The sequence below is a fragment of the Thermococcus sp. EP1 genome (assembly GCF_001317345.1).
GTDB lineage: Archaea > Methanobacteriota_B > Thermococci > Thermococcales > Thermococcaceae > Thermococcus_A.
On the sequence record NZ_JXCG01000001.1, the window covers coordinates 230,686 to 287,894 of the forward strand.

Annotated in this window: 59 protein-coding genes (2 of these 59 only partly in view); 28 read left to right on the forward strand and 31 right to left on the reverse strand. The window is 40.4% G+C overall.

The window, feature by feature from the left end; translation table 11 throughout:
• The 5 genes from EP1X_RS01120 to twy1 form a co-directional block, all read right to left on the reverse strand.
• Window positions 1–573, reverse strand: partial view of a class III signal peptide-containing protein gene (locus EP1X_RS01120; protein WP_055280906.1) — the 5' portion only. The gene continues 132 nt to the left of window position 1, outside the view; only the first 573 of its 705 coding nucleotides appear in the window; it begins with the start codon at window positions 571–573; its stop codon lies off the left edge, out of view.
• A 40-nt stretch (window positions 574–613) separates the two neighbouring features.
• Window positions 614–1,231: a hypothetical protein gene (locus tag EP1X_RS01125; RefSeq protein ID WP_055280907.1), complete on the reverse strand. Its 618-nt coding sequence runs from the start codon at window positions 1,229–1,231 to the stop codon at window positions 614–616.
• On the reverse strand, window positions 1,215–2,318 hold the full coding sequence (locus EP1X_RS01130) for a hypothetical protein (protein WP_055280908.1): 1,104 nt from the start codon (window positions 2,316–2,318) through the stop codon (window positions 1,215–1,217). The genes EP1X_RS01125 and EP1X_RS01130 overlap by 17 nt, the downstream gene beginning before the upstream one ends.
• 7 nt (window positions 2,319–2,325) lie before the next feature.
• Complete coding sequence (locus EP1X_RS01135) at window positions 2,326–4,584, reverse strand: prenyltransferase/squalene oxidase repeat-containing protein (RefSeq protein WP_055280909.1); 2,259 nt, start codon at window positions 4,582–4,584, stop codon at window positions 2,326–2,328.
• Between the two features lie 85 nt (window positions 4,585–4,669).
• Entirely contained in the window at window positions 4,670–5,647 is a 978-nt protein-coding gene (twy1, locus tag EP1X_RS01140) for a 4-demethylwyosine synthase TYW1 (RefSeq protein WP_055280910.1), read from the reverse strand.
• Window positions 5,648–5,770: 123 nt separating this feature from the next.
• Between twy1 and EP1X_RS10120 the strand changes: the two genes are divergently transcribed.
• Entirely contained in the window at window positions 5,771–5,911 is a 141-nt protein-coding gene (locus EP1X_RS10120; protein ID WP_172672582.1) for a hypothetical protein, read from the forward strand.
• Here the strand turns inward: EP1X_RS10120 and EP1X_RS01145 are convergent.
• The 12 genes from EP1X_RS01145 to EP1X_RS01200 all read right to left on the reverse strand — a co-directional run bounded on the left by EP1X_RS01145 (window position 5,898) and on the right by EP1X_RS01200 (window position 12,630).
• Window positions 5,898–6,476, reverse strand: a complete 579-nt coding sequence (locus EP1X_RS01145) for a HemK2/MTQ2 family protein methyltransferase (RefSeq protein ID WP_055280911.1) — start codon at window positions 6,474–6,476, stop codon at window positions 5,898–5,900. The genes EP1X_RS10120 and EP1X_RS01145 overlap by 14 nt on opposite strands.
• 35 nt (window positions 6,477–6,511) lie before the next feature.
• Entirely contained in the window at window positions 6,512–6,679 is a 168-nt protein-coding gene (locus EP1X_RS01150; RefSeq protein WP_055280912.1) for a 30S ribosomal protein S27ae, read from the reverse strand.
• A gap of 5 nt (window positions 6,680–6,684) precedes the next feature.
• Entirely contained in the window at window positions 6,685–6,981 is a 297-nt protein-coding gene (locus EP1X_RS01155; RefSeq protein ID WP_055280913.1) for a 30S ribosomal protein S24e, read from the reverse strand.
• Window positions 6,971–7,513 carry a GTP-dependent dephospho-CoA kinase gene (locus EP1X_RS01160; RefSeq protein ID WP_055280914.1) on the reverse strand — a complete coding sequence of 181 codons (543 nt, stop codon included), beginning with the start codon at window positions 7,511–7,513 and terminating at the stop codon, window positions 6,971–6,973. The genes EP1X_RS01155 and EP1X_RS01160 overlap by 11 nt, the downstream gene beginning before the upstream one ends.
• A 1-nt stretch (window position 7,514) precedes the next feature.
• A complete protein-coding gene (spt4, locus tag EP1X_RS01165; RefSeq protein WP_055280915.1) occupies window positions 7,515–7,700 on the reverse strand; it encodes a transcription elongation factor subunit Spt4 in 186 nt (61 codons plus the stop codon).
• 2 nt (window positions 7,701–7,702) lie between these two features.
• Entirely contained in the window at window positions 7,703–8,266 is a 564-nt protein-coding gene (locus EP1X_RS01170; RefSeq protein WP_055280916.1) for a DNA-directed RNA polymerase, read from the reverse strand.
• A 34-nt stretch (window positions 8,267–8,300) separates the two neighbouring features.
• On the reverse strand, window positions 8,301–8,831 hold the full coding sequence (locus EP1X_RS01175; RefSeq protein WP_055280917.1) for an inorganic diphosphatase: 531 nt from the start codon (window positions 8,829–8,831) through the stop codon (window positions 8,301–8,303).
• Between the two features lie 106 nt (window positions 8,832–8,937).
• Window positions 8,938–9,768 carry an HAD-IIA family hydrolase gene (locus EP1X_RS01180; RefSeq protein ID WP_055280918.1) on the reverse strand — a complete coding sequence of 277 codons (831 nt, stop codon included), beginning with the start codon at window positions 9,766–9,768 and terminating at the stop codon, window positions 8,938–8,940.
• 40 nt (window positions 9,769–9,808) lie between these two features.
• Window positions 9,809–10,405: a TasA family protein gene (locus tag EP1X_RS01185; RefSeq protein WP_055280919.1), complete on the reverse strand. Its 597-nt coding sequence runs from the start codon at window positions 10,403–10,405 to the stop codon at window positions 9,809–9,811.
• A gap of 124 nt (window positions 10,406–10,529) precedes the next feature.
• Window positions 10,530–11,516 (reverse strand): DUF1616 domain-containing protein, encoded by a 987-nt coding sequence (locus EP1X_RS01190; RefSeq protein WP_055280920.1) that lies wholly within the window; start codon window positions 11,514–11,516, stop codon window positions 10,530–10,532.
• A gap of 122 nt (window positions 11,517–11,638) precedes the next feature.
• On the reverse strand, window positions 11,639–11,881 hold the full coding sequence (locus tag EP1X_RS01195; RefSeq protein ID WP_055280921.1) for a hypothetical protein: 243 nt from the start codon (window positions 11,879–11,881) through the stop codon (window positions 11,639–11,641).
• Window positions 11,872–12,630 (reverse strand): hypothetical protein, encoded by a 759-nt coding sequence (locus tag EP1X_RS01200; RefSeq protein WP_055280922.1) that lies wholly within the window; start codon window positions 12,628–12,630, stop codon window positions 11,872–11,874. The genes EP1X_RS01195 and EP1X_RS01200 overlap by 10 nt, the downstream gene beginning before the upstream one ends.
• Before the next feature lie 70 nt (window positions 12,631–12,700).
• Between EP1X_RS01200 and EP1X_RS01205 the strand changes: the two genes are divergently transcribed.
• From EP1X_RS01205 to EP1X_RS01290, 18 genes are all read left to right on the forward strand, one after another.
• Window positions 12,701–14,737, forward strand: coding sequence for a hypothetical protein (locus tag EP1X_RS01205; RefSeq protein WP_055280923.1), 2,037 nt, complete (start codon window positions 12,701–12,703; stop codon window positions 14,735–14,737).
• Entirely contained in the window at window positions 14,734–15,744 is a 1,011-nt protein-coding gene (locus tag EP1X_RS01210) for a DUF4350 domain-containing protein (RefSeq protein WP_055280924.1), read from the forward strand. The genes EP1X_RS01205 and EP1X_RS01210 overlap by 4 nt, the downstream gene beginning before the upstream one ends.
• A 1-nt stretch (window position 15,745) precedes the next feature.
• Window positions 15,746–16,675: a MoxR family ATPase gene (locus tag EP1X_RS01215; protein WP_055280925.1), complete on the forward strand. Its 930-nt coding sequence runs from the start codon at window positions 15,746–15,748 to the stop codon at window positions 16,673–16,675.
• Complete coding sequence (locus EP1X_RS01220; protein WP_055280926.1) at window positions 16,672–17,958, forward strand: DUF58 domain-containing protein; 1,287 nt, start codon at window positions 16,672–16,674, stop codon at window positions 17,956–17,958. The genes EP1X_RS01215 and EP1X_RS01220 overlap by 4 nt, the downstream gene beginning before the upstream one ends.
• Window positions 17,955–18,446 (forward strand): hypothetical protein, encoded by a 492-nt coding sequence (locus tag EP1X_RS01225; protein WP_055280927.1) that lies wholly within the window; start codon window positions 17,955–17,957, stop codon window positions 18,444–18,446. The genes EP1X_RS01220 and EP1X_RS01225 overlap by 4 nt, the downstream gene beginning before the upstream one ends.
• A gap of 377 nt (window positions 18,447–18,823) precedes the next feature.
• The gene (locus tag EP1X_RS01230; protein ID WP_055280928.1) at window positions 18,824–19,702 is read left to right on the forward strand and encodes a glycosyltransferase family 2 protein; all 879 of its coding nucleotides are present in this window, start codon (window positions 18,824–18,826) and stop codon (window positions 19,700–19,702) included.
• 9 nt (window positions 19,703–19,711) lie between these two features.
• Window positions 19,712–20,887, forward strand: a complete 1,176-nt coding sequence (locus tag EP1X_RS01235; RefSeq protein WP_156300689.1) for an ATP-grasp domain-containing protein — start codon at window positions 19,712–19,714, stop codon at window positions 20,885–20,887.
• Between the two features lie 2 nt (window positions 20,888–20,889).
• Window positions 20,890–21,729 (forward strand): polysaccharide deacetylase family protein, encoded by an 840-nt coding sequence (locus tag EP1X_RS01240; protein ID WP_055280930.1) that lies wholly within the window; start codon window positions 20,890–20,892, stop codon window positions 21,727–21,729.
• A complete protein-coding gene (locus EP1X_RS01245) occupies window positions 21,719–22,351 on the forward strand; it encodes a PHP domain-containing protein (RefSeq protein ID WP_055280931.1) in 633 nt (210 codons plus the stop codon). The genes EP1X_RS01240 and EP1X_RS01245 overlap by 11 nt, the downstream gene beginning before the upstream one ends.
• Window positions 22,351–23,736, forward strand: a complete 1,386-nt coding sequence (locus EP1X_RS01250; RefSeq protein ID WP_055280933.1) for a sulfatase — start codon at window positions 22,351–22,353, stop codon at window positions 23,734–23,736. Before EP1X_RS01245 ends, EP1X_RS01250 begins: the two co-directional genes overlap by 1 nt.
• Before the next feature lie 73 nt (window positions 23,737–23,809).
• Window positions 23,810–25,066 carry a nucleotide sugar dehydrogenase gene (locus tag EP1X_RS01255; RefSeq protein ID WP_055280935.1) on the forward strand — a complete coding sequence of 419 codons (1,257 nt, stop codon included), beginning with the start codon at window positions 23,810–23,812 and terminating at the stop codon, window positions 25,064–25,066.
• Window positions 25,047–26,069, forward strand: coding sequence for a DUF354 domain-containing protein (locus EP1X_RS01260; RefSeq protein ID WP_055280937.1), 1,023 nt, complete (start codon window positions 25,047–25,049; stop codon window positions 26,067–26,069). The genes EP1X_RS01255 and EP1X_RS01260 overlap by 20 nt, the downstream gene beginning before the upstream one ends.
• A gap of 12 nt (window positions 26,070–26,081) precedes the next feature.
• A complete protein-coding gene (locus tag EP1X_RS01265) occupies window positions 26,082–27,305 on the forward strand; it encodes a hypothetical protein (RefSeq protein ID WP_055280939.1) in 1,224 nt (407 codons plus the stop codon).
• Window positions 27,277–28,365: a glycosyltransferase family 4 protein gene (locus EP1X_RS01270; RefSeq protein ID WP_055280941.1), complete on the forward strand. Its 1,089-nt coding sequence runs from the start codon at window positions 27,277–27,279 to the stop codon at window positions 28,363–28,365. The genes EP1X_RS01265 and EP1X_RS01270 overlap by 29 nt, the downstream gene beginning before the upstream one ends.
• A gap of 3 nt (window positions 28,366–28,368) precedes the next feature.
• Window positions 28,369–29,739, forward strand: a complete 1,371-nt coding sequence (locus EP1X_RS01275) for an alkaline phosphatase family protein (RefSeq protein WP_055280943.1) — start codon at window positions 28,369–28,371, stop codon at window positions 29,737–29,739.
• A 6-nt stretch (window positions 29,740–29,745) separates the two neighbouring features.
• Window positions 29,746–31,545: a hypothetical protein gene (locus EP1X_RS01280; RefSeq protein ID WP_055280945.1), complete on the forward strand. Its 1,800-nt coding sequence runs from the start codon at window positions 29,746–29,748 to the stop codon at window positions 31,543–31,545.
• Window positions 31,546–31,547: 2 nt separating this feature from the next.
• Complete coding sequence (locus EP1X_RS01285) at window positions 31,548–32,591, forward strand: sulfotransferase family protein (protein ID WP_055280946.1); 1,044 nt, start codon at window positions 31,548–31,550, stop codon at window positions 32,589–32,591.
• Window positions 32,592–32,732: 141 nt separating this feature from the next.
• Window positions 32,733–33,782, forward strand: a complete 1,050-nt coding sequence (locus tag EP1X_RS01290) for a glycosyltransferase (RefSeq protein WP_055280948.1) — start codon at window positions 32,733–32,735, stop codon at window positions 33,780–33,782.
• 485 nt (window positions 33,783–34,267) lie between these two features.
• Here the strand turns inward: EP1X_RS01290 and EP1X_RS01295 are convergent, their stop codons facing one another.
• The 4 genes from EP1X_RS01295 to EP1X_RS01310 form a co-directional block, all read right to left on the reverse strand.
• On the reverse strand, window positions 34,268–35,797 hold the full coding sequence (locus EP1X_RS01295; RefSeq protein WP_055280950.1) for a flippase: 1,530 nt from the start codon (window positions 35,795–35,797) through the stop codon (window positions 34,268–34,270).
• Between the two features lie 313 nt (window positions 35,798–36,110).
• Complete coding sequence (locus EP1X_RS01300; RefSeq protein ID WP_055280953.1) at window positions 36,111–36,758, reverse strand: hypothetical protein; 648 nt, start codon at window positions 36,756–36,758, stop codon at window positions 36,111–36,113.
• Window positions 36,759–36,933: 175 nt separating this feature from the next.
• The gene (locus tag EP1X_RS01305) at window positions 36,934–37,251 is read right to left on the reverse strand and encodes a PTS sugar transporter subunit IIB (protein ID WP_055280956.1); all 318 of its coding nucleotides are present in this window, start codon (window positions 37,249–37,251) and stop codon (window positions 36,934–36,936) included.
• 66 nt (window positions 37,252–37,317) lie between these two features.
• Window positions 37,318–38,610 (reverse strand): PTS ascorbate transporter subunit IIC, encoded by a 1,293-nt coding sequence (locus tag EP1X_RS01310; protein ID WP_055280958.1) that lies wholly within the window; start codon window positions 38,608–38,610, stop codon window positions 37,318–37,320.
• 395 nt (window positions 38,611–39,005) lie between these two features.
• Between EP1X_RS01310 and EP1X_RS01315 the strand changes: the two genes are divergently transcribed.
• Genes EP1X_RS01315 through ptsP form a run of 3 tightly spaced genes read left to right on the forward strand, consistent with a single transcriptional unit; the run spans window position 39,006 to window position 42,439 of the window.
• A complete protein-coding gene (locus EP1X_RS01315) occupies window positions 39,006–40,274 on the forward strand; it encodes a Cdc6/Cdc18 family protein (protein WP_055280960.1) in 1,269 nt (422 codons plus the stop codon).
• 6 nt (window positions 40,275–40,280) lie between these two features.
• Window positions 40,281–40,760 (forward strand): PTS sugar transporter subunit IIA, encoded by a 480-nt coding sequence (locus tag EP1X_RS01320; RefSeq protein ID WP_055280962.1) that lies wholly within the window; start codon window positions 40,281–40,283, stop codon window positions 40,758–40,760.
• Window positions 40,757–42,439 carry a phosphoenolpyruvate--protein phosphotransferase gene (gene ptsP, locus EP1X_RS01325; RefSeq protein ID WP_055280964.1) on the forward strand — a complete coding sequence of 561 codons (1,683 nt, stop codon included), beginning with the start codon at window positions 40,757–40,759 and terminating at the stop codon, window positions 42,437–42,439. The genes EP1X_RS01320 and ptsP overlap by 4 nt, the downstream gene beginning before the upstream one ends.
• A gap of 17 nt (window positions 42,440–42,456) precedes the next feature.
• Here the strand turns inward: ptsP and EP1X_RS01330 are convergent, their stop codons facing one another.
• Window positions 42,457–42,921 (reverse strand): PTS sugar transporter subunit IIA, encoded by a 465-nt coding sequence (locus EP1X_RS01330; RefSeq protein WP_055280966.1) that lies wholly within the window; start codon window positions 42,919–42,921, stop codon window positions 42,457–42,459.
• Window positions 42,922–43,332: 411 nt separating this feature from the next.
• Between EP1X_RS01330 and EP1X_RS01335 the strand changes: the two genes are divergently transcribed.
• From EP1X_RS01335 to nagA, 4 genes are read left to right on the forward strand one after another with little or no spacing between them, the layout of a single operon-like run.
• The gene (locus tag EP1X_RS01335; protein WP_055280968.1) at window positions 43,333–43,605 is read left to right on the forward strand and encodes an HPr family phosphocarrier protein; all 273 of its coding nucleotides are present in this window, start codon (window positions 43,333–43,335) and stop codon (window positions 43,603–43,605) included.
• Between the two features lie 39 nt (window positions 43,606–43,644).
• Window positions 43,645–45,324, forward strand: coding sequence for an SIS domain-containing protein (locus EP1X_RS01340; protein ID WP_055280970.1), 1,680 nt, complete (start codon window positions 43,645–43,647; stop codon window positions 45,322–45,324).
• A gap of 18 nt (window positions 45,325–45,342) precedes the next feature.
• A complete protein-coding gene (locus EP1X_RS01345) occupies window positions 45,343–46,080 on the forward strand; it encodes an SIS domain-containing protein (protein ID WP_055280972.1) in 738 nt (245 codons plus the stop codon).
• A 12-nt stretch (window positions 46,081–46,092) separates the two neighbouring features.
• A complete protein-coding gene (gene nagA, locus EP1X_RS01350) occupies window positions 46,093–47,265 on the forward strand; it encodes an N-acetylglucosamine-6-phosphate deacetylase (protein ID WP_055280973.1) in 1,173 nt (390 codons plus the stop codon).
• A 58-nt stretch (window positions 47,266–47,323) separates the two neighbouring features.
• Here the strand turns inward: nagA and EP1X_RS01355 are convergent, their stop codons facing one another.
• The 9 genes from EP1X_RS01355 to EP1X_RS01395 all read right to left on the reverse strand — a co-directional run bounded on the left by EP1X_RS01355 (window position 47,324) and on the right by EP1X_RS01395 (window position 55,495).
• The gene (locus tag EP1X_RS01355) at window positions 47,324–48,058 is read right to left on the reverse strand and encodes a sulfite exporter TauE/SafE family protein (protein WP_055280975.1); all 735 of its coding nucleotides are present in this window, start codon (window positions 48,056–48,058) and stop codon (window positions 47,324–47,326) included.
• A 9-nt stretch (window positions 48,059–48,067) separates the two neighbouring features.
• Window positions 48,068–48,616, reverse strand: coding sequence for an adenylyl-sulfate kinase (cysC, locus tag EP1X_RS01360; protein ID WP_055280977.1), 549 nt, complete (start codon window positions 48,614–48,616; stop codon window positions 48,068–48,070).
• Window positions 48,613–50,028, reverse strand: a complete 1,416-nt coding sequence (locus tag EP1X_RS01365) for an alkaline phosphatase family protein (protein WP_055280979.1) — start codon at window positions 50,026–50,028, stop codon at window positions 48,613–48,615. The genes cysC and EP1X_RS01365 overlap by 4 nt, the downstream gene beginning before the upstream one ends.
• A 5-nt stretch (window positions 50,029–50,033) precedes the next feature.
• The gene (locus tag EP1X_RS01370; RefSeq protein ID WP_055280981.1) at window positions 50,034–50,966 is read right to left on the reverse strand and encodes a DHH family phosphoesterase; all 933 of its coding nucleotides are present in this window, start codon (window positions 50,964–50,966) and stop codon (window positions 50,034–50,036) included.
• A 5-nt stretch (window positions 50,967–50,971) separates the two neighbouring features.
• Entirely contained in the window at window positions 50,972–52,111 is a 1,140-nt protein-coding gene (gene sat / locus EP1X_RS01375) for a sulfate adenylyltransferase (protein WP_055280983.1), read from the reverse strand.
• 28 nt (window positions 52,112–52,139) lie between these two features.
• On the reverse strand, window positions 52,140–52,370 hold the full coding sequence (locus tag EP1X_RS01380; RefSeq protein WP_055280986.1) for a ribbon-helix-helix domain-containing protein: 231 nt from the start codon (window positions 52,368–52,370) through the stop codon (window positions 52,140–52,142).
• A gap of 433 nt (window positions 52,371–52,803) precedes the next feature.
• Window positions 52,804–53,754, reverse strand: coding sequence for a UDP-N-acetylglucosamine 3-dehydrogenase (locus EP1X_RS01385; protein ID WP_055280988.1), 951 nt, complete (start codon window positions 53,752–53,754; stop codon window positions 52,804–52,806).
• 21 nt (window positions 53,755–53,775) lie between these two features.
• Window positions 53,776–54,879 carry a DegT/DnrJ/EryC1/StrS aminotransferase family protein gene (locus tag EP1X_RS01390; RefSeq protein ID WP_055280990.1) on the reverse strand — a complete coding sequence of 368 codons (1,104 nt, stop codon included), beginning with the start codon at window positions 54,877–54,879 and terminating at the stop codon, window positions 53,776–53,778.
• 10 nt (window positions 54,880–54,889) lie between these two features.
• On the reverse strand, window positions 54,890–55,495 hold the full coding sequence (locus tag EP1X_RS01395) for an acyltransferase (protein WP_055280992.1): 606 nt from the start codon (window positions 55,493–55,495) through the stop codon (window positions 54,890–54,892).
• A gap of 66 nt (window positions 55,496–55,561) precedes the next feature.
• Between EP1X_RS01395 and EP1X_RS01400 the strand changes: the two genes are divergently transcribed.
• Complete coding sequence (locus EP1X_RS01400) at window positions 55,562–56,767, forward strand: glycosyltransferase family 4 protein (RefSeq protein WP_055280994.1); 1,206 nt, start codon at window positions 55,562–55,564, stop codon at window positions 56,765–56,767.
• Window positions 56,751–57,209 carry the beginning of a prenyltransferase/squalene oxidase repeat-containing protein gene (locus EP1X_RS01405; protein ID WP_055280995.1) on the forward strand. 768 nt of this gene lie beyond the right edge of the window, so the window shows 459 of its 1,227 coding nt (coding positions 1–459); its start codon is at window positions 56,751–56,753; its stop codon lies beyond the right edge, outside the window. The genes EP1X_RS01400 and EP1X_RS01405 overlap by 17 nt, the downstream gene beginning before the upstream one ends.

The following is a 57,209-nucleotide window of genomic DNA, read 5'->3' on the forward strand; positions in this document are numbered from 1 at the left end:
TCCGTTATAGGGGGTTATATTGAGGTTTAAGACAGAGGGGGAATACGTAGTCCCATTATACTCCACACCAATTCCCACCACACTATAAATACTAGCATTGCTAAGGTCTCTCCGGTAGAGGGAGTCGGCAAGGAAGAAGTTCTTTTTCAATGCATCTGTTTCACTTTGAATGGGTACCATATTCGCCGAGAGTGTATCTGTACCCGTGTCATAAGAAGTAAAGACAATTGTCTCATTAAACTCGAGTATTGTTACATAGGTCCCATTTTGATAACCCACCACAATGTAGGGCTTGTTATTCATTGCAAAGGCCTTCTTAAGAAAATACTCGTCATTTAGATACCTAAAAGTGAAGTATTCAGTGGTTTTTGCACCTGGCCCTTGTGCATAAACCTGAGATATCGCATTGGAAACCGTGTTTGCAAACAACTTCGCCTCTTCACTAACCTGAATTCTCAACATATCTGCAGAATTCTCGCTGGAGAAGGTAATATTTCTAATCGAGAAAGTCAGGAGTACGAGGAACAATATAAATATGAATAGGAACTCCAGCGATATCTGTCCTTTTTTCATCTCTCTCACCATACCAATAAATAACACGTCAACAAATTATTTAACGCTTTCCATCCGTTTCATCTTTCTTTACCATTGCAAAAACATTGGTGCCAATTTTTTTCGTTAAAACTCCGAAATAATCATGATTAAATATTTTGAATTTGTACCTTTCGGGGTCAAGCTCATATTTCTTTAGGAGTTCTTTAAGTTCTTCAATAAAAAGCTGGGTAAGCTGGTAGTAACCGAGATCAAGGGCGTTCTTTTTGTAGTCCACCAGAAATATCACCATTGGGATGAGGCTCAAAGGAATTAAAACCCATAATTCGCCATAGATAATCGTGGCTGCTATTCCTGCTGCCAGAAAGATGCCTAAAAGCACTAACCCAAGTTTAAATACGTTTTTAACCTTTTTCATACCTTTTACTTTGTTTTCCCATATTGTGAGGAGAGCAGGATTGTAGAAATCAAAAGCAGTGTGTCTTTTTCCTTTGGCCACTCTCTGTCTCATCAAATCATCCCAGTCATCTTCATAATGAATTATCTCTCCTCTGTTTTTTGCTCTTTCAGCATCTATAGAAGATATTATTCTAATCATGTCCTCTGCGCTTTCGTGGGCTATGTGAGAGTATACTTCCTTTTCCTTCAGCTCCAACGCAACATCAATCGAGTCTTTCATTAACCCCACCCGGATAAATGTCATCAAAATCTGGTAGACCCGTCAAAAGTTCTTTTTTCTTTGTTTCGGCCTCTTCTTTCGCTTTTATGAATGACTGAGCATATTGTTTAGCGATTACCACTATGTCTTCAATGCTTTTACTCTCATAAATCCCTGTTAGGAGGGTGACAACTTCTATCTCCTTTTCCCTTGGATCTGGATAAAAGCCGCGGAAAATCTGCTTTCCTTTAATCTTTTTGGTTAGGTAACTGAGAGCCTCAAATATATCCCTGGCTTTTAAAAGCTCAGGCGGCCCATGGATTGCCACTAACCCATAAAGGGCAGACTCTATATTTGCTTCAAGATAAAGCCCCTCGTTCTCAAATGACTTTAAGATAAGCCGGGAGAGATTCCTAACTTTATTTGCTTCAGCTTTTGCATAACCTACAGTAGCGAAGCTCCCAAAAGCATTAAGCACGAACTTCAGATCGCTGGAATCGAGTGTTTGCTCTCCGGGAATGTCTATTAGTGCCAGAAGGGATGCTATACGCTCAACTATCGTATGATTTATTTTCTCATAGGCCCGTGTTATGTCCTCGCCACTTTCCTTAAGTTTATTGTTATCTATGGCTATTATTGAATCAGCTACTTTGGAAAGCTTGTCTATTGTTATTGCAGCGTTTATCGTTGGTCTTATCCCCTCTTCTTTTAACGGAAGTGCTCCAATTGCGACGACGAGTGAATCTGGGTATTCTTCTTTTAGGGCCTCAGCTAAAACTGGAGCTCCTCCAGCCCCTGTTCCACCACCAAATCCAAAAGTGAGGAAAAAGATATCAACGTCGCTGTAACCTACCATGGAGTTTATCTTCTTCATTATCATTGAAAGATCTCTTTTCATTGCCTCTCTTCCGAGTACTGGGTTCGCATTTACTCCCTTTCCTCCAGTTAGACTCTCGCCTATGAGTATACGCCGTTCCCTAGGAATATGCTTCAAGTAGTCAAGGTCACTCTTTGAGGTGTTTATTGCCAATGCCTCAAAGTCCACTAAGGCGAACAAGTCCGCTATCTTTGTCCCACACTGACCTACTCCAATGATTAAAGCCCTCAAAGTAATTTCACCCCACAAGCTCAATGTTCAATTCATCAAACTCCACTACCCCGTTATGGTTCTTGTCCTCATGGGTTATTACACAGGCGGCTCCATTGAGGTACTTGATTATCGTGGAACTGAAGAACGTGCTCACAATATCCTCTGCACCTTTGGATGAGAGTACAAACAGTAGATATCCCTCGCTGGTTTTTCCTGGAATTAAAATTACCGTGTCATTTATTGGATAGCTCTTATCATCAAGGTAGACATACATATCATCGCTCTTTACCTTGATGTACGGGTTGTATTGGAGTATATTAAATGTGCTGAAGTCTGAGACTACGATGTAGTTGGAATCTCCAAATCCTTCAAAGGGCTTAATCTCAAAGCTCTTTTCAAATACTTCACTAAGGGCTTCTCCAAGTGAAACTGCAGTGGAATTATAATCAGAAGTGTAAAGGATCGTAAAGTTCTTCTCGGGAATTTGCTTGAGGACTTGATATAGACTGAGAGGCTTAATTACTACCTCTCCCATTTCAGAGAAAAAGAGTACTGCAAGGGCGGATTCTGTTAAGGTTGTTCCCCATAAACCATCACTGCGGTGGTCCAAAAGCCAGTTAAATGTCTCAGCACGGTAGTCTATGCCAAAGTCATATAGGACTTTAGTGGCTCGTATTGTGAGTTCAACTGATGGGGCTCCTAAATACATCAGGATATCTCTAATATAAATCTCCTTAACAACAGGCCACCCATCATCTTCGATTTTCTGCTCCATGAGCCATGTTAAGTGCCTTTCAACCTCTTCTTTAGTGACCAGTGGGGTGAGAGCCTCAAGAACTTCTAAAGTTGTGGGAACTGTGGGCATGATATAACGGACCCTAAATGGAACGGCAATCTGTATGCGAAGGCCCCATCCATCTGTTGGTAGTGAGAGAAGCCACTCTTTTGCTTTTACTATGTCCTCATCACTTGGGTCAACTCCCAATGCTAGGAGAGCCTTTATAGCAAGGGCCGTGTCGTAGGGTTGTGGCCCAAGTATCGTCTTCCACTTTCCATCCTCACTCAAACTCTTTATAAAGGAGATATGGGTTTGTTTCTCGGTTTCATTAAGCATGTTAAACTCTAGAAGCGTGAGGAGGTTGTAAATGTAAGCGGAGTTTAATCGTCCTTCTTTAGAAACTTTTTCCATATTCTTAGGGAGTCTGCTTTCAACCCATTCTAGGCCTTTCTCAATGACTTCATCTTTAAAGTAGCACCTCTTCAATGCCTTTAAAACGTAATAAGTGGTTCTATCATCAGAGCTATAGCCCGCTCTGTATCCCCATCCTCCATCTGGATTTTGGACTTTTTCAAGGGCAGAACAAGAGTCTTCTATTGAAATGATGCCCCCTACTCCCCCGAGAGCATTGGCCGTCGCAAAACTCATGACTGCAAAGGCTGAAGCTGTGAATACCTCTCTGTTTGTCCACTCCTCTGGAACGTTAGCCCAATAAACCAAGGTTTCATTGCTCTCTGCTAGGTCTTCTAACCTGCTGAGGAGTTTGGCAACTTCAAAAGTCAATCCTTCATGAGTGGTGAGCACATAGGTAAGCAGGGCTCTCTCATCTATGGTAATAGCGTCAGAGTTTACGAGCTCCCATGCTTTTTCAATGAGGGATTCGGGTATTTGATAACCAACACTCTTATAGGCAAGGATCTTTAGTCCAACGGCCTTTGCTTCACTTATTTCCATGCTCTCGGCCGATTCCAAGTATGCTATTGCTCCCTCTACATATCTGCTCTTTTCCGTATATCCATTCTCACCCAACGCCCAAACTGCCATAAGGGTTGGATAGAACTCTGGCAGTGTGTTTGGTATGTACCCCCATCCATTCATGGTGTAGGACTTTACTAGAAAACTCAGCCCTTTCCTAAGGGCACTTGAGATATCATAATAGGACTCTCCAGTAGAAGCATAAAAGTCTGCTGCCCGTTTTAACGCTATAACTGCATAAGAAGTGTCCACAACATTACTCACACTTCCCTCGTAATATCCCCATCCTCCATCCTCATTTTGTCTCTTCAATAGCTCATCCACAAAACTCGCGATATTTTCTTTGGTAAGATTCTCAGCAATAGAATAGCTTGAGAGTAAGGCCATTAAGGATAAGCTTATCTCTTGAGTACCATCCATGTAATCCTCGCCCTCAATTAGAAACCTCGTGGAAGCGTCTAAAATGGGGAGTGCTCCAGCATAAGGAATCACTATTAGCAGGATTAAAATTAGCGAAAATATTCTTTTCATTCCCGGCACCTCTAAACTAAGTTTTTTACTAATTTACCTAATTAAATGTTACGCAGTCAAAACAAATAAAGGTTGCGGAAAAGAGTTAATGTTTTATAACCCGATCCGCCTTGCTCACGTCGTCTCTCATTATTAGAACAACCCTGCTAGGAGGATACTCGTCCTCTATGTGGTACCCAGGGAGGTGTTTCACGAGCTCCTCAGCAAATGCCTTTATGTCCTCATGACTTGGCATGTTGTTTATAGTTAGCCTGTTTCTGGAAAAGCCCACAAACATGTAAGCCTTGGCCTCAACGAACATTGGTCTTGCCTTCATTATAAGCTTTGCATAGCCTTCTGGGTTGTGCATGTTCTCGCCCTTAACCAGAGTAAGTCGTATAACGGTTCTCACAGGCAGATCCCTCATAAGTTCAAGTGTTCTATTTATTCTGTCCCAACCATCTGGGATCATGGGTACGTTTACTTTTTGGTATGTTTCTTCATCAGGGGCCGTCAGAGAAACATAGAGCTGCTTCGGGAGTTTGTTTTCTTCGAGCATCTTCTCCAGAACTTCTGGCTCAGTACCGTTGCTCACTATAAACGTTGTGAATCCTCTCTTGTGGAACTCTTCAACGAGGTCCCCTATCATTGGATATAACGTTGGCTCGCCTGAGAGACTTATGGCAGCATGCCTTGGCTCCATGGCTTCTTCAAGCTTTTTGACGTTTATTTGATCTTTTACCCCCCAGTAACCACTTAAGAGTTTTCTTTGAGCCTTTATGCTCTCTTCCACAATAAATGCAGGATCATCCAATGGTTCTGGCATCTCTACTCCTAAAAATCCCTCCATGGGGCGCCAACAGAAGATACAATTGTGCGTACACCAAGCTGTAACTGGAGTCATTTGCAAGCATCTATGGGATTCTATCCCATAGAACTTCTGTTTGTAGCAAACACGATTATGTTTTATACTCTCCTTTAACCAATGACAGAGTTTAACTGAGCTGTGATGACCAACAAGAGCGTAATGCTGTTTTTTAAACAAATTTACAATCTCCTCAGGCATGTTTGGTTTTACATCCATTAGTCTCACCTAATCTGGGTGCGGGATAGAGTTTAAAAATTTTTGCAATAGGGTATCGAATATTTTCTCGTCGAAAAATATTTCGGCGAAAGACTTAAATACCATTACGTTTACCGCACTTTCATGCAGAAGTTAAAACCAACACTCATAATCAAAACACGTAAGAGGATTTTTGAAAAAGAGTTTTTCGAAGAAGATACTCATATAGAGTCAAAACCAAAAGTGAGATTTATTCAAGAAATCCCAAGAATTAGGCTCGCTTAGCGCTTATCACAACAATTTCTTCGAAAAAATATCTCTCCTTAGCTGTTATTTCTGTGGTAAATCCTTTAGATTCCAGTTTTCTTAAGGTCTCTTCTATACCTGTTATTGAGGACTGGACTATCTGAACCACACCTTTTTCGTGGAGATAATTATCAAATTGTTCCAAAAAAGAGTCTAAAACCTCTCTTCCAGTTTTTCCACCAACAAGAGCCAGGTCTATTGGTTCTTCTGGTTCTCCCGGAAGGTAGGGAGCATTGAATGTGATTATATCGAATTTTCCAGCCACATTCTCAAAAAGATTGCTTAATTTAAACTGAACGTTTGTTATGCCATTTATTTTTGCATTTTCCTTCGCCAGTTCAACTGCAATTGGGTTAACATCAACTCCAAGGACAAACCTTGCTTTTCTTGCCATTAGAAGGGCTATTATTCCAGTACCCGTGCCAACATCCAAGGCAATGTCCCCTTCTTTAACTTTGAGGTTCCTTGCTAGGAGAAACGTATCTTCAGCGGGCTCATAAACCTGTGGATGGAGCTTTATCTTAAGGCCTTGATAATACAGCATGGACACACCAGAAGGTTAATTAAAAAAGAAAAGCTTCATCTCTTCCACTCAGTGTAACCGCATCTACCACATGTCCATCTGTCTTTGTGGTTTGCCATGAAAACTCCTGGGCCGCATCTTGGGCAGAACCTGTTCTTCCTTGAGACCTTGCCATCCTTAACTTCGTAGAACTTCCACTTTTGGGATGTCTTCTTACCAGCCATTTACATCACTCCTCCTGCTCCTGTATCATTCCCTCTCTTCTCAATACGTATTCAGGCTCTATATAGAGCATTCTCTCCTTGCTCTCATAAGCCTTAGCGTACCCCTTGCTAACGTGGCTACCGAAGTAGCTCCTTATGTATTGGATAACTGTTGTTTCTGGATTTAGATCAAGCATTGCAACGAGTTTGCCCTTAACGTCTGCCCTTGAGGGGGTGGGTTCTCCCTCGTGAATAACTTCAAAGTATATCTCCTTTCTTCCTAAGAGTTTGTTCTCTTTAGTCTCGATAACCCTAATCTCCATCGTAAACCACCTCCATCTTTCTAAGCAACTGAGCGCACCTGCGCTTACATTCAGGTGTGACCTTTATAAGTACTATCCCTTTCTCAGGTTGACCATATATCACCAAAGCTCCCTCAGGAGCGTATATCACGGCCGGGATGGCGGCCAAATCCTCCTCGCCATTCACCTTCAGGTAAACTCTTTTCCCTCTCTTAACAAGTTCAAAGGACTTTTTGACAGCATTTAATAAAGCTTTCGTTATTGTTCCAGGTGGGTTTTTTGTTGTTAACACAACCGCACCAAGCTCAATGTCGGGTTCATACTCCTTTCTCTTAGTCTTGTGGTCATATATTGCTAGAGAGGGTTTTATACCAACTCTGAGGACGTTTTCCGTGACGACATCTCCCACTGTAACTAAAAAGGGAGCATTCTTAAATTCCTCGGAGGCTTTCAGATAAGGTTGGGGCATTTCGCCCTCTACCAGCTTACCTAAGGGATTCTTAAGATCTTCCCTAAGTTCCTCTGTAAGTTTGTAGTAAAAGTTTCGGGACATGCTACCTGACCCTTATGGCGTATTTCCCCGGAACCTTCACACCAAGTGCCTGGCCTATTCTAGAGTTCTCTGGATCAAGGATTATAACGAGGTCAAACCACTCATCGCTTAAATCCCTGCTCCCGCAGACGGGACATCGATCTTCATTGGTGATGTAATGGCAGTGCCTGCAGGCCTTCTCAGTCATTTTCACTCACCACTTTCAGCTTTTCTCTTCTCCTTCTCTATCCAATCAAACTTACCCAGGCCGGGCTGTCTCATAGTAAGTCCAATCTTGTTCTCTCTAATTATCTTGCTCTTCTCACTTATGGCAATTATTCTCGCCCTAACAGCATCGCCAAGCTTTAATAAGTGGCCCTTCTCCTTTCCAACAAACTGGGCGTTTTTCTCGTCAAAGACAACATAATCGTCCATAAGCTGAGAAATGTGCACAAGCCCGTCCATAGGGCCGATTCTTATGAATGCACCGTAAGGCACAACATCAATTACCTCGCCTTCAACAACCTCATGCATCTCAGGCTTCCAAACAAGAACATCAAACACTGCCTCGTGATATGTTGCACCGTCTCCATGAATAATAAGGCCCTCACTAACTTCATGAACGTCCAAAATTGCTAGGATAACTCCCTCATCCTTATCATACATTCCCTCATAAGCCTCTCTCAAAACTACCTTTGCAGCCTCTTTGGGATCCATTGTGAACATTCTCGGGGGAATTCTCACGACGTCTTTAACTCTAAGGAGTTTGTACATTCTCTTACCTCCAAAATTTTAAAGAAAGAGAGATTCACTTCTTAAACTTCTCCTTGTAAAGTTCTATTGCTCTAAGGATTTCCTGCTTTGCCTTTTCTGCGTCTTCCCATCCTTCTACAATTATCTCTTTTCCTTGAAGCTCCTTGTATCTCCTGAAGAAGTGGGCAATCTCATCAAGGAAGGCCTTTGGCACATCGCTTAGGTCTTTCCAGTCGTTGAAGTATGGGTCCTCAACGGGAACTGCAAGGATCTTGTAATCCCTATCACCACTGTCAATCATTTTAAAGAGGCCTATTGGTCTCGCTTCAATGAGTACTCCAGGATAAGTGGGTTCTCTCATGATAACCATGATATCAAATGGATCATCGTCATCGTACCATGTCTGTGGAATTACACCATAGTCAACCGGATAATAGAATGGACTGTAAAGGACTCTATCAAGCTTTATAAGGCCGCTTTTCTTATCCAGCTCATACTTGTTTCTACTTCCCTTTGGAATCTCTATTAGGGCGTAAACAACTTCCGGTACTTCTGGTCCGGGCTCCAAATCATGGAATGGATTCATTTCAATCACCTCTTTGATTTTCAAAAGACGTAGTTATAAATCTAACCCAAAAGTTGACTTCTGCATTTAGCTTTAAAGGTTGGTTTTTAAAGTTGTCGCCTGACACCTAAATCCTTGAAGACCTTGCCTTTTGAGATGGATCAAAACTATGTTGGATATTCATGTACTCCAAAAGCTCCTTGATACTTGGCAACACTATATCTGGCTTAACCTCACTCTTTTCTATGTCCTCAAGCGTGTTTACACCGGTTAAGACCATTATTGCCTTTGCTCCAATTTTCTTTGCAAAGGCTATATCGGTGTCAAGCCTATCCCCAACCACCCATATTTCCTCGGCTTTGAGCTTTTCTTTCACTACTTCAAAAACAGGTTCATAGGGTTTTCCTATTATCAGGGGTTCTTTCTCGGTGGAGACTTTTAATGCGGCAATTATTGACCCTGCCCCAGGGAGAATGCCTTCCTCACTCGGGTAGGTAGTGTCGGGGTTGGTGCCTATGAACTTTGCCCCATTTCTTATCGCTAGACAGCCATATTTTAACTTTTCATACGTTAACTTTGGATCAAGGCCCACAACAACGTATTTTACATCTCTCCATTTTTCCCTCACTTCTTCGAGGGTTATTATGGGCCATTCAATAGATTTGATTTCCTCTCTGAGGCCATCACCACCAATTACAAAAACGTTGCCCTTTTTAAAGTGCTTCTTCAAATACTGGGCCGTTGCATAGCCGGAGGTTATTATTCTCTCTTCTTCAACCTCAATCCCCATTTCCCTGAGCTTTTCCCTATACATTCTGGCGTTTCTTGTGGAGTTGTTGGTGAGAAAGACGAAAGGAATTTTATTGGATTTTAAAAACTCGATAACCTCTTTAACACCATCAACAGCCTCTTTCCCCCTGTAAATAACACCATCCATATCAAAGATTATTCCAATCATCATGAGCACCAGAGAAGAAAAGGAAAGGAGGTTTAAAAACTCACTGTTCAGCATAAATTTGCATTGAGATTAGGCAGAGATCTTTTTGGATCTCATTGCCCGCTTCGGGGTTCACTAAGAAAAACATCGTAACTTTAAGGATTTCTGAAGGTGCAAAGGGTGCAGTCAAGATTGAGATCGACTGGTTGTTTAGCTCATATAGGCTCTTTCCAGAGTAATCACTTAGAGTATAGGTTTGGTTGTTATGTGTTATCACAATCCATTCCAATATGAGGTTTTGGCTAAGTTCTCCAACTTCGGTTGTGTTATCCACCAAGGCCTCGGCCCCAGTAAGCTCACCGCTTTCCAAGTCTTGGACATGAGGAATTATAAGAATCTTCGAGATGTTGAAGTCCCCGCTGTTTTTTATGTAGAACTCAGCTTTTATCTCGTCCCCTGGTTTAAGATCGTTGAATTCAAAGAGCTTTAAATCATTGTAAAAAGTGCTTCCTGTTTTGCTGATTCTAACATCAAACTCCCCAGTTGCAATTTCATTGTTCTCCGAGATGCTTATATCGCTAAAGAGTGCACCGCCTATTTTAAAGCCTGCTGCTCCCAATAACAGGCCCACGAGCATGAAGGCAATTTCTCTCCTCATAATGATCACCGATGGATTTTTACAATTTCGAGAAGTAATACATCCATTAAAAGTATTTCTGGTTTATTATCATCACAGGGATATCAAGGTTAGAATAGAAAAAGTTAGATTAGAGCAAGAAAATTCAGCTCTTCCTAACCCGAATATTGAGCTTCAAGCCCATTATTTTGCCCTCTATTGCATCCAGGATTCTCTGAGTGGCGTTTGTTTGAGCATAATCGCCTTTTATTGGCTCAGGTAGTGGAGGTCTTTCGTCCTTGAAGAGCAAAAACCACAGCTGCCACTTTCCGGGCCTGTTTATGGTGAAGGTGTAGTTAGTCTCCCATTGGGGTGTCCAGTTGCCTTCAATATCAACGGGCTTATGGGGTAAAGTTACGTTGAAGTAATCCATGAGGTACATCTTGTGAATATAAGTCTCGTTCGTGTTGAAATCGTAGGTTAGATTCACCAGCCATACCTCAACGTGATAGGTAACGTTCCTATACTCGTGGTTTGCTATGCCCAGAATAACCCTGGCTTTTTCTCCCACAAAGAGATCAGTTGGATAATCGGCGGCTTTTCCTCCTGGGCCCAAAATGTAAAATTCCGTGAACTTTTCTCCTGGCTTGGGATGGGTTATAACGTAGGCCAAAGTTGCTATGGAGGAGATTATTGCGATGATCAAGATTACCGTTAAAGCTTTGTCCAGTTTGCTTGATTGCTCCCACTCCAGTTCTTCTTTAAGTTTTTCAATGCTTATCCTTGGAATCCATGGATCAACGGCATTGGCCCTTCTATAAACTGCCGCAATGGCAAAGATGAGGTTGAAAACCGTTAGGCTTACAAGGATTGGAATTAATCTTATTCCCCAGGGAGTGTAGTTCAGACCAAGGCCAATTAGAGGGACTATCGCTATGCTCAGACCAAAGCTCAAGGCCAATCTTTCAAGGTTGTCGAGTTCCTTTTTCTCAGGGAAAAGGGCCGTTATGAAAACATAACCTGGAAAGAAGAGCACAAAGGCCAAACCAAGGGCTTTCCTGAGTAAACTATCCGGATAGAAAGCAATGAGGAAGTCAAGAAGGAGTGAAAGTGCGATGATTGTTATCAGATCCCAGTAATCCTTGGGTTTCATTTAATCACCAAGGGATTAAGGGTATACTAACTTAAAATTCTTTTGCAACGTGCTTATTACCTCTTGAAAGTCTCGTCCTTTAGGGCGGGGAGGAGGTCAGCCAACGTAGAGTTTTATAAACCCTACCCGCTCAAAACCTCATAGACCTTCTTCATCACTATTATAGCGAAGATAACCAGCAAAAGCTCCACAAGAGGTTTTAAGCTTTCTTTTTGCTCTTTACTTAAGAAGAGGCTTCCAACCTCCAGAGCAATGAGGAGGCCTATTAGAGTTAAGGTGAGGAATACATCTACAGTTTTTGTTGCCAAGGCCGCTATGAGGATCCATGATGAGAGAAAGAGGAGCATGTAATCCTCTACATCCATTCCCTAACTCCCCCAAGCTTTTTGGCCTTTATCTCAACTCCGTACTCCTTTATTGCGAAGCTCTCACTCTCTACAACCTCACCCGTGCCCTTTGCAAGGGCCAGGAGAATTGAAGAACATACGGGACAGGCCACCTGATTACAGCTCTCTATGCTCGCCCTGCATATCTCCATGTTTGTTGGCTTTACAACAACCCTAAATTCTCCCTCATTTTCATCTATATGGACTCCTCTGGCAAGATCAAAGGTCCTCAAAACAGAAGATGCAACACTCTCAACGGCTGAAGGGCCGCTACCATCAAGAGAGCTTTCAAAGTACTCCTCAAACTTCCCTACGAGATCAACTCCCGTTGGCCTTATCAAAAGCCCCATCTGCCTTTCATTGGCCACATTGGTCAAGAAAACGGTCTCCTCATCCATCCTTCCAAGGTCAAGATCAAAATCCTCATGTAGGGGGATGAAAGTTCCTCCCTCCGGCATGTTTTCATATGGAGGGATGTATAGCGCATTACCTTCAAGGCCCAGGTCGCTCACCATATCCTGAAGCATCTCAACATAGGGGAATATTAGGTTATCAAGGGCTTCCCTTTTAACGTACTCCCTTGATTTGAACGTTAAAACTATAAAGCCCAGAAATAGCCCAGCAAAGCCCAAATTAATCTGACTCTGATTAGAATTTATTGCCCCATAGATCAACAGAAAAGTTCCAATGCCCGCTAGAGAAGCGCTTGCTATCTTCTCTGCCCTCATAATTTTACCCCCATCAATTTAAAACCATTAACTTTAAAATGTTTATCATTGTCTTTTGAATTTGAGGAAAATGAGGAGAGGTATGGCTTTAATCATTCTCACACTCTTGGTCTTCAGCAGCTTTGGATTAGCCATGGAAAGGCATTTTGAATATGAAAAGGCCTATGAGAACGATAAGGGGATTTACATCTATTTTAGAATTATCCTCCTCTACTCGGAGATGGCCCTTGACAAGATAATTGGCGAGGATAACGAGAGTCTTTACTATGCGAGCAACGTTGAAACAAAGCTGAACATAACAAGGGATGAGATAGAGTTCTATAAGTCCTTTGGAATAGAGGCGAAGGTTGAGGATTACCTACCTCCTTTTCTGGAGCTTGGTAAGGGTGTGAAGGAGATAGCCCTTGGCCAAAAGCTCTTCCTGGATAACATCGAGATCGTCAAAGAGATGAGGGATTACTATGCTTACGTTAATGCAAGCCTAGGACTGGAGATGATGGGGGAGGGAATCTCAAGTGCCGAGAAGGCCCTTGATGTGATTGAGACCTTTGAGTTCGTTGATGAAGACAACAGCACCTTAACACTCGATACATCATCCCTTAGAGAGAAGCTGGAGAAGATTAAGAGGATGTACTTTGGCTATGAGAAAGTTTTGAGTGCCTATAAAGTCCTGCTCCCCGAGGAGCTTCAGAAGCTTATCGAAGAGAAAAAAGAAGAGCTACCAAGCAACATAGACCAAGAACAGTTGGAAGAGATAATCACAAAGTTGAGGAAGGGCGAAGGACTTACCGAGAATGAGCAGCAGCTCCTCAACGAAGTCATGGAGGTTATTTTCAAAAACGGCACCATAATCTTAGTCCCCGAGTCACTAACCCTCTATGCCTCAAACCTCAACCCCTTCGTCTATGAGAATATCACCTTTTACGGCTATGCCCCAGACTTTGATACCGTCTACCTTCACATTAAAAACCAGACGATCGCTTTGGGGGTTAAGAACAACCGATTTTCTTACGTGTATTCCTTCGACACGGTTGGTAAGTATGAGGTCTTTGCAACCGGGGTAAAGAACGGAAGTGTTGAAAAGTCCAATACTCTCATTTTGAACGTTTTAAAGATCCCTACAAGAATAGTTCTCTCTTCTGAGGGGAGTGCATACATCAACGAGAGTATGAGGGTGAGCGGTGCCCTGCTGGACTATTACGGAAGGGGCTTGGATGGGGAAGAGATTTTTGTAGAGTTCAACGGTGAGAGGTTTAAGATTTCAACCCTCAGCGATGGGAGCTTTTCCCTCAATGTTACAAGTGATGAGAGCGGGAAAAAGCTGTTAAACGTTACCTATCTCGGTAACGAGATTTATGCAGGGAGTTCTGCTTCTTTAGGCCTTGTGTTCCTGAAGTATCCAGTGAAGATCACCATAAAGACCGAGAAAAATAAATTCAAGATCGGAGAAGAGGTCAAGATAAGCGGAACCGTAAGCGGGGTTAGAAGGGAGATTCCCGTGATAATTTACGTCGATGATGAGCCTTATACGGAGCTCTATGCAATAAGGGACTTCAAGGTGAAGGTAACCTTTAATGAAACTGGAGAGCACAGAATCTATGCCCGCTTCCCCGGGAATGATTACTACGAAGCGGCAAACTCAAATATGATAACGCTCAAAATCGTGGAATTTTCTCTCTTTGAAATTCTCTTAATCCTCCTCATTGCTGGTCTGCTTTTCGGCATAGGGTTCCTCGGTTACAAGATTTACAGAAAGGGCAGAGAGGGAGTTACCGACGAAGAGTTCCTAACCCTATTAAAGGCAATGGAAGAGGCCGAAAAGATGGAAGAAGCAGAGAGGGAAAGGAAACTCAAGTCCCTCAGGCAAATGTATAGGGAGATTTACTACAAGCTTATCAAGCACTACAACCTAAAGCCCAGCTTGACACCGAGGGAGCTGGTAAATAGGTTAAGGAAGGAAAACTTTGCTTATCACTTAGAAAAAGCCACTGGTCTTTACGAGAAGCACTTTTATGGGAAGAAAGTCCTCAGAAGGGGTGACGTTCTGGATTATCTAAGACATATAGCTGGCTTCATAGTGTCTTTCATAGTGAGGGAGGAGTTATGAGAAGGGCCATCTACACTATCCTCATGGCATTCGGTATCTTTCTCCTCGTGATGCCCTTAACCATACCCGTATTCTACACCAGTGCAGATTTCAGCGTTTTCAATACAAAGTGGAACGGAGCCTCAAACTTTGGAAGGCTCCTCTATGAGGAAACAAATATCATGCCCGTGATAACCTCCTATAACTCCTTTGGTCTTGGCGAGAGGGAAGGCGTTCTCCTGATCCTCGGACCCGACCTGAGCTATTCCTCCCTTGAGATTGATGAGATCAAGAAGTTTCTGGAGAACGGGGGGACCCTTGTTCTAATAGACGACTTTGGAACCGGGAACGATATTTTGACGGGCCTAAACCTAACGGCCAGATTTACCGGCCTCATCCCCATTGATGTCTTCTACTCAAAGAACTACAACTTCCCAGAGCTCGTGAGGATCTTGGACCCACAGCTGAGTGTCGGAGTTGATAAGCTGACACTCAACGTCCCCTCCGTAATAGTGGGTGCTGAAGGGTCAATATATACGAGCAAAGTGGCCGTTATAGGGAACAACCAGAGGCAGCTCCCAATAATGAGTGAGCTGGAGTATGGAAACGGGAGGATAATCCTGTTCTCAGATCCGAGTGTTTTCATAAACGATATGTTCGAGAAGAACGAGCCGTTCATAAGAAACTTTGTAAGGTATATAAAAGCAGATGTGATTTACATCGATGAGGCCCATCACACGAGCTTCAATCCCTACGCCGTCGGAACAGTGGTTATCAAGAGAAGTCTGGATAAAATGAAGGCCTTTTACGTGATTTTGGGAGTGGCAGTTTTAGCCATACTCATTGAGAGCGGCCTAGCCTTAGAGGGAATAAGCAGGGTTGTAAATGCCCTGCTAGGCAAAATCTTTAAGGAAGAAGAAAAAAGTTTGGATGATGTGATAGAGGAGTTAAAGAAAGAGGGTTATGATGAGAAGGTCCTCAGGAAGATAATAAGGGAAATACAAACTGGTAAAAAGCTGGGTGATTAAAATGAATGGTAAAGAATTCCTTGAAAAGCTTAAAGCTGAAATTCACAATGCTGTTGTTGGAAAAGACGAGGTTATAGAGCTTCTGGCCGTTGCTCTGCTAGCTGAGGGACACGTGATTTTGGAGGGTGTACCCGGAGTTGCGAAAACAACCATAGCGAAGAGCTTTGCACATGCTATTGGTTTAGAATTTTCCAGAATCCAGCTTACACCTGATTTATTGCCCGCCGATATAATTGGAACCGTTTACTACGATCAAAAGATGGCACAGTTTAAGATAAAGAAAGGGCCCATCTTCGCCAACGTTGTTTTAGCGGATGAGATTAACAGGGCTCAGCCCAAGACTCAATCCGCCCTTCTTGAGGCAATGCAGGAAGGCCAGGTGACTATAGAGGGAAGAACCCTCTACCTCCCAAGGCCCTTCCTCGTGATAGCAACCAAAAACCCGTTGGAGTTTGAGGGAGTTTACACTTTACCAGAGGCCCAAATTGATAGATTCATGATGGAGATAAAGGTGGGGTATCCCGATAAAGAGGAAGAGCTTAGGATGCTACTGAGAAAGGATCGGGGAGACTTTAGAGAAGTAAGACAGATATTCACACCAACTCAGATCCTAACTTTAATAGCTCAAGTTAGGAGGGTTAAAACAAGTGAAGAGGTTCTGCAATATCTGTACGAAATAATCGCCAAAACTAGGAGAGATGACAGACTTCTGGTCGGGGCATCTCCAAGAGCTGCCGAGCATCTCCTCTATGCCTCAAAGGCCTTGGCCTTTCTTAGAGGGCGGGACTATGTGATACCCGATGACATAAAGGAGATGGCCCTCAGCGTTTTGACGCACAGGCTTTTGGTTAGGGCAGACTATGAACTGGAGGGTGTTAAGAGCGAAGACGTCGTAAGGGAGATTCTCGATGAAGTAGAGGTGCCAGTATGAAAAGAGAGGACTTGCTGTGGACGCTTTCAGGTGTTAGCTTCGCCCATGGATATTTGGCCTCAAACGTTTTTAGTGCCCTGTTTGGTTTAGGCCTAGCCGTGTATACGTTAAAAACCAAGAAAGAGTTCAATCCAGAGGTAAAAGTTGATGTGGAGTTTCCCACAACGGTTGAGGAAATGAAAAAATCCAAGGTTATTTTAAAAGTGAAAAACCTTGGAAGTGACGTGAAGGTTAGAGTTAAGAGTGGTTTTGTCCCAAATGTAAGGATTGCCGATGGTGAAACCCACATCCTCAAATCAGGGGAAGAAAGGTTTATCGATCTCCTCCTCATCCCCGAGAAGAAAGGGGAGTATGAGGTCCCCCTCAAGATGGAGATCTATGATTTGAAAGAGCTCTACTTTGAGGAGCTGGATATAGGCAAGTACAAGCTCGATGTGATGCCATCCGTTGAGTCAATAAGGGAAGCGGCCAAAGAGGATTACAACATAAAGCTAAGTGAGGTCTACAAGAGGAGTATTTTTCTGGGCCTGGAGACGCTGGAGCTCGAAGGCTTAAGAGAATATTTACCGGGAGATGACCTGAGAAGGATAGACTGGAAAGCAACATCCCGTCTCGGAGAGCTCATAGTGAGGGAGTTCATAAAGGAATGGGAGGGAGACGTGTACCTCGTTCTCGACTCAACGAGGGAAATGCGAAAAGGACTGAGGAGGGCAAAGATAGACTACGCATCAACTCTGGTTCTGCATTTAGCAACGGTGCTCTTGAAGAAGAACTACAGAGTGGGCCTTATCATCTACAGCGATAGGGGCGTTAAGATCGTTAAACCATCAAAGGGAAGGGAGCACCTGAATAAAATTAGGGCCGCGGTGAAGTTTAAGCCTGAAAAAGGTCTGATAAGCCTGAAGAGCAGTGTGGTTTTGAAGTTCAGCGAGAAGGGAAGGAAATTCATGGAGAAGATCTTCCCAAGAAAGAGAAGTGGACTTGGTGAAGCTCTGCTTAACATCAAAGAGCCCTCATATCTGATTATTATCAGCGATTTAATGGGCCACACCTCACTGCTTTACCGCCTAATGCTCATGCTCAAGAAGAAGCACAAAGCCGTGATATTATCTCCGAATCCAATACTCTTCTATGCCGAGGAGATAAATGAGGAAATGTTGAAGTTTCTCTATGAGAAGTATCTGGAGAGGGAGAAGACGGTTAGGAAGTTCAACGCGGTTGCTCCAACCATTGATTTAGGCCCGAGTGATTATTTGAGGGAGATCGTGAGGGAGCTGAAATGATCTGGGGGATACTAGCGATAATTGCAGGGTTGGTATTGAGGAGCAAAGCTGTCGTTTTGATACCTTTAGTGTATTTACTCGCAAGGAAGAACAAGGATTTGGGCCTTATCGCTTACTTCTTCTATGGGGTTGCTTTAATTGGTGACGTTTTTGTTAAGGATATTCTATCTTTTGAGGCCTTGAAGGCCCTTCTGCTTGGGGCCTTTCCTGCGTTGATGGTCTTCAGGGAGATTTTAATTGGGAGTGAGTTCAGGGAAAGTTATAAACTGGACAGGTCAAGGTTGGAGATCTTTCTGGATATTAGGGTGTTTTTATTTGTGTTGATTATCATAAGTTTGATGGCCTTTGTGAAGATTAAATATGAATATCTTTATACTACCGAAAACCAAGTGACTGCAGTAGCTGGGCTTGCACTACTGTTCTTACTGGTGAGCCTGAGGGAGGATGTTAAGAAAGTTGGTATGTTTGAAAGGAAAAAGTTGAGCTAAAAGATTCCTGTGTTTCGAACCATTGCTTTTGTCCAATAATATTTTATGTTATACGTTTTTATAAGAAGGATTTTTGGTAGTTAGTAACCTTTGTCCAATACCTATGTCCAGAAAATGAGATATTTGTGTAATACTATGTCTTTAGTGATGTAACAATTTCTCAATGAATACTAATGTAGATTGAACATTTTGAATATCTTTAATTCTAGTTCTTAGTCAGAACCGAACGTTTGTTTGAAGAAAATTTAAAAAGAATAAATGAATAAAAATCTTTTCGATATGTAAGTCAATAGTAGTATTTTAACTATATAGTTGGAAAAATTATCCAATTTGTGTAATAAATCCAAAAAATTGCAAAAAATGCACCGGTGATCTCGATGAAGAATAACACCCTTATAATACTGCCCGCCTACAATGAGGAACTAACCATCGGGTCCGTTGTTGCTTTAGCTAAGAAGTTTGGTGATGTTCTGGTTGTTGATGATGGTTCCTTTGATAGAACATCACAAATCGCTCGGGAATCTGGGGCCATTGTCCTAAGGCATGAGGTCAACAAAGGAAAAGGATGCGCATTGAAAACGGGTTTTAAATATGCTTTAAGCAAGGGGTATGATATCGTTGTTTGTTTGGATTCCGATGGCCAGCATAACCCCGATGAGATTCCCCTTCTCTTGGACCCGATAGTTAAAGGAGAGGCCGACTTGGTTATTGGTTCGAGATATTTAAATGAGAGCAAAAAGGAGATTCCAATTTATAGGAGACTAGGTCTATGGGTACTAAACACAATGACAAGAATGGCTGCAAGTGTTGAAGTTGACTCCCAGAGCGGTTTTAGGGCCATGAACAGAAAAGCCTTGGAAAGCTTAGATTTAAGCAGCGATGGTTATGCTATAGAAACAGACATGATTGTCCAGGCAAGCGAGAGAGGGATTAGGCTCATGGAAGTTCCAATTACCGTTAGATATGATGTGCCGAACAAGCACAAGAAGAATCCACTAACTCATGGGTTTGGTGTTCTATCGGATATAGTAAGCTTGATAGGATATAAGAGGCCTTTACTGTTGTTTAGTATCTTGGGCATGATGTCTTTTAGCATTGCAGGAATTCTATTTTTCTGGGCACTAAAACCTTATTATACAGAGGGGAGAGTTTACCTAACTCAGATCATAGGGGCAGGAATTTTCACGATAATTGGAATTCAACTGTTTGTCGCTGGGCTGACGTTGAATGTGTTGGCAAAGATGGTGAGGGAGTGATTGAAAAATATGTCCAGTAAAATTCTAATAACTGATGCTCAAATGAGAAGTTCTCTAGCCGTTATCAGATCACTTGGTAAAAAGGGATTAAAAATAACCGCTGGCGAAGAAACTAGATTCGCAACTGGGTTTTTTTCTAAGTATGTCAAAGAAAGAGTCGTGTACTCCTCCCCTAGAAAAAATCCAAAGGGCTTTATCAAATTTCTCAAGACTATCCTGTCAAAAGATGAGTATGAGATGTTAATCCCAGTTGCTGATGCCACTCTTCTACAAATTATAAAACACAAGGAGGAATTAGAAAAATATACAACTATTCCTTATCCCGACTATGAGAAATTCATAAAAGCTTATGACAAGGGGAAAGTTGTTAAACTAGCTCAAAAACTTAGGATACCAGTACCAGATACACATTTTGTCCAGGATTCTGAGGAGCTCAACACATTAGCTAGGGAAATAATATATCCTGTAATCCTAAAAGCTAGATTCAGCTTTGGATCAAGGGGAGTTAGGATAGCAAACTCTAGGAAAGAATTATTCGAGAAGTATAAAGAACTTAGTGAAAAATTTGGCAACTTAATCTTATTGCAGGAGTACATTCCTAAAGGAGATGAGATAGGAGTATACACTTTGTTTGATCTTACTCATAAACCTGTGGCAGTAACTGTTCAACGAAGAATTAGATCATATCCCGTTTCAGGCGGACCAAGCACCTTAAGGGAAACAATAAAAGGAGAGCTTGCAGAGAAGGCCAGTAAAATTGCATTTACATTGCTTAGGGAACTAAAATGGTATGGAATAGCTATGGTGGAGTTTAGAGTTGACCCACGAGATAATACACCAAAGATTATGGAAGTGAATCCAAGATTCTGGGGATCCTTACAACTGTCTATATTGGCTGGTGTTGATTTCCCATATTTGCTGTATAAGTTGTTTACTGATAAAAAAGTGGAGCCTGTATTGGATTACAAAGAAGGAGTTCAGTGTCGGTGGCTGTTGCCGGGAGATATATTATGGTTTTTAAGTTCACCTAATAAGTTAAAAAACCTGAAAGAATTTTTAAAATTTAACACCAACTATGACATACTCTCTTTAGAGGATCCAGGACCTACTTTTGGGTTTATCTTAGCGACTCTAAGATTCCTTTTTGACAAAGATATGTGGGAGTTTGTAATTAGGAGGTTGTGACCATGAGATATAACGCATTAACAATAGATGTAGAACATTGGTGGTGTAATGAATTCCTTAAAAGATATTTACCTGAAAAAAGAGAAGATCAGCTAATTGATTCTGTAAGGTTTATCTTAGATATTCTCGATAAGTATAACGTTAGAGCAACTTTCTTTGTCTTGGGATCCGCCGCTGAAGAGCATCCGGAAGTCTTGGAAATGATTTATGAAAATGGGCATGAAATCGGATCTCATGCTTATTCTCATGAACCATTGTACAAATTAACTAGAGAGCAGTTTGAGAAGGAAATAAAGCAGTCAATTAAGATAATTCATAAAACAACGGGAGAAAAATCGTTGGGATTTAGAGCCCCTCATTTTTCTATAAACAACAGGACAAAGTGGGCTTTTGAGATATTAGAGAAATATGGGTTCAAATATGACTCAAGCATCTTTCCAATAAAAACAAATCTGTATGGGGTTCCCAACGCACCTTTAACACCTTATCACCCATCAAAAGAAGATGTCTCCAAGCATGATCCAGAGAGGAGAATAATAGAATTTCCGTTAAGTGTGATTAGATTGGCTGGGATAAATATCCCAATTTCTGGGGGGTTTTATTTGAGGACCTTTCCCTTGAGATTTATGAAATGGGCACTTAAGAAGGTGAGCAAAGAGAGGCCAGCTGTTATTTATATTCATCCTTGGGAAATTTATCCATACACCCCAAGATTAAAAGCCTCTCCTCTAGCAAGATTTGAAGCTTATCACGGAACTGGTCTTCCTACTCTGAGAAAGTTCAAAGCGTTATTGAAAGAGTTTAAATTCAAGCCAATGGGTGATATAGTTGATGAGCTTTGACCTTCATGTGCATTCAAAATATTCAAAAGACTCAATAAATGACCCAAAGTGGATAATAAAAATTGCAAAGAAAAAAGGGCTTAGTGGAGTTGCCATTACAGACCATAACACTCTCAAAGGTAGTTTAATAGCTAAAAAAATTAATAAAGATCCAGATTTTGAAATTATCTTTGGTGAAGAGATAAAAACAGATATCGGGGATATAATCGCGCTGTGGATAACCAAGGAAATAAAAAGCAGAAATTGGGAGGAAGTTATTGATGAAATACATTCTCAAGGGGGAATTGCAGTGTTGCCCCATCCATATAGGGGGCATAAATTAATTGAAAAAGTTGCAAAACGAGTTGATGTAATTGAAGTCTTAAATGCGAGAACACCCAAGCAACTAAATAGAAAAGCATATGAGTTGGCAGTAAAACTCCACAAGGGATTCTCAGCGGGAAGTGATGCTCACGTGCCTTTTGAAATTGGAAGAGGGAAAATTTTTGTAAATTCAGATTTGAGAAAAGCTCTGGTCAAAGGAAATGTAAAACCAGATGGAAAAGAGTTCCCGTATTTACTAGTGCATGGAATTAGTTTCATTGCTGAAAAGATTCGAATAACATTTGGGAGGGAGTATTAATGAAGAATCTTGTCCTTATTACAGTTGATTGTCTGAGATATGATGCATTGAGTCCAGAAACTGCCCCAAATATAATGCAACTTGCAGAGAAGGGTTTGTTTTTTGAAAGGGCATATAGTTTGGGATGTTGGACTGCTCCTTCTCTGGTAGGTTTATTAACGTCTTCGTATCCTTTAATGTATAATGGAGAGCTAGTAATAAAATATCCCCGAGTTAGCATTGCCCAAATTTTACATAAAAATGGGTATTCTACAGCCGGATTTACCTTCCACCCTTACTTAAGCAAGCAATTTGGTTATCATAAGGGTTTTGATGCCTATTTTGATGATATTGATGAGATAAGTAATGAACATGCTATCATAAACAGAAGCAGATGGGAACAACTTGCTATCATTGCAACTAAAATGAAGAAAGCTAGGTTGTTACGGCCTATTTATTCCCATCTTGCAAATAGGATTTACCTGCATTCGCTTAAACACAAGTTAAGTGAAGACTTCAAATTTTATGTGTCTGGGTCTCAGATAAACGAGCTTGTGATTGATTGGATAAAATCCCATAAGGAACCATTTTTTGTCTGGATACACTATCTCGATACTCATTTCCCCTATATTCCAGAAGAAGACTGGGACAAAAGGGAGATTATTGAACTTAACATTGAGAGAGAAAGATGGTTTAGATTAAATAAACCAGTAAATCCTGAAAAACTGGAGAGATTAAAACAACTGTATCTTACCAAGGTTTCAGATGCTGACAGGTATATAGGTAACTTAATAAGAGAATTCAAAAAAATGGGTCTATACAAAGATACAGTTTTTGTAATAACTGCAGACCATGGTGAGGAGTTCTATGAACATGGTGGATTTCATCATGACTTAAAGCTCTATGAAGAACTTATACATGTTCCTTTGATAATTTTCGGTGATAGAATTCGCTCACGTAAAATAAAAAGAGTTGTTAGCCATATCGATTTAGCTCCAACTTTACTTGACTTTCTTGACATTAAAAAACCTCTTGAGTGGATAGGAGCAAACATGTTGCTCAAGAAAGATAGTGTAGCCATCATCGAAGAGGGTCAGAAAGAGAGAGGCGATGCACGGCAAGGGAGTATTTTCAAGTTAAATCTAAATGCTAAAAAAATAGCAATAGTAAAAGGTGATTGGAAATATATTTATAGTAAAACTCAGGAAGAGGAGTTATATAACCTTAGAGAAGATCCTAGAGAGCAGAAAAATCTAATAACATCCAAGAACAGAGAATATAGACACGTTCTGGAAAATATGAGGAAAGTACTAAGATACCACTTGGAAATGATATCTACAAGACAAGAAAGAATATTAACAAAGAGAATTCTCAAACAGATGATAATGAAAAATGGTGGTGACTAAATGAAAAAGACGATTATTACAAAAATATTATTGTGGGAGAAGAAAAACTAATGGTAGAGGCAGGTGAGATTCTATGAAAATCTCAGTACTTGGTCTTGGATACATAGGGCTTCCAACAGCCCTACTCTTTGCATCTACAGGACACAAAGTTGTTGGTGTCGACATAGACAAAAGAAAAGTGGATCTTCTGAACCGGGAAAAACTTCCTTTCCAAGAGCCAGGACTTGAAGAGCTTTTTGAAAAAGCTAGAGCTAACTTCACGGCAACAACAGAAGTTCCTGAGGCTGATGTATTCATAATAGCTGTTCCAACACCCCTCAAAGTGGAAACAAAATCTGCGGATTTGACATATGTCAAATCAGCTTCAGAGATGGTATGGCCACGCCTCAGGAAGGGGGATCTTGTTGTCCTCGAATCAACTGTGCCTCCTAGAACAACAGAAAACCTGCTAATTCCAATACTTGAAAAGGGCGGTTTAAAGGCAGGAGAGGACTTCTATGTCGCCCACTGTCCCGAGAGAGCAATCCCCGGAAAGACAATATACGAGATGATTCACAACGATAGAATCATCGGTGGTATAAATAGAAAATCGGCCGAGTTGACCAAAGAGCTTTATTCCTCCTTCGTTAAGGGTAATATATACCTCACTGATGCCACAACCGCAGAATTCGTCAAGCTGATAGAAAACACCTACAGAGACGTTAACATAGCTCTCGCCAACGAGCTCGCCCAGATTGCCGAGGAATATGGCATAAACATCTGGGAGGCAATAGAACTCGCCAATAAGCACCCAAGAGTCAACCTCCACAAGCCTGGATCGGGCGTTGGAGGGCACTGCATAGCGATCGATCCCTGGTTTGTTATTCAAGGAAGCTCTAATGGGAAGCTAATAGCAACATCAAGATACATCAACGATACTATGCCAAACTATGTGCTGAGAAAAGTCAAAGAACTTGTTGAACACATAAAGTTCCCAACGGTTACTGTCCTAGGTGTTGCATACAAGGGAAATGTCGACGATGCCCGCGAGACTCCTAGTCTAAGGTTCATCAAGCTAGCCGAAAATGAAGGCTTCAACGTCAAAGTTTATGATCCCTACGTGAGGGAGTTTGACTACCCATTGCTTGATCTCGAAGAAGCTATAAAAGACAGCGACTGCATAGTGGTGATAACAGATCATGACATCTTTAAGTTCCTCGATCCTAAGAAAATAGGAAAGTTAATGCGGCATAGGTACGTCTTTGACAGTAGGAACATCCTCGATCATGGGAGGTGGAGGAAAGCAGGGTTCAAAGTGAAGGTGCTTGGAGATGGGAAGGAGAATGTATGATCTCTGGGCAGATATCGGAAATACTCCACAGATCCATGTGATCAGGGCTATAGTGAAAGAACTTAGAGAGTACTCCATCTATATAACTGGGTTCAACAGGGGTGAGGTTGTCCAACTACTGGAAATTTATGGGCTTAGGGGGAAGGTCTTTGGGTCAGATAAATACGACTCTCTCCTCAAGCCCTACCCTTTTGTAAAGAGATCAGTAAAACTAATGTTCAGAGCGCCACGAGCGAAGATGCTCTTGAGCTTTGAAAATGCCATGCCAATTCCGGCAGGAAAACTTAAGGGAATGAAGATTTTCCTGATTTTGGACAATGACTTGAAGGTTATCCTAAGAACTCCTATTTTTCAAAGAGCAACTTCATGGCTAAAACGGTTTGCAAACTTTATCCTAGTGCCCAAAGTTGCTGAAGAGAATTTTAAGAGATATTTCAAGGAGGTAATCCCATATCAAGGTTATAAAGAGCATATATACATCGCAGATTTTGAACCGGATCCAAGCTTTATTAAAATGATACCTGTAGAGGAGTATGTTGTTTTAAGACCCGAGTCCTTGACGTCCCTTTATGTGCTCCACAACAAATCACTCGTCCCTGAAATATTGAGACTCTTAAAAAGGGAAGGTGTGGATGTAGTGTACCTGCCAAGGAACAAGAAAGAGAAAAAACTCGCCGAAGGATTCAAAAATGTTTATATTCCTCCAAAGGCTCTTGATGGACTTAATTTGATATATCACTCGAAAGCGACTCTTACTGGCTCCGGAACAATGGCTAGAGAGGCAGCAGTCATGGGTGTTCCTGCGGTTTCCTTCTTCCCCCGAGAAAGGTTGCTTGCTGTTGATAAGGACTTGGTTGAGAGAGGAAAAATGTTACATTCGCGGGAACCGGAAGAAATCGTTGAGTATGTGATAGAGAACTGGAACAGAAAGAGAAAGGGAGACTTTAAGACTGCCAAGCGGACAAAAAAACAAATTATTGAGTACATAAAAAATAATATATAGGGAGGTAGTATAATGAGCAATGATATACTTTGGCGATCAGTAAATTCACTTTATTTATGGGTTCAGAAGGAGAAACATCAAGGATGGGATCCGTACGATGGCCTTAGTGGAGAGGTTACCCAGAAAGTGGCAAATAAAAAATGGCTAAGCATCCTTATATTGCAACTAAACCTGTATTCTCCTGTTAACCTCCGCCCCATGTTTAGGATCAAAAAGGGATGCGCAAATAAAGCGCGTGCTCTCTTTTCAAGAGCGTATCTTAACCTTTACTCACTAACAGGAGATAAAAACTTCAAAATTGAAGCAAAGACTATACTTAAGAAATTAGAAACTCAAAACCTAAGCAAAAATAAGGATGAGTTCTGTTGTGCAAGTTACTATTTCCCATACATTGCTCCTAAGCACTACTTGGGACCCTCTCTTCCAGACATAATATGTGTAACTGAGTCAGCGAAAAGCTTTATTCAGGGTTATGCGATACTAAAAAAGAAAAAATACTTACTTCTGGCCAATAAAGCTGTTAAATTTCTTCTGAATAAGCTTGTTGGAAGTTTCGAGGAAGAGGTCTACTTCAAATACACTCCCCTTGAGAGGGGTAAAATAGTCTTCAATGTTTCCGCCTTGGCTCTTGAAACAATTTCAGCTCTACTGAGATATTCGGGAAATGAATCATTACTCGAAATCGGACAAGACGTAGTGAAACTTTTGATTAAACACCAGAGAGTAGACGGTGCGTGGCCATATTCCATCCATACTAACTCAAGAATGTATTACTGGCAAATTGATTACCACCAAGGATTCATAATTGATGGCCTACTCGAGTTTTTCCCATATATTACTCACGGAAAGTTGAGAGATCAAACCAAGTATGCCATACACAAAGCTATAACGTTTTACATGAAAAAGCAGTTCACTTTAGAGGGAGCCTCTTACTACCGCTATCCAATCAAATATCCCATAGATATCCACAATCAAGCACAAGGCATAATAACCTTTTCCAGACTGTACTCTAGAACGGGGGACAAAAAATATTTAAAATTTGCACAAAAAATAGCCCAATGGACGATTAAGAACATGCAAAGCCAGGAGGGATACTTTTACACGCATAAATGGCCAGGGTTTGTAAACAAGACCCCTCACATGAGATGGGGGCAAGCATGGATGATATTGGCGTTAAGCACCTTATTATCCATGGGAGGAACTCAAAATGAAAGTCATTATGATTGGCCCAATTGAAACGGCTGGAGGCGTCTCAATTCACACTAAAGAGCTCACGAGGGCCTTAAAGCAACTTAGTATTGACGTGGAAATGTATAACATAAGCTCCGAGAAGGAATACCCGACATTAGTTTCCAACTTTATCAAGCTCTATAGGAGGACATTGGGACTCTCATTGAAACTTATAAAAAACAGAAAAAAATCCAACATTGTTCATATACAAGCTTCTGGACCAGTGGGGGGATTTTTACCGGCTATATTTGGAGCAATATTGAAAAAACTTTTAGGGTTTCACATGATCGTCACTTTTCATTATTCAAACACTCCACTATTTGTGAAAAAATATAAGAAACTTGTTTCTTTTGTACTTAGAAACTCAGATATGTTCATTGTGGTGTCTAATACCCAAAAGATGTCCATAATTAATGCCATCAAAAAATACAATGACAGAATTGTCGTGATACCAAATGGGTATAATCCTTTACGACTTCATAAACTTCCAAAAAGTAAAGCACGAAAAGAGCTTGGGTTAAGCCCCAAAGATAAAATCATAGTAAATGTTGCATTGCTCTTGGAGAAGAAAGGTCACAAATATCTGATCGACGCTATGAGCCTAATTGTTAATAAGTATAATCAAAAAAATGTTAGGTGCTTTATAATTGGCAAAGGACCATTAAAAGAAGAACTCCAAAAACAAATACATGAACTTGGTCTTCAAGATCACGTCAAACTCCTCGGGTTTGTGTTGGATAAAGAACTAGCCTACTGGATGAACGCCGCCGATCTTTTCGTCCTTCCGAGTCTGAGGGAGGGCAACCCAATGGTCATGTTCGAAGCCCTAGGAGTTGGCCTTCCCTTTGTTGGGACTGCCGTTGGTGGTATTCCAGAAATAATAACCTCCGAGGAGTACGGTCTGCTCTGCGAGCCGGGCAATCCAAAGGATCTGACTGAGAAAATCTTAAGAGCCCTCAATAAAGAATGGGACCGAGAGAAAATAAGGAAGTATGCGGAACAGTTCACGTGGGAGGAGATTGCTAAGAAAACTGTTGAGATTTACACCCATCTATTAGGGGGGTAACTAATGAGGAGTAATCTCAAGATTGCCATTATTGGCCTCGACGGAGCAAATAAAACAACCGCAAAGGCAGTTGGTATAAAAACTCAGCTTCATGACTTTATATCAACGATACCTCCCTATACCCCCCCCTCTTGGATATCAATAATAACTGGGGTAAACCCCGCAAAGCATGGAATAATCGGGTGGCAAAAAGTAAACCCGTTTATTTTGAAGACTCACCTAACAACAGCTAAAGATGTTAAATATCCACGCCTACCAGAGTTATTAAGCTTACACGGGCTTAAGAGTGTGATAATAAATCTCCCCATGACCTGGCCAATGGAGTGGGCCGATCCAGAGACTAATGTCGTTGTCTCAGATTGGGCAGCTCCAAAGCAAGAGATATTTCCAAAAGACCTCAATGAAAAGTACAAAGACCGCTTGGTAGAACCTCCCCACCAGTGGGCAAAAGAAGATAAAAAGGAGTACCCCAATAAGGTAAAGGAGTTCACAGAAACCAGACTCTCATTGTATTATGAGTTGCTGGAGAAAATCGACTGGAATTTGTACTTTATTGTTTTCAGTGAGACTGATTGGATCTCTCATCTTTATCCACAGATTCTTGAGGGAAAAGAGATCAGCATTGTAAAGCCAACGTTTAGATTAATTAACAAGTTCATCAAAGATGTTACATCAATTGCAGATATTGTATTTATTGTAAGCGACCACGGCTTTGAAATTATCAACAAGGTGTTTTACGTAAACGAAGCCCTAGCTGAGAAAGGATTCATAAAATACAGCACAGTCAAATCAAAGATAGCCAGTAAAGCAAAAGAAATGATCCCAAAACAAATTTTGAACAGGATTATTGAAAAAACTCGCTCATCAGGAAGCATTGTATCCCACGTGGCCTCTAATGCAGATGCTTTTATGGTGGAGCCTCCATCTTGGGGGATCTACTTAAAAGATCCCCAGAAATCAAAAGCTATTATTGATGCCTTGCGGAGCTATTCTGAAGTTAGGGATGCAATACCTTTAAGGCTTATTCACAAAGGACCACATGTTAAGTACCTTCCAGACTTGTTTGTTATTCCAGAGAGCGGCGTGGAGTTCTCGCATGAGTTTAAAGGAAAAATAGCTGAGACAGTGCATAAAGGAGGCCACGAGATTCATGGGGTATTCTCCGTGTGGGGCGAAGATATCAAAGAAACTATCAAATTTGACAAAATTCCAAGGGTGTATGACATCGTGTCCACTGTCCTACACATATTTGGTTTGCCAATTCCAAAAGATAGCGACGGAAGAGTTTTGAGAGAAATTTTTGAAGAAGAGTCAGAATTCGCCAAGAGAATACCGAAGTATACAAATGAATTTCAACCTCGTAGATGGGGGTAACTAAAAATGATTCCTAAAACAGTTGTCAGCAGATTCAGTGCTTATATCACCAGTGTGGATAAGCATCTACTTATTGGAACAATAGTTAGCTTGCTGATGTTTATTAATATCTATATATTGCTTTCTACGCCCCCTGCAGAACACTACGAAGTTTCTATTTACACAACATATCCCCGTCTCTTCTGGACAAACAGTGTAACTATACTTTGGTTAACAACACTTTGGCTAGTATTAGGTAAAAGTATCAAAAACAAATTGCTGGTGGTCATTTTAGTTATAAATCAGCTAACCCTTATCTTACTACCATTGTTCCGAGGTTATTTTATCTATGGTAGATCCGATGAACTTGGGCATTTGGGGAGGGCTAAAGAAATATTGATTACTACCCATGTAGGCAATGACAACTTTTATCCCATACTCCATATAATAATTTCCGAACTGAAACTTGTTGCAGGAGCTTCCTTAAATTCCCTGACTATATTACTGCCCCCGTTCTTCTGGTTAATGTTACTACTGTGGTATTTCCTATTTGTCTTCAACCTCACCCATAATATCAATTTGGGGAAGTTTTCAGTTCTAATTTGGATGATGTTCCCTCTTGGATCTTGGCATACAGCACTGGTAGGTAACATGTTTTCATATGTCTTTATGTTTCTTATCCTTGCTGTGTGGTTCTCATCCATTAAAGAATCTAAAAAATACTTCTTGACAACTGTCCTTTATCTTAACCTAGTATTCTTTCATCCTCTAACTTCAATGTATTTGCTCATGATTTTTGTAATTTTTGACCTTCTAAATCTTAGACTTGGATTTAAAAGAGACTTATCTTTTGTAAAGAATCTCGGGATTATTGTAATCGTTGTATGGACAATATGGCACTTATCCTTCCTAGGACCCGTACTTACACTTAGGGCGTTCTGGTATTCCATTGGGGGTTCAATGGAAGGGATAAATAAATTTGTCTCAATGTATGTTGCCAATATTGAAAAATATAACATTCCAATATTAAGGACAATTAAGTTCGCCATATACCGCTACTTTGGTGTTATGATACTTGGGATGCTGGCAACATCTTTTATTATTAACTTTTTTAAAAACAAAAAATTTGCAGAAATACCCACTACAATCTTTTTGCCATTTTTTATCGTCTTTGTCACTTGGAGCGGATTAAATATTTTTATCCATTTTGTGAATTTTGAGCGTTCTTTTAGATATGTAGTTGCATTTTCTATTCCACTAGCAGGCCGAATATTATATGAAATGTCAAAAAGATATAAAATAGATAAAAAACAAACAACTTTTATTCTAATTTTGTTTTTAATATTCTCGTACTTTGCAATTTTTACAATACATGCTTCTCCACTTATGGGACACCCTAATCATCAAGTCTCAGCTTCGGAGTATTATGGAATGGGATGGTGGTTTGAAAGAAGAGATTATCTTCTAATAGGTTACGAAGATACACAGATATCTCAATACAGATTTTATGGAGTATGGTACGGAAGATATCGTGTGCATACGGCAAAAATGATACTTTCTCCTAACCGAGGACAATCATTAATACCTGAACACTTTGGATATTACAAATATGAACTGGCCGGCAATGGATTCAGCAACCCCACGTATTTTATAATGGGGCGAGTAGTGTGGGAGTATTACAATGCCACAATTTGGGATAGAGTAGACTACTGGAGATGGAAACCAGAAGAGTTATTGAGGTTACGTAGTGACCCTACTGTAAATCTTTTATACTCTTCAGAAGACATCTCTATTTATCTAATAATTCCATATGGAAAAGGTGTGTAAAAATGAGAACTAAAGTCGCGCCGAATCGCAGTAGTTCATTAATTAGAGACTTTATGCTCCGATTTATAAGCTACAATAGGTACGTTGTCGAGAGTTTTATCTTTAAAACCCACAAAGATTATAAGCTGGAGGATACAATTATTATTTCCGGCACTCCCAGAGGGGGCACTACATGGTTCTTAGAAATCTTGGAAACTCTGCCAGATTACAGATCTATCTTCGAACCTTTTCATAGAGAGTGGTTCTCAGAAATAAAACGTTTAAATATCCCTCCTCGTCCTTATCTGGAACCCAATGCAGAAAATAAGCCTTTAAAGGAGTATTTGTATAAAGTTTTTACTGGAAGAATTGCCAGCAAACAACCAAGACTTTTAACTCCCACGGAAGTGTACAAACTTATTAAGGGAAGGAAACTAATAGTAAAGTTTATTCGAGCTAACAGAATTCTCCCATGGATCGTTACAAACTTTGAGTTACGGGGGACGTACCTTCTTATAAGACACCCCTGCGCGATAATAGCGTCTCAGTTAGAGACTGGAATCAGAGGATATTTCACTCCCAAAAGAGTGCCTTTATCTAAAAAGATCGTCTTTAGAGAAGCTTATCAAATCCCAGCCATAAGAAACAATGAATGGTTGATGAAAAAACTTAACACTATTGATAAACAAGAAGAAGTCCTCGCTGCAATTTGGAGCATGGATAACTATGTCCCTCTTGCATACCTTAGTGAAAATCCAAATGCCTATTATGTTGTAGTATACGAAAAACTCCTTAATAACTTTGAGGATGAAGCTAATAAACTCTTCAACTATATTCACGAAAAAGTTCCAAAAAAAGCATATAAGAAGTTCACAAAACCTAGCAAAACTACGCACGACTCCTCTTACATTGGTACTCAAAAACAATTATTGAAATGGAAGAAAAAACTCACAAAGCACCAAGTTAAAAACATATTAAAAGTCACTCATTGGTTTGGCTTGGACTTTTACAATGAAAATCCAGAACCCGATTATAACTCATTAAAGAACTGGACTCCACAAATCTAGCCAATTATTTTTAATTCTTTCTAACTTAAATTGATTTTCTACTCTTAATAACTGTCCAATACTTATTCGGCAAAATCAAAGGTTAGAAGTTTCTTAGCTAATTTCAAAAGATTTATAAGAGATTGTAGTAAACTTACATGCATGCCTGCAGTATCTGTAATTATCCCTACTTATAATACCAACAATTACATCTTAAAAACCTTACAAGCTCTCAAGGATCAGACTTTCAAAGATATCGAAGTGATAATTGTAAATGATGGATCTACAGATAATACAAAAGAGATCGTCTTAAATAATCTTTCTGACGCGCCATTTCCTTGGATGATTATTGATCAAGAAAATCAAGGTGCAAGTGCAGCCCGAAACAAGGGTTTAGAAGTAGCAAAAGGGGAATATGTTTACTTCCTCGACAGTGATGACTATATTCACAAAACCTTCATCGAAAAAATGTACAACACCGCAAAAAACAGAGATTATGACATAATCATCTCAGGATTTATGGTAGTAGCTCCAGACGGAAAAATCCTCAAAAAGTTTGAAAATAAATGCAATAGCACAATGCCAATATCCGGTAAAACTGCCTTAAAATTAAGGCTAAGGCGAGATATCCGTATAATAGTGGACAATGTGATTTATAAAAAAGAACTGTTAACTACCAATCATATCAAATTTGATCCTACAGTTAGGCAATTTGCTGGAGATGTCTTGGAATTTAGCTTTAAAGCATTTTATAGTGCCACAAGGGTTGGATGTATTTCTGAGGCACTGGTCTTCTACACCAGACGCCCAAACTCTGCATCGACCCAGCACACTAAAGATAACCTTTCTGGACATTTCAATAATCTGCTGAAAACATATAGAGCGATAAGGACCTATATAAAAGATAACGAGACAGATCATGAACTGCTTGCTCTTCTTGATGAGTATATAGGATTTAGATTGACAAAGATTTTATTCTTCCTCTATAGTATAGGGGAATATTCTAGCGCAGAGGAATATAAGAAAGAAGTTATGCCGTTAATCCAAAAATCTTCAACAAGGAATATAATGGAAAAATTTCTTAAATTTTTAGTTATATATTACCCCAAACTGTGTCGACCGGCATATTTGATGTATAATCACCTAACTAATCTAAAACATTTTGGAGAGGAGATACATGACAAAATTCAACTATACAAAATCTCCAGCTAATGATTCTAGATACACTAAGGGTCGATTACTCAAGGAGATTAAGTAAAATACTTATAAGGATTACAGATTTGTTGAATATAAAAATGTTATTGCTCCAGCATTATGAACTCATTGTGCCACTTCACATATCAATTATTACTGAGAGGTATCCATTAATACACAAAGTTCATGAAATCTTGAATTTAATTATTCTACCTTCTACAGAATCTTGATGTAGTAGAAGTTAAGCCTAAAGTTAATAACCATTGGAAAAGGAATACAAGAGACAATTAAAACGTCTTGAAAAGAAATTTGCTGATCCAAAAGACAGGTTGGATGCTACAAATATCTTTAAAACAGTATTCTTTTATTAACAAGTTATCATAGCCAACTCCTGGGCAAATATTGTAAAAGAACCATACAACATTTCTTATGATGAGTTGTTGAAATTCACCTTCTTCATGCGCCACCCAATAATAAAAAAGTAATTTCCAAAAAATAAAACTCTAAACAAACTTCTTCAACACTTTTTTTATCACTCTAAAATCAACCCCCCACTTTTTCTCTATTGCTAGCAAGAGTTCCACGTCTTCCCTATCTATACTCCTACTCAGGAGTATTAGGAGAAAGTAGAGACTCAAGAACACAAGTAAAAGCAGAATTGCGTGCCAGATGTTTGATACTGCTAAACAAAAGACTTTAAGCAATCCTAACATAACAAAGCTAATAACCAAAGACTTTACATAGTTTCGGCTGAATGGATGAATTTTCGTCTTTTTGTAAAGCCAGTAAGACCTGAAGACGTTAGCCACAAAATAAGAAAAAGTCGTGGCGAAAGCAGCGCCTTCAAGTCCATAAAATGGGATAAGAATTGCGTTTAAAATCACGTTCAAAACCGCTGCAAAAAAATCCCCAATCAAATTCAAATTCGACTCACCAATAACAATCAAACTTCCCCAATTCAAACCTAAGAAAGCATGAACCATGAATCCAAGAGCTAAAATTTGCAGAGTTTTGCTTGCTTCTAGGTAGTTTGCCCCGAAGAAGAATTTAATCATTGCCTCAGGAAAGACAAAGATAAGAACAAACAACGGCAACGTTAATAAAAACACCCACTTCGTTAAAATCTGATAAGTTCTCCTAAGTTCTCCGACTTTTCCTTGGGCATAAAGAGAAGTGGCTATGGGCGGGTAAAGCACTACAACCGATTTGAGAAAAATCGGGAGAAGTCTCGCAATGGGAGAGGCCGAGTTGTAGACCCCAACGATCTCTGAGCCCAAATAGTAGCCCAACATTAAAGTATCAGTCCATGTCATCAAGAACCCTAAAATTCCCGTGATCATAAGGGGAAGAGAGAAACTGACAACTTCCTTCCCAAGTTTCAAGTCAAAGGAAACATCGAACTTAAAGAGACACATCCTCCAAACGTCAATAACAAGTGCTACCAGTGTAAAAGCCTGAGCAATAACATAAGCAAAGAACACAAAGGCAAAAGAAAAGTCTAAAAAGGTCCCAAATAAAACGAGAACCAAGAAGGTCGTTGGATAAACGATGTTCTTGAAATAAACCCGCTCTCTGACCCTTCCAAAGCCCCTTGAAATGGAAGTTATTGTCCCAGTTAGAGCTGAAAACGGCAACGCAAAAGCTATTATTTTCAAAACGTAGCTTAATTCCCTTTCATTAAAAATTTGAGCAATACCCCCAGCTCCAAGGATTAAAATTACCATCCAAAGTATGCTATTCACCACTACAATTATCAACGCTACTGAAATTAAATCTGGAACCTTTGAAGGCTCTTTCTCATTGTAAAAAGCAATCTCCCTTGGCAATGAATTTTGAAAGCCAAGCATAACGATCACAAGAGTAATACTCAAGACAGTTAAAGCCAAATTAAAAACACCATACTCTGCAGTAGAAAAATACCTCGCTATGATAGCCCTACTCAAGAATTGGAAGAGCATAGAAATCACAGTCCCAACAAAAACAATCCCCGTCCCTTTTGCAATCTTCTGCAATGCTTGACTTGCATCACTCATATTATCACCTTTTATTAATCCAATCTCAGTATTTGATGTACAAAGTAACCATTCTTTTGCTTTCAATCTTTTAGAATTGCGCTTAGTATTTTTAATTCTTTTCACTGTTTCATTAGAGAGTTCGTTCTTCAAAGAGAAAGTATTAGTGAAATACAAAAGAGCAAATTAAGAAGAAACCTTCATAATCGTGATAATCTCGTCAATAAAATCTCTAAAGCCCATCTCCACCAAGCGCTTCTCGAACTTAACATTCACGTGAATAGGAACTTTAAACGTGTTGTTAAGATTCAAAAAATAAAAATAAACCAAAAATCTACCCTCCAAGCGCAACCTTAATTCCCTTCAAGATAGTAACTATCTCATCGATTATCTCTCCCAATCCAAGCTCGGCTAAAGTCTTCTCGATTTTAACCTCCATGTGAATCGGCACCTTGAAGGTCTCTTCAAAAGGCACAACCACCGTTTCATTTACCGGGACTTCAACGGTCATGTTCAACGGAACTTTCACTGGGAAAGTATCTTTAAAGTGAACTTTAACCGTTGTATCAATGGGAACGTCAACATATGTATCCAACGGAACGATAATCTCCTTCTGCTCACCATTTATATCAACAGTAGTCGTTATGTTTTGAGCAACTCTAGCCCTTGCAACCAGCTTAACCGGAACAGTAACGTAAGTATCTATGGGCACCTCGGTCTCAATCTCCTTATTAATGGGCACATCCATAACCATAACAATCGGAACCTCTATTTGCTTGCTTATCGGCACCTCAACCTCCTGATCTATGGGATACTCAAAGGTTATCTTCTGGTCTTTCATGCCCTCCACTACATCAACGACACTGTCGATTTCCGTTACAGCGATGTTCCTCACCTGAAAGAGCGCATAGAGTAAAACTCCGTTAAGCAAAATTGAGATGGTCACCAGGACAAGCAAAACATAGCTCAACTTGGACGCCATAGGCCACCACCAAAAATTAGTAAGGCGTTTTGAGATTATAAAAGTTAGGACACTCAGAATTGACTAAATTCTGAACGGCTGGACACTTGTTGCCTTGAAGTATTCTAATCACGATTAGTCGAAACTTGTTTATATTTCTCTTCTAAAAACCTCACCCTAAAGGGTGAGGAAGATATCAGTCAATTTCAATTATTCCTCTCTTAGACAAAGCCTCAAGGAGCTTCTCTTTTATCTCATTCTTGTCCACTAGGTTCTTGAGTCCTATTATTATTTTTGTCGAGTCCTTAAATTCTTCCTCGTGAATTATTGAAGCTATTATAATATCCGCATCACTAGATTTTGCAGTTAGAAGTTCTGTATGCTCCACCTTTGCTGGAATATTTAATTCCTTCAAAACATCCTCAACAAACATTCTCATTATCAGAGAGCTACCCTGGCCTACTCCACATACCGTTAGTATTTTAAGAGGTCTGTCCAGCTTATATTTCACCATTATTCCGCCCCCCACTATTATAATTTAAAAAAGTTTAAAGAAATTAAAAAGTATTTGGTAACAAAACTAAAATATTGCCGCCAATATTCCTTTAAGTATTCCAACTATTGCGTACCAATCTGGATCTCCAAGTGTAGCAAGTTCTGTACCGTATGTTAGGAACTGTAAAGTTACAGCTTGGCCTATTGCTAAGATAAGTCCGTTAAGTGCTCCAGCAAACACTGCTCCTTTCCATCCGCCAGTTTTGTTACCGAAAACTGCCGCTGCACCTCCAGGGAAGAACAACATGATCATTGGAGGAACTATGACGGCAAACCCTATAGCTATAAAGAGTCCCATCATCACTAGGAATACACCTAAACCGCTGAGGAATCCTATTATAACTGCAGTGGGTGCATATGGGAAGACTACCGGTGCATCTACAGCGGGAATGGCTCCGGGTATTACCTTCTCTGAAATACCCTTAAATGCTGGCACTATTTCTCCAACGAACATCTTAACACCAGTGAGCAACACTACTATTGCTGCTGCAAAGTATACACCTCTGAGAACTGCCCAAATGATTGGATTTAAGTCTCCAGCTAAATTGGCTACTGTCTCGGGGGCCTTTACGTATCCCATTATTGCCGCCACTACCATTATGAGACCTAAGATAACTGCAGTGCTTACAGCATAATCTTTTAAGAATGAAAGAGATTTTGGAAGCTTTATTTCCTCAGTGCTCTCCTCAGGTTTTCCAATGTATTTTCCTACATGGTAGCTTATCAACGCTACTAACGAGGAGGTATGTGCATATCCAATTGCATCAGATCCAATAACGTCTCTCATTGCGTGGTGGATATATGCAGGTTGAATCGTCCAGTAGATGGCCATAACTATTGCTCCAATTCCGATAATTTCTCTTGCACTAGCATTTGGATTCATAGTCAAAATCACAGCAACAACCAGTAATGAGACCCACCACATTAGGTGTCCTGTTAAATATACATGGCGGAACCTTGGAATAATTCTAACGAGTATCAAATGCAAGATAAAAGCTACTGTCATGATAACTGCGGCATAACTACCATATTGAGCTATTAAATCGTTTAAAGGAACATAATTTGGAGGATATTTTGGAGAAACTCCAGTTGCTGCGGTTATTAATGATTGAAAGTTCACTAGTTCATCTACAAAAAGTCCTGCACCAGCGAGCATCATGACGACACCAATCATGACCTTCGCAGTCCCTATCAAAGTTTCACTGAATGGTTTTTTCTGGAGAATTAGTCCGACAAATGCAACAATTCCAAGGAGTACTGCTGGTTGTCCGAGTATATTAGTACCAACCCAAGTCAGAAAATCCATAAAGGCAACCATGGGAATCACCAAAATTCTATAAATAGGCCAATATTTATATATTTTTTGGTTATTCTGGTTATCTGCTACCGTTATTCGCGTTATCGAGCCATGAAATCCATGTTTTTGCCAATATGGGAGAGGACGTTATCATTTGTAATTTTGTTATCACATTTCAAAGAAGAATTACTTGTTGGTTATATTGGAGAAAATGACCCTAAACGGCTCTTTGTTTATTTTATAGTAGAGTAATACAAATGATAAATAAGTCTGTAATGATGTAATATGTAATATTTTGTGGGCCAAAATCTCATCATTTCTCAAGCTCTATTAACAAAATCTACAATTTTTGCAAAGTATATCATGGCAATGTTTAAATAATACATATGATAAACACCATATGTAAGGTGGTTATAATGAATACGTCTCTGAATCTTAAGGAGATACTTCGTGAAGAAATGCAAAAAAAGACTATTCTTGTCAATCCATCAGTTCTTAATGAAAGCTATCTTCCTGAATACCTCCTATTTAGAGATGAAGAGATTACACAAATAACTAAACACCTTGGGAGATTTTTAAGTGGATTACATCCCGGAAACCTATTAATTCACGGGCCCCCGGGAACGGGAAAGACCCACGCAATAAAGCTAGTAGCAAAAAACTACAATGAGTTTACAAGTGAGAATGCGATCAATTCTAAAATGATCTATATTAACTGTAAGGATAAAACATATTACCAGACAATCGTGGCCCTGTTACATGAGTTAGGAGTGAATTTTCCAAATAGGGGATTTGGAGTTGCTGAAGCAGTAGACGCGTTAACAAAACACTTGAAAATGGATGAGCAAAGATATATCTTTGTTTTTGATGAGATAGACAAATTAAAGAGAACGTACAAAGATAAAGAAGACCCTATGAACGCGTTAGTATATAGAATGTCGCGATTGGATGAGTTGGTGGATAAGGATGCCCCTGTTATAATAATGATATCAAATATGAGCAATATAGTCGAAAAAATAGAGCACGCAACAATGGCTAAATTCACCCCCAAACCAATATACTTTAGAGAGTACAACACTGAGGAGCTTTACCAAATTCTTCTTGACAGGGCAAAGTATGCATTGGACCCTTCTAGTTTCAGCAATGAATCCATAAGATACTTAGCAGAACTTATACAAAAAAATGAGAGAGATTTAAGATGGGGCTTTAGAGTACTCGTAGAGGCCGCGTTAATGGCTAAGGAGAAGATTACAAAAGGACTGATAGAAGAAGCAGTCAAAATCGTGGATAATGACATCCTCCTCCAAGTGATTCAATCCCTCAGTAATCATCAACTGGTGGTACTATGGTCAATCTCATTCTTAGAAACTTCAAATATCCTCCCAGTCACAGGAGAGCTTTATCAAATCTACAAACTTGTTTGTGAAGAATTGAGATGGAGACCAAGGAGCATGAGACATGTGATGCACTACATAACTCCTAAAATAGAAAGTATTGGCCTAATAACCTCCAGAGAAAAAGGCATGGGCAGAGGAAGGGGGAAAACTTTGGTATTCCATATAGAGGAAAACCCACATAAGATACTAAAAATCGTTGAAGAGGTTTTGTCTGAAAGAATACACAAGGAATTTAAGCCTAGTGAAATTCCTGAACTTCTTCAAGTAAGTTTTCAAAGGAGAGGGTGAAATACAATGAATATAATCAAGAAACTTATAGAAAATATGGATACTAATGCAATTGCTGTTAATCTAGAAGCTGAAAATTGGGTTGAGGCCGTAAAAATCGCTGGAGAGATTTTGTACAACCTAGGAAAAGTTTCACAAGAATACATCGAAGGAATGATAAAAACTACAAAACGTCTTGGCCCTTATGCTGTTATTGCTCCTGGCATTGCTCTGCCTCACGCTCGGCCAGAAAATGGAGCTCTTGACCTTGGAATGAGCATTGTGGTACTTCGTACTCCCATAGATTTTGATTCTCCCAATGATCCGGTAAAAGTCATAATAGCATTCTCAGCTCCTACAAAATCAGAACATCTTGAGTTATTAAAGGAAGTTGGGATGCTCTTGTCCGATACAACCCTCCAAAAGAAGCTGAGACACACAAAGACTTCAAATGACGTGATTGCTGCATTTAGGGAGGCCATAAGCAATTACGAGGTGAGAAAATGAGGCAGATTATTAAAGGAATACCCGTATCAGGAGGTATAGGTATTGGAGAGGCCATTATTATACAACCAACGGCCCAAATAACTACAGATATTACCGGAGAAGACGCTAAAAGAGCAATTCTAAATGCACGAGAAAACACCATAAAAATGCTTGATGAGTTTATAAAAAGTGAAACTCCTGAAGTAGCAGGCATTCTAAAGGCGCATAAACTTATGGTGGAGGCAATTGTTAATGAAGCTCTTGAAGAAGTCAAAAAAGGACAAGGAGCAATAGCAGCTATAAACTCAGTGGTAGATAAATATGTAAAGCTTTTGAAGGACTCTGGTTCTTCTCTAATTCAACTTAGAGTTGATGACTTAATAGACATAAAAAATGTTCTAATAGAAAATCTAACACGGAAAAAGGTAACTCACATTAAAAAAGAGTCAATAGCAGTTCTAAAAGATATTCACCCCTCTCAGCTATTAAGGTATAAACGACAGGGGATTGCGGGGATAGTCTCTGAAAGAGGTAGTTATACGTCTCACGTTGCTATAATTGCCAGAAATCTTGGTATCCCCGCTGTTTTTGGAGTTAAAAATGCAACAGAAACACTAAGAAACGGAGATCTCATCATAGTTGATGGATTTTCAGGAGAAGTCCTTGTTAATCCTGACAAAAGTACAGTTGAATCATATAAGGCAAAAAAGAAAACTTTCACAAAATTCGCCCAATTGTTCGAAAAGACAAAGAATGAACCTGCAATAACATTAGATGGGCATAGAGTTTTAGTTACTGCAAATATAGGGAACGAAGATGACCTCAATACCGCCCTAATAAACGGATGCGATGGGGTTGGATTGTTTAGGACTGAATTTTATTACCTCTCACGCCAAACACTCCCCTCCTCGGAGGAGTTCTCTAGGATAATAAAAAAATTAGCAAATAAACTTGAAGAAAAACCACTAACAATTAGGCTTCTTGATGTTGGTGGGGACAAACCACTACCCTATCTGCCATCTCCAAAAGAAAATAACTCATTTTTGGGCCTTAGAGGAATAAGATATCTCTTCAAATACCGTGAACTGTTAAAATCTCAACTGCAGGCAATTATCACAGCATCAAAGCAAGGCAACCTTAGGATCATGGCACCCATGGTAAGCACAATAGAGGAGATTAGGGAATTAAAAGAAGAAATTAAAAAAATATCCCCAGAAGCAGAAAAGAATCTAAAATTTGGAATAATGGTGGAAGTGCCATCCATACTCTTCATGTTAGACAATATAATTGGAGAAGTTGACTTCTTGAGTATAGGCACCAACGACTTAACTCAATATCTTTTTGCCGTGGACAGGACGAGCGAAGAGGTCTCCCACCTATATGACGATATGCATCCCGCGGTGTTAAGAGCAATTAATGAGATTACAAAGCATGCACACAAAAAAGAAATAACTATTGATGTGTGTGGAGAACTTGCAAGTAATCCAATAGCTGTTCCAATACTTGTAGGACTTGGCATAAACGAACTGAGCGTCTCCCCAACATCTATTCCCCTTGTTAAGTGGATAATACAGAACATCTCATACGAAGATTCCAAGAGGTTTGTAAGAAAAGTACTCGCCCTGGAAAATGGCCAAGAAGTAAGAGAAGAGGCCAGAAAATTCCTGCAGGGATATCTTGGGAAAGATATTCCATGGTAAGCTCAGTTCTGGAATTTTTAATTTCTTTCCTCACTTCTTTCAGATTTAAATGATTCAATAATCTCAACTACCTCTTGCGGGGTTTTTGCATTTGCTAATTTGCCTCTAATCTCTTCATCAGAAAGTAATTTTGCCAATTCTTGGAGTAATTGCACATGAGACGTCTTATCTGGTGCCGAGAATGCTATTACAACTTTTACCGGATCATTGGGAGAGCCAAAGTTTATCGGGTTGTTAAGCACGACAATGCTTATACCGACTTTGAGAGCGCCATCTTCTGGACGAGCATGCGGAAGAGCAATACCTGGAGCGATAACAGCATAAGGGCCCAATTTCTTGATTGTTTCTATCATCCCCAAAATATAATCCTTTGTTATTTTTCCATTTTTGTATAGAATTTCCCCAGCAACCTTAACGCTCTCTTCCCATGTTGCTACTTCAACATTGGTCTTAATGTCTTCTAAGCAGATGGTCTCTATCATGTTTTATCACCAAACATGAATTGTTGATTAAAGTATTTTAATATTTACTCTATATCACTTATCTTTAGTATTATATGCATGTTTCTTTACAATATGTGACAAATCCAAATTATTTCCAGTAATACTTATCGGCTATATTACCACCAAAAATAGTGTTATACCTTCAGTGAGAGGCCTGCCCTTATACAAAGCCCCTACTAGGACCCATGAGACCTTGTTCATGAAAGTATTACAAATGATAACCATCTCCCCCTATTCAATGAAAAAACTGAATTCTTGTCAGTTTACCCCAAATAAACCAATGAAAACCCTCAAATAACCAAAAAATATATATAGAACTCTCTTAAATTAACTATTGAGAGAAAGCTTGCAAGATGAATTTCATAATCACTCAAAATAAAGGTGATGATCATGATTGAAGTAACGGTTAAATTGAAAAACAAATCTGGACTCCATGCAAGACCTGCAGCCATCTTTGTAGAAACAGCAAAAAAATTCAAATCAAAAATAACCGTCTCAAAAGAGAAGAATATTGCAGATGCAAAGAATATTCTCCAACTTCTGACCCTAGGTATTGATTATGGAGACGAAATTAAAATTATTGTCGAAGGGGAAGATGAGAAAAATGCAATAAATGAACTGATACACTTAATAGAGGATATCCTCCCTTCTGAGGATGTATAATCAACGTATCTTGAGAATTTCACGCGAAAGGGTGATCTTATGATAGGAACAATCCTATTAATACTCAATTATCCTCAAAATGATATATTAAAGATCCTAGATAAGACCGTAAATTTACTAAAACCAGGTTTTGAAGTCATTGTGTGGTCTTCTTCCTCAATAAAAAGATACCAAATTGACAATCAACATTACAAAAGATCGATTATAGACAACAACGTGAAAGGAGTTTTGATTAACACCAATAAATACGAAACTGGCATGCAATCCAATTTTATCTTTCATGAGAATACACAAAGAGACATTATAGTATCACTTGAAGGCCCTTTAGGTGAAGATTTTGGGGTCTTTTTAGATAAAATACAAAATGTATGCCACACTGATCCTCCACCACGAGAATTAAGCATAGATTCCAAAAATCATTGCCTCTCATTTGTTTGTTATGAGCATGATCCAAAAAAAGCAAAAGTTGCGTCATTTTCCTCGTATAGGCCCTTGTTTATGTCTCAAAACCAAGATAAAATTCTTCTAACAACCTCTCCTGAAATAGTCTCCGCTTTAGGAATTGAGGCTTACGAAATACCCCCTAATTCTTTAGTATTTTGGCCATCTAATAAACAATCACTCCCAGAAAGTGCAACAAAAAGGAGAATTCATGCATCAAAACACTTTATGAAAAATGAGATACATGAAACTCCTTACACTTTAAAAAGAGTTTATGCTTTTAGAAATCACAAAACAATTAAAACTGCCGCGGAGATCATTACAAATTCCAAGCGAATATACGTAATTGGAAATGGATCTTCCTTAAATGCAGGTCTAGGGCTGCAATACCTCCTTCCGGAGTTAGATATATCAGGAATCTCCGCATTTGAATTTTTACTGTATCAACTTCCTTCACTCGAAAAGGGCCATACAATTATTGCAATAACCCAATCAGGAAGTACTTGGGATGTTATTGAAGCAGTGGAAAAAGGGAAAAAAGCAGGGGCAAATATAATATCTATTACAAATAATCCCCTTGGTAAAATAAGGGAGTATTCAGACGTAACTATCCCAATATTGGCAGGATACGAACTCGCAATCCCAGCAACAAAGAGCTTCACCAATACTCTGGCGATTCTACATCTATTGGCCTCACAAGTAAAGGCAGAGCTTGGAATATTAACCACAAAAGAGAGGGAGGAGAAGTTATTAGCCATCTCGACCTTTGCAGATAAGGTACCTAATCTACTCCATCACCATGAGAAATGGGCCCAGAATACAGCCAAAGAGTTGTGCGATCTCAAGGGTGGATATATAATTTCGGCCGGGATCACGTACCCGGTAGCTATAGAAGGAGCACTTAAGCTGAAAGAAGTAGCTTATTCGCATGCAGAACCTATCGAACTCGAGGAATATCTCCATGGACCAAGTGCTGCTCTTTCTAAAGAGATGTATAACATTGTGATATCTCCCTACGAAAGGGCTGGAAGAGAACGTTTCCTTCAACAACTTGAAAAATTCCACAACAATATTGGCAAGTTTGTTGTTATAGGTGGAACTTCTGAGGAGTATGAAAAACTAGAAAACATATCCATAGCAGAAATAAAGCAAAAAGACCCAATACTTTACGCCCTGACATCAACCCTACTCATTCAACTTCTATCGTATTGGCTTGGAATATATAGAAAGACGCCTATAGATTTTCCAAAAGGCTTATCCAAAGCTGTTGTGGAATAATAATTGGGGGGGTATAAATTGGAAATTTTGGACGAAGCCTATTCGATTGTTAATTCTCTGTTAAAAAAAGTAAAAGAAGAAGAGAGAGAAAATATTGAAAAAGCCGCTCAAGTATTAGCTGAATCTTTAGAAAAAGGAGGAATCCTACACGTAATTGGAGCAGGCCACTCAGCAATAATCGGGGAAGAGCTTTCTTATAGGGCTGGAGGTCTCGTTCCCGTAAACCCGATAATGAACACAGATATAAACGTTTATCATGGGGCTTTGAAATCGACAGAAATGGAACACGTAGAGGGATATGCGGAAATAGTCTTAAGAGCAATGGGAGTACAAAAAGGGGATACTGTGTTAGTTGTATCCAGCTCGGGGGTTAATGTGTTCCCAGTTGAAGCTGCTATGAAGGCCAAATCTCTTGGATGTTCTGTTATCGCCATAACCTCTGTTGAATACTCCAAGAGCTTAACGCCAAAGAACAAGTACAACAAGAGACTTTTCGAAGTTGCGGACATAGTTATAGACAACAAAGTGCCCAGAGGAGATGCCGCATTAGAGATTTCGGGATTTGAAATGAAAATTTTCCCAGTATCCACTATTATCGTGGCATTTATAGCTCAAACAATCGTTGCTTTGGCAATTAAAAAGCTGGTCGAAAAAGGAGTTGAACCTCCAGTATTCCTAAGCGCTCACTTACCAGGAGCCCGAGAACACAATGTTAAAGTTATTGAAAGATATAAGGCCCGCTTAAAATACTTGTAAGGAGATGAAACAATGTCAAGAGCAGTTTTAACCAACGCTCGAGTGATTACCCCTTTTGAGGAAATTTACCCGGGGACCGTTGAAATTGAAAATGGAATAATAAAAAGGGTTTATGCGGGAAGAAATCCAAGTGGTGAAGACCTGGAGGGCAAAATAATCGTTCCAGGGTTCATTGATGTACACACCCACGGAATAGGGGGATTTGACGTTACCTACAGTGCTATGAGTGGCTCAGAGCAGGAAGTTGAAGAAGCCCTGATCAAGATGAGCGAGAAATATTTAATGCATGGAGTAACTCTTTTTCTCCCTACTACTGTGACTGCACCTCATGAGGTTCTTTTAATTGCAGCTAAGGGAGTAAAAAATGTAATTAATTATCAAAAGGATCAGCTCGCAGGAGCAAAGATTGGAGGACTCCACTTAGAAGGGCCTTATATAAACAAGGAAAAGAAAGGGGCCCAAAATCCAGAGTTTATACGTCTTCCTAACATTCAAGAACTTAAAGAATACTGGGAAGCTTCTGAAGGCAACATAAAAACCGTAACTATTGCTCCAGAAGTTGAGGGAGCACTGGAGTTCATACAGTACGCAAGGAGTCTTGGGATATACGTCTCATTAGGGCACACAAATGCAACTTACAAAGAAGCAAAAGCTGCTATATATGCTGGAGCTAATAGAGCAAGCCATTTATACAATGCTATGAGGCCCATTAACCACAGAGAGCCAGGGGTTATTATTGCCACTATCGAAAGTCCACAAGTTTATCTAGAACTCATATGTGACCTTATCCACATCTCTCCCAGAATTATCCACTTCACTTTGAAACATGCAGGAGTAGAGAGAATCGTTACAATTACAGATTCAATAATCGCAACAGACTTTCCAGATGGAAAATACTCCCTAGGAGGGTTAGAGGTAATTGTCAAAGATGGAGTCTGCAGACTAAAAGATGGAACTCTCGCAGGCAGCACTCTCACTATGGATAAAGCATTAAAGAATCTTGTTGAAATTGGAGTTCCTCTAAAGGACGCGATTAGAACTATGACATATAACCCCGCGAAAGCTTTAGGAATTCACAAAGCTGGGGCAATATTGCCCGGGTATTTGGCAGATTTAGTGATTCTAGACAGAGATCTACATATAGATTCAGTATACATACACGGAGAAAAAATACTAACTCCATAACCTATTTCCACAAAGCCCTGAAAGTAATATCTTCAATATACACCACGAATCACTAAAATCATCTCCCAATAAGCACCAAAACTCCGATAAGGAGTATTGTAATGTTTATCATCTTTTTCAGCCTCTCTTTATCGACTTTTGTGTTAATATGGGTCCCCAAATAGACACCTGGAAGTGTTCCAAGGGCTAAAAAGAGAGCTATATAGTAATCCACTCTACCAAGGAGAGCATAATTCAGGAAACTGAAAGAAGACAAAGCCAACCCGTAAACTATCGTGACACCAACAACTTCCCTTGGGTTAACTCTAGCAAGGTTCATTAAGGCAAAGCTCACAATTACTCCAGCACCAACGGAAGTGAACTGAACAGTTAAACCCACAACAAAACCCAGAAGATATAGATACTCTCTTCTCGGCCTTATTGGGACTTTAATTTCCCCCCTAATCAGGCTCAATGTAGATGTAATTAAGAGCACACTGCCCAAGAGGAGGGTGAGATACTCGTTCAAAACCGTCCTGTCAATTTCTCTCAAGAGGAAGTTTCCCAGTACTATGGCTGGCAAACTTCCGATAAAGAGCCTTAAGGCCAGATCAAACCTTAATTCATTATTCTTATGATGGAAAAAGACACCAAAAATCCTTGTGACAGTTGCATAGAGCAAATCTGTGCCGATGGCTACAACTGGCTCTACCCCAAAGAAAATCAAAGCTGGGGTCATCAAAGCCCCACCGCCTATTCCGGTGAGGCCAACTAGAGTTCCCACAAGAAAGCCAAGAAAAGTAAAGATAAGCATAGAGTCACCTCAGAGATAACCGAGCTCTTTGGCCTTCTTTAATACGGCCTCTACTTCTTCCTCTGGTGTCATCTTTGAAGAATCCACCCTAACCTCTGGGTTCTCCGGCTCTTCATAAACTCCATCATAGCCCGTCAACCCCTTTATTTCACCGCGCATGGCCTTCTTGTACAATCCCTTTGGATCCCTCTGAATCCTCACTTCGAGCGGTGCATACACATAAACCTCAATGAAGTTGCCTATCTCCTTCCTTGCATACTCCCTAACTGCTTTGTAAGGGGAGATGAGAGAAACTATAGTTATCACTCCATTCCTGCTCAAAAGTTTGGCCATGTGGATAACTATTCTGTTATGCATTTCCCTTGCTTCCTTGGAAAAACCGAGCTCTGGATATAGGGTCTTCCTTATCACATCACCATCCAGAATCTCCACCCTATAGCCCATTGATTTAAGCTTCTTCTTCAAAGCGTGTGCTAAAACGGTCTTTCCTGCTCCACTTGGGCCTGTAAGCCATATTGTAAATCCGTTTTCAAGGCTCTTTTGAGTTTTCTCGCTCATATCACACTCCTCCCGTTAAGTGGTTTTTTCATCCCAAATAGCCTAAGCACAGTTGGTGCAAAGTCATAAATTGTGAGCTGTGTTCTCTTTGCTTCATTCATTCCAGGCAGATAGAGTGAGAACACTCCATACTCAGCATGTACGGCATCATCTGGGCCCAAGTCGTTCTCCAAGAGGTATGGTGTCTCATAACCAAGGGTTCCAGCAGCACGCCAGTTCAAATCGTCCAGATAAACCATCAAATCTGGTTTGTCTCCCTTAGCTATGGGATAAATATCCTCCGGATAGAAAACCTTAGTGTTCCACTTTTCTCCATTGGGCCCTTTGATGGCCTTTATTCTCTCAGCCACTTCGTCTCTAACCTTTTGATAATCGGAGGGCTCAATTATGCCGTGGGGCTCCCTTCCTTTGACGTTGAGGAAAACCCTTGAATAATAACCACCCCAGGCCCAGGCTATTGTTTTACTCCAATCCACATCGAGCTCGTTGAACCTAACTTGTCTCCCTTCCTCCAAAATCTCTGGATTTTTGATCTTTAACAACTCCTCTTCAATCAGCCACTGGTTTATGGCAAAGGCCCCTTTCATGGCTTTTATACCGTGATCGGAAACTATTATTACAGCAGTCTCATCCAGATCAAGAAGCTTTAGGGTTTTACCTATCTCCTCGTCGAGAAGCTTGTAATACTCTGGAATGACGTTTTTGTATGGATTGTCATCCCCTGGATATAGGTGGTGGTTCTCATCAAAGTACTTCCAGAAAGCGTGGTGAACCCTATCAAGCCCAATCTCCACGAACTGGAAGTAGTCCCAATCTTTTTCTTGGATTAAGTAGCGAATAACCTCAAACCTCTTCCTCGTCATCTCCCAGAGCTGCTCCTTGGTCTCGTCCCTGTTCTCCTTCCTAAAGACAACATCAAAGATGTATTCTCCCACAAGCCTTTCTATCTCTCCTTTGAGCTCCTTTGGATAGGTGTAGTCAACGGAGGCATCCGGAGTGATGAAGCAGCTCACAAGATAACCGTTTACCCTTTTAGGTGGATAACTCGGAGGAATTCCAATTAAAATCGATTTTTTACCCTTCTCAGCTATGTGGTGCCAAACGGCTTTTTCCTTAACCATCAAAGCATGGGCAATCCAGATGTCATTGTACGTACCTTTCTTCCTATGCCTAAACCCGTAAAGACCTAATTCTCCAGGTGTTTTACCTGTGGCCATAACCATCCAAGCTGGAATGGTGATAGCAGGAATCGTGCTCTGCATCGGGCCGTATATAGATCTCTCCACAAGCCACTTTATGTTGGGCAAGTCATCCAAAAACTTACCAAACAAAAGTTCAGGTGGGGCTGAGTCAAGGCCAATAACAAAGACCTTCTTGACCTTCTCAATCCCTTCATTTATTTTTTCTTCCATATTGATCACCTCAGATGAGCGTTAATTATACCCAAAGCCTCCTCAATCCTATCCCTCTCACATACACAACCCAAAACCTCTCTTTTACCTCCAGCATTGAACCCTTTGCCCTTAAGCTCGGATATCACTTGGGCCATGTTGATTTTCTCAGCCATCTTGGAGGAGACTCTAAAGTAAATCTGGGCCTTTCCATGGAAGTCTTCATTAACCACCACCGCTCCTTCATAGCCAATCTCCCAAACTGCTTTTCTGGCCACCTTGGAGATTATGTTGAAGGGACTCTTGAAAGTCATGAAAGCAATCCCATCCTTAACCTCGGCCTTTGAGAGGGCATCCTGCACAGCTTCTTCTATCGCCTCCGCTTTCTTGACCCAGGGTTCATAGGTCAGAAGATCCTTTATCGGGTTTTCGAGGAGCACTTTGAGGGCCTTTTCCACACTTTCTCTATCCATGGTTACATAATTTGAATCTATGAGACTAACCAGTCTTAGGGCTTCCTCCTTTGTTATTCCCTCCATTTCCAAAAGCTCTTCAACCTTCGGGATCTTAAAGGCCTTCCCACCTATATCTCCAATGACCCCTAAAGCGCTCCATGCATTCCAGATGTTAAAATATTGAGAAACAACGAAAGAGGCCGAGGGGGCCTCATCACCCTCAAGGGCTGGGTTTATCTGCTTCACCCTCGAATTTTTGATTCTTGGCTGGATGTGGTGGTCTATGAACATGATTTCCTTCTCAATGCCCTCAACCTCATGGGGAAGGCTCAGGTCGAGGACGTAGATCTTTTCAGCCTCTTCAATGGCCCTTTTGATCCTCTCATCAAAGCGGAACTCTCCGATGGGTGGAGTTAGATTCCTGAATTCCTCTAGGTTAAGGGCCCTAATGAGCAAAGCCGCTGAAGTTATACCATCCGTGTCCCAGTGATGGATTATCAACATGGAAATCACTCTACAAAGGGATTGTCGAAGTTCCTTATGACCTCATACACCTCGGGCCTCATCAAGTACTCAGGCGGCTGTTCACCGTTCATTATCATCTTCCTGAGCTTTGTGCCACTTATCTTTGTGTGGAACTCGCCATCGTGCGGGCATATCTTGGCGTTTACCATTCCCCCGCATCTTTTACAATAAAAGGCTTCCCTGATGAACATTGGAGTTATTCCAAGGTCAGGGAACTCATCGAAGAGGTCCCATGCCTCATAAGGCCCGTAATAATCTCCCACACCTGCGTGATCTCTTCCAACTATGAAGTGGGTTGCACCAAAATTCTTCCTCATTATTGCATGGTGGATTGCCTCTCTAGGCCCTGCATAGCGCATTTCATACCTCACTGTGGCAAGGGCCGCCGCATTTTTCGGGTAGTAGTGCTCAAAAAGAACTTCATAAGCTTTGATTATGACATCATCCTTATAGTCGCCCTTTTTCTTCTTTCCAAGAACCGGGTTTATGAAAAGACCATCAACAAAAGTCAAGGCAGCCTTTTGCACATACTCATGGCCAGTGTGCGGAACGTTTCTTGTCTGAAAGGCAACTATCGTCTTCCATCCCCTCTCCTTAAAGAGAACTCTCGTCTCGATGGGCCTTAAGGTATACTTGGCAAAGGGATTTGGGAGTTCATTCAAGAGCTCTATCTCTCCACCGACTAAATAATTGCCCATTGAATAAACCTTTGAAACTCCTGGATGGGCCTTATCCGTGGTTTTGAATACCTTCTCCGCAAAGTATTCCTTATCATAGGTGTATATCTCCTCGACGTGCATTCTCGCTATCGGCAGATCTTCGTAATAGAGGAGTATCGCATCCCCCTCTTCAAATGTGGGCTCTTCAACATCAAGAACTATTGGAATTGTCCATGGAGTGTCATCACTGAGGCGCATGTGGTCTAAAACACTCTCAAAATCATCTCTCGTTAAAAATCCTTTTAACGGAGAATAAACACCATGGGCTATGTTTTCAAGGTCAATAGCCCTTCCATGATCAATTTGAACCCTTGGATACTCATGCTGCTCACTCAAAATCCTCTCTCTTGTCTTTGAGGCAGCTATTCTCCTAATCAATTTTCCTCCGTGGGGCTTAGAAACCATTGCTATCACCTAAAAAAGTTTTAGAGAATCAGTCGAGATATCCTAAAGCACGGAGTCTCTCTTTAACCTTCTCCTCTTCCTCTTCGCTGAAGACCTCTTCCTTTTCCTCTTCCTCAAGACTTGCCAAAACCTCTCTCAAAACGTAGGTCACGTAGTCTGAAACTGAAGTGAAGCCTGTTCCCTCAATTCTTTTCTTTATCTTCTCGTAAAGAGGCTTTGGTATAGAAACGGTTGTGTATTTTCTCTCCTCATCCCCCATTACAAACACCTCCAGCTTTAATGATATTTAATTACATTTAATTAAACTTAATTAGAGCTTATAAAAGTTTTCCATGAGAATCCCATGAACTTTTATGTGTAATTATTCAAATTTTTTATTAACTTTTAACAAGTATATGTTAATTATTTTTTATCAGATTTCAAATTATATTTTGCTTTAAATAAAAATTTTGAAACAGAAAGGTTTATATACTTCAAAACCAACTATATACTGAGGGGCACTGTGTGGAAAGGGACCGAAGCGAAAGCTTCACCCTGATCCAGAGTTCATATCTAACCGTAAACCTGACAACTTACCCAGAGTTGTGAGGTTTATGAGTGAAGATATGGGCCCTGCCTCAGAGCGAAACTTCACTGAGGCCTCCGAACCATACGGTGTCCCTCACTTGTTCTATTAGACCTTAAAAATTGAGTTATGTGAACTCCACGTCTATTGCTTCATCCTTATTGGCACTTTCTAAAGCCTTTATAGCAACCATCAGAGCATGAAGCCCCTCTTCTCCATTTACCAATGGTTTCTCTTTCTTTTTAACACACTCAACGAAATGCTCAAGCTCATTCCTCAGAGGCTCTTTAAACTGCACTTTCGCCTCTTTAACCCACTCATGATTGTATAAGATGAGCTTCTGGGTTATGTAATTCAATTCCGCTATGCCCTCGGTCCCAACCACGCTAAGGGTTCTAACCTTATGGGGAGTAAGCCAGTTGGTCTCCACAACTCCCGTGGCGTTTTCAAAATTAAGCATTATTATCGCATAATCCTCAAGTTCAAGGGGGTTCTTTGCACTCCCAGCCCTAGCGTAAACTTTCCTCACATTTCTCTCAAGTAAAAAGCTCATGACATCAATATCGTGAACCGCTAAATCTATTATCACACCAACATCCTTGATCTGTGGAGGCAAGGGGCCAACACGCTTGGCAGTGAGGGTAACCACTTTTCCGATTAAATTCTCATCCAAAATCTCTTTCAACTTCAGAACACCGGGATTAAACCTTTCCACATGTCCAACCATTAAGGTGACATTATTCTTCTTTGCTGCCCTTATTATTTCTTGAGCGCTCTCAATGCTTTCGGCTATGGGTTTCTCCACCAAAACACTTACACCGTTTTCAATAAACTCCAAAGCAACCTGCCTGTGAAGAGAAGTTGGAACTGCAATGCTCACTGCATCAACTTTCTCTACCAGTTCCCTGTAATCTCCAAAAGCCTTTGTTTTAAATTGAGAAGCGACTTCTTTAGCCCTCTCTAAGTTAGCATCAGCCACCCCAACAAATTCTACCTTTCCTTCCTTAGACAACTCAGAATAAATCCTTGCATGATGTCTCCCCATGTTTCCAACACCAACAACACCGACGCGGAGCATTTTGATCACCTAAAAGTTAAATTAAGAGGAAAGCTCTTCGAGCGTTTTTATTATATAATCAATGTCCTCCTCACTAACAGCCGGGTGCACCGGTAAGCTCAGCACTTTCTTTGAGGCTTCAATGGCATTTGGACAGATGTCTTTTGGATAGCCAAGCTTTTGATAGAAAGGCTGCTGGTGAACAGGACTCGGGTAATGTACAGCACTTCCGATTCCTTTTTCCCTCAATTTTGCCATAAGGTCCTCTCTGCTTAACGGAAACTCTTCCTCCACTCTAATCACATATTGATGAAATACGTGTTTGACTCTTGGATCAACGTAGGGTGGAGTTAATCCATCAATCTTGCTTATTCCCTCAGTTAAAAGCCTTGCATTCTCAATTCTCTTCTCATTCCATCCATCGAGCTTTTTGAGCTGGCCTCTTCCAATAGCAGCCGCAATGTTGGTCATCCTCAGGTTATAGCCAAGTTCAACATGGAAGTACTTATCAGCTTGTCCATGGTTTCTTATCAGCTCGGCCCTCCTCGCGAGCTCTTCATCGTTTGTTATTATCATTCCCCCCTCGCCGGTGGTCATGTTCTTGGTTGGGTAGAAGCTGAAGGCTGCAATATCTCCAAAGGTTCCAACTTTCTGTCCTTCAAATTCTGCACCATGGGCCTGAGCACAGTCTTCAATTAAATAAAGCTTGTAATCTTCGGCAATTTCCTTGAAGGCTTTCATGTCCGCGGGCTGACCATAGAGATGGACAACCACTATAGCCTTGGTTTTGTCTGTTATTTTTTCTAGAACCTCGTTTGGGTCAAGGTTGTAAGTCTTTGGATCAATGTCAGCAAAAACAGGTTTTGCTCCTTGGAAGAGTATTGAATTGGCCGATGCAATGAACGTGAAGGGAGTGGTTATAACCTCATCCCCCGGGCCGATTTCAATAGCTTTTAGGGCAATATCCAAAGCTGCAGTGCCATTAGTAACTGCTATCCCGTACTTTGCCCCCAAATAATCTGCAAACTCTCTTTCAAAGGCTTCAACTTCTTTTCCATGGGCAAGCATTCCGCTTTTCAAAACCTCAACAACGGCATTAATCTCTTCTTCTCCAATTAAAGGTCTGGCAATTGGAATATTTCTCATATCTACCGCCTCACAAGTTTTTCTCCTTTAGATAACGCTCATAATCTTCTTTTCTTATTTTCACTTCTCTCCCACAGTGGGAGCATTTGAACATGATATTACTCTCATCTTCACCGATTTTTTCCTTTAATTTTCTTCCGCAGTAGCAGACGAAGCCCTTAAGTCTAGCTGGATTCCCAAATACCAGCCCGAATGGTGGAACGTCTTTGGTAACAACAGCCCCAGCACCTATCATGGCGTATTCACCAATTATTACCCCGCAGACTATTGTTGCATGTGCGCCTATGCTTGCGCCCTTCTTTACGAGGGTTGGCACCACTTCCCAGTCCTCGTTGAACGCCCTAGGATAGAGGTCATTGGTGAAGGTCATGTGCGGGCCGAGGAAAACATCATCTTCAACCTTAACACCATGATAAACACTTACCCCATTCTGGATTTTAACGTTGTTACCTATCTCAACTCCCACGTCAATGTACACGTCCTTCCCAATGTTGCAGTTTTTCCCTATTTTAGCCCCCTTTCTTATGTGAGCGAAGTGCCATATTCTGGTTCCTTCTCCAATCTCAACATTCTCCTCAACAACAGCTAGGGGATGAACGAAATACTTTTGACCCATTCTAAACACCACAGACTATTGACGCCCTAAATTATAAAAGCATTGTTGAGATAAGTGATGTGAGGTATGCCCATGGATACAACCGCGGATCTCATAATATTTTCTCAAGCATTCCCACCGGAAAAGGGAGGCAACGCATCAAGAATGGGGGACTTGTATAAATACCTCACCAAGTTTGGAGTTAAGATTACCGTCATTTCTGCCATCGAGACTTATCCCTTTGGAAGCTTCCCCCGAGAACTCAAGCTCTCAAAAAGAGAGGGGGATATAATCAGACTTTTTACATACCAACCCAAAGAAGACGCCTCAAATATTGAACGGGCCTTATACTACACCCTCTTCCCAATCTTTGCGAGTATTTGGTTGATTTTAAACAAAAAATCTACAGATGTAATCCTAATAACTTCTCCACCTCCCCAAATGTATATTGTGGCCCTTATCGGAAAAATTCTGAAGAAGAAGGTTATAGTAGATATTAGAGATCTATTCTTGGACGTCAGCGTTAGTCTCGGCTTTATAAAGAGAGGGAGTATTGTTGAGAGAGTTTTTAGGTTTCTAGAGTCCAAAGCCCTTCAAACCGCTAATGCCATAACCCTTGTTACTCCCAAGATAAGACGCCAACTGGTTGAGGAATATGGAATAGACCCCGCCAAATGCTATGTTGTTCCAAACGGTGTTGATCTAGAAACATTCAAATGTGAAAAACCAAAAAGAAAACCCCAAATGGTCTATACTGGCTATTTTGGACATGCTCAGGATTTCGACACGTTTTTGGAAGCCTATGCTCTGGTTGATGAAAAAGATAGAATACCCTTGATCCTTGCAGGAAGTGGGGAAAACCTCAAAGAAACTCTAGAAAAGGCTGAAAAACTTGGCTTGTCCAAGTGGGTAAGCTACATCGGAATGCTTTCAAGAAAGGAAGTCGTCAATCTTCTCTGCTCTTCCACCATTGGTGTGGCCCCAATAAAAGCTGATGAGAGCTTAAAATATGCAATACCCTCAAAAATCTATGAATACCTCGCATGTGGTCTTCCATTTGTGGGAGTTGGAATTGGGGAAATTGAGCGAGTGGCCAAAGAAAGCCAGGCAGGATGCGTGGGGAAGACCCCTAAAGAGGTTGCTAAATGCATTAAAAAACTCTTAAGCTCAAACCCACAAAAAATGAGGATATATGGGCTAAGGTATGTCTCCCAATATAGTCGGGAGGCCTCGGCGAGAAAGTTTTTACACGTGCTTGATTTAGTGAGGGAGCAACATGAAAAAGGCCATTGAAGAGTACCTGCATTCATTGGAAAGCAACACAAGGGAACATCTGATAGTTGAAGGTAGCAGTGCATACATAAAAGATCCAGTTTTTGGAATAGTTAGAAACAGGGTCAGCGTTGAATACTTGAAAACTATAATCCGACTTTATGGGGAACAAGAGAGAGACATCATTGAAAAAATTGTGAGCTTTCTTTTATTAAGGCAAAATCCAAACGGTTCTTGGAATGAGATTCATCCAAACTATAATCAAGAATCCGCTCTTGTGACTTCCTTTGTTGGAGAGGCCCTGCTTTTATCCCTGCCATACCTAGAGGGTGACCTTAAAGAGAGGACCCAACAAGCATTAATTAAAGCACGAGACTTTGTTCTCTCAAGCGAGATAGAACCTGGATATTTTCTCAAGTCTAAGCTATACACAGCAGACTATCTTAACGTTGATGCGACTTGT

Excerpts from the sequence above, each read along its gene's own strand:
- ptsP (WP_055280964.1), top strand. The coding sequence starts at position 40,757 with ATGAGGCAGATTATTAAAGGAATACCCGTATCAGGAGGTATAGGTATT.
- EP1X_RS01275 (WP_055280943.1), top strand. The coding sequence starts at position 28,369 with ATGAGGAGTAATCTCAAGATTGCCATTATTGGCCTCGACGGAGCAAAT.
- EP1X_RS01295 (WP_055280950.1), bottom strand. The coding sequence starts at position 35,797 with ATGAGTGATGCAAGTCAAGCATTGCAGAAGATTGCAAAAGGGACGGGG.
- EP1X_RS01265 (WP_055280939.1), top strand. The coding sequence starts at position 26,082 with ATGAGCAATGATATACTTTGGCGATCAGTAAATTCACTTTATTTATGG.
- EP1X_RS01320 (WP_055280962.1), top strand. The coding sequence starts at position 40,281 with ATGAATATAATCAAGAAACTTATAGAAAATATGGATACTAATGCAATT.
- EP1X_RS01240 (WP_055280930.1), top strand. The coding sequence starts at position 20,890 with ATGAGATATAACGCATTAACAATAGATGTAGAACATTGGTGGTGTAAT.
- EP1X_RS01290 (WP_055280948.1), top strand. The coding sequence starts at position 32,733 with ATGCCTGCAGTATCTGTAATTATCCCTACTTATAATACCAACAATTAC.
- EP1X_RS01230 (WP_055280928.1), top strand. The coding sequence starts at position 18,824 with ATGAAGAATAACACCCTTATAATACTGCCCGCCTACAATGAGGAACTA.
- EP1X_RS01330 (WP_055280966.1), bottom strand. The coding sequence starts at position 42,921 with ATGATAGAGACCATCTGCTTAGAAGACATTAAGACCAATGTTGAAGTA.
- EP1X_RS01145 (WP_055280911.1), bottom strand. The coding sequence starts at position 6,476 with ATGCTGTATTATCAAGGCCTTAAGATAAAGCTCCATCCACAGGTTTAT.
- EP1X_RS01245 (WP_055280931.1), top strand. The coding sequence starts at position 21,719 with ATGAGCTTTGACCTTCATGTGCATTCAAAATATTCAAAAGACTCAATA.
- EP1X_RS01395 (WP_055280992.1), bottom strand. The coding sequence starts at position 55,495 with ATGGGTCAAAAGTATTTCGTTCATCCCCTAGCTGTTGTTGAGGAGAAT.
- EP1X_RS01220 (WP_055280926.1), top strand. The coding sequence starts at position 16,672 with ATGAAAAGAGAGGACTTGCTGTGGACGCTTTCAGGTGTTAGCTTCGCC.
- EP1X_RS01400 (WP_055280994.1), top strand. The coding sequence starts at position 55,562 with ATGCCCATGGATACAACCGCGGATCTCATAATATTTTCTCAAGCATTC.
- EP1X_RS01355 (WP_055280975.1), bottom strand. The coding sequence starts at position 48,058 with ATGCTTATCTTTACTTTTCTTGGCTTTCTTGTGGGAACTCTAGTTGGC.
- EP1X_RS01160 (WP_055280914.1), bottom strand. The coding sequence starts at position 7,513 with ATGTCCCGAAACTTTTACTACAAACTTACAGAGGAACTTAGGGAAGAT.
- EP1X_RS01190 (WP_055280920.1), bottom strand. The coding sequence starts at position 11,516 with ATGAAACCCAAGGATTACTGGGATCTGATAACAATCATCGCACTTTCA.
- EP1X_RS01270 (WP_055280941.1), top strand. The coding sequence starts at position 27,277 with ATGAAAGTCATTATGATTGGCCCAATTGAAACGGCTGGAGGCGTCTCA.
- EP1X_RS01135 (WP_055280909.1), bottom strand. The coding sequence starts at position 4,584 with ATGAAAAGAATATTTTCGCTAATTTTAATCCTGCTAATAGTGATTCCT.
- EP1X_RS01385 (WP_055280988.1), bottom strand. The coding sequence starts at position 53,754 with ATGCTCCGCGTCGGTGTTGTTGGTGTTGGAAACATGGGGAGACATCAT.
- spt4 (WP_055280915.1), bottom strand. The coding sequence starts at position 7,700 with ATGACTGAGAAGGCCTGCAGGCACTGCCATTACATCACCAATGAAGAT.
- EP1X_RS01195 (WP_055280921.1), bottom strand. The coding sequence starts at position 11,881 with ATGGATGTAGAGGATTACATGCTCCTCTTTCTCTCATCATGGATCCTC.
- cysC (WP_055280977.1), bottom strand. The coding sequence starts at position 48,616 with ATGAGCGAGAAAACTCAAAAGAGCCTTGAAAACGGATTTACAATATGG.
- EP1X_RS01235 (WP_156300689.1), top strand. The coding sequence starts at position 19,712 with ATGTCCAGTAAAATTCTAATAACTGATGCTCAAATGAGAAGTTCTCTA.
- EP1X_RS01335 (WP_055280968.1), top strand. The coding sequence starts at position 43,333 with ATGATTGAAGTAACGGTTAAATTGAAAAACAAATCTGGACTCCATGCA.
- EP1X_RS01280 (WP_055280945.1), top strand. The coding sequence starts at position 29,746 with ATGATTCCTAAAACAGTTGTCAGCAGATTCAGTGCTTATATCACCAGT.
- EP1X_RS01340 (WP_055280970.1), top strand. The coding sequence starts at position 43,645 with ATGATAGGAACAATCCTATTAATACTCAATTATCCTCAAAATGATATA.
- twy1 (WP_055280910.1), bottom strand. The coding sequence starts at position 5,647 with ATGGATGTAAAACCAAACATGCCTGAGGAGATTGTAAATTTGTTTAAA.
- EP1X_RS01285 (WP_055280946.1), top strand. The coding sequence starts at position 31,548 with ATGAGAACTAAAGTCGCGCCGAATCGCAGTAGTTCATTAATTAGAGAC.
- EP1X_RS01150 (WP_055280912.1), bottom strand. The coding sequence starts at position 6,679 with ATGGCTGGTAAGAAGACATCCCAAAAGTGGAAGTTCTACGAAGTTAAG.
- EP1X_RS01365 (WP_055280979.1), bottom strand. The coding sequence starts at position 50,028 with ATGGAAGAAAAAATAAATGAAGGGATTGAGAAGGTCAAGAAGGTCTTT.
- EP1X_RS01155 (WP_055280913.1), bottom strand. The coding sequence starts at position 6,981 with ATGGAGATTAGGGTTATCGAGACTAAAGAGAACAAACTCTTAGGAAGA.
- EP1X_RS10120 (WP_172672582.1), top strand. The coding sequence starts at position 5,771 with ATGCAGAAGTTAAAACCAACACTCATAATCAAAACACGTAAGAGGATT.
- EP1X_RS01260 (WP_055280937.1), top strand. The coding sequence starts at position 25,047 with ATGGGAAGGAGAATGTATGATCTCTGGGCAGATATCGGAAATACTCCA.
- EP1X_RS01310 (WP_055280958.1), bottom strand. The coding sequence starts at position 38,610 with ATGGTTGCCTTTATGGATTTTCTGACTTGGGTTGGTACTAATATACTC.
- EP1X_RS01255 (WP_055280935.1), top strand. The coding sequence starts at position 23,810 with ATGAAAATCTCAGTACTTGGTCTTGGATACATAGGGCTTCCAACAGCC.
- EP1X_RS01380 (WP_055280986.1), bottom strand. The coding sequence starts at position 52,370 with ATGGGGGATGAGGAGAGAAAATACACAACCGTTTCTATACCAAAGCCT.
- EP1X_RS01175 (WP_055280917.1), bottom strand. The coding sequence starts at position 8,831 with ATGAATCCATTCCATGATTTGGAGCCCGGACCAGAAGTACCGGAAGTT.
- EP1X_RS01215 (WP_055280925.1), top strand. The coding sequence starts at position 15,746 with ATGAATGGTAAAGAATTCCTTGAAAAGCTTAAAGCTGAAATTCACAAT.
- EP1X_RS01370 (WP_055280981.1), bottom strand. The coding sequence starts at position 50,966 with ATGTTGATAATCCATCACTGGGACACGGATGGTATAACTTCAGCGGCT.
- EP1X_RS01305 (WP_055280956.1), bottom strand. The coding sequence starts at position 37,251 with ATGGTGAAATATAAGCTGGACAGACCTCTTAAAATACTAACGGTATGT.
- EP1X_RS01170 (WP_055280916.1), bottom strand. The coding sequence starts at position 8,266 with ATGTACAAACTCCTTAGAGTTAAAGACGTCGTGAGAATTCCCCCGAGA.
- EP1X_RS01185 (WP_055280919.1), bottom strand. The coding sequence starts at position 10,405 with ATGAGGAGAGAAATTGCCTTCATGCTCGTGGGCCTGTTATTGGGAGCA.
- EP1X_RS01200 (WP_055280922.1), bottom strand. The coding sequence starts at position 12,630 with ATGAGGGCAGAGAAGATAGCAAGCGCTTCTCTAGCGGGCATTGGAACT.
- EP1X_RS01125 (WP_055280907.1), bottom strand. The coding sequence starts at position 1,231 with ATGAAAGACTCGATTGATGTTGCGTTGGAGCTGAAGGAAAAGGAAGTA.
- nagA (WP_055280973.1), top strand. The coding sequence starts at position 46,093 with ATGTCAAGAGCAGTTTTAACCAACGCTCGAGTGATTACCCCTTTTGAG.
- EP1X_RS01300 (WP_055280953.1), bottom strand. The coding sequence starts at position 36,758 with ATGGCGTCCAAGTTGAGCTATGTTTTGCTTGTCCTGGTGACCATCTCA.
- EP1X_RS01210 (WP_055280924.1), top strand. The coding sequence starts at position 14,734 with ATGAGAAGGGCCATCTACACTATCCTCATGGCATTCGGTATCTTTCTC.
- sat (WP_055280983.1), bottom strand. The coding sequence starts at position 52,111 with ATGGTTTCTAAGCCCCACGGAGGAAAATTGATTAGGAGAATAGCTGCC.
- EP1X_RS01250 (WP_055280933.1), top strand. The coding sequence starts at position 22,351 with ATGAAGAATCTTGTCCTTATTACAGTTGATTGTCTGAGATATGATGCA.
- EP1X_RS01180 (WP_055280918.1), bottom strand. The coding sequence starts at position 9,768 with ATGATTGGAATAATCTTTGATATGGATGGTGTTATTTACAGGGGGAAA.
- EP1X_RS01225 (WP_055280927.1), top strand. The coding sequence starts at position 17,955 with ATGATCTGGGGGATACTAGCGATAATTGCAGGGTTGGTATTGAGGAGC.
- EP1X_RS01315 (WP_055280960.1), top strand. The coding sequence starts at position 39,006 with ATGAATACGTCTCTGAATCTTAAGGAGATACTTCGTGAAGAAATGCAA.
- EP1X_RS01390 (WP_055280990.1), bottom strand. The coding sequence starts at position 54,879 with ATGAGAAATATTCCAATTGCCAGACCTTTAATTGGAGAAGAAGAGATT.
- EP1X_RS01205 (WP_055280923.1), top strand. The coding sequence starts at position 12,701 with ATGAGGAGAGGTATGGCTTTAATCATTCTCACACTCTTGGTCTTCAGC.